General features: G+C 30.2%; 39 protein-coding genes and 1 tRNA gene. 30 read left to right on the top strand and 10 right to left on the bottom strand.

Annotated features, from left to right (window positions below; genetic code table 11):
* Positions 1-166 precede the first annotated feature (166 nt).
* A complete protein-coding gene (locus BMY86_RS11225; protein WP_091469317.1) occupies positions 167-991 on the top strand; it encodes a universal stress protein in 825 nt (274 codons plus the stop codon).
* Positions 992-1,042: 51 nt separating this feature from the next.
* Here the strand turns inward: BMY86_RS11225 and BMY86_RS11220 are convergent.
* Positions 1,043-1,113 (bottom strand) — tRNA-Gln (locus tag BMY86_RS11220).
* 140 nt (positions 1,114-1,253) lie between these two features.
* On the opposite strand from BMY86_RS11220, the gene BMY86_RS11215 reads away from it, so the two are divergent.
* Both BMY86_RS11215 and BMY86_RS11210 read left to right on the top strand, forming a co-directional pair.
* Entirely contained in the window at positions 1,254-4,481 is a 3,228-nt protein-coding gene (locus BMY86_RS11215; RefSeq protein WP_091469312.1) for a glycosyltransferase family 117 protein, read from the top strand.
* On the top strand, positions 4,471-5,148 hold the full coding sequence (locus tag BMY86_RS11210; protein ID WP_245745660.1) for a polysaccharide deacetylase family protein: 678 nt from the start codon (positions 4,471-4,473) through the stop codon (positions 5,146-5,148). The genes BMY86_RS11215 and BMY86_RS11210 overlap by 11 nt, the downstream gene beginning before the upstream one ends.
* Here BMY86_RS11210 and BMY86_RS11205 read toward each other — a convergent pair.
* On the bottom strand, positions 5,145-5,441 hold the full coding sequence (locus tag BMY86_RS11205) for a thioredoxin family protein (protein ID WP_091469308.1): 297 nt from the start codon (positions 5,439-5,441) through the stop codon (positions 5,145-5,147). The genes BMY86_RS11210 and BMY86_RS11205 overlap by 4 nt on opposite strands.
* A gap of 74 nt (positions 5,442-5,515) precedes the next feature.
* The gene (locus tag BMY86_RS11200; RefSeq protein ID WP_091469303.1) at positions 5,516-6,742 is read right to left on the bottom strand and encodes a metallophosphoesterase; all 1,227 of its coding nucleotides are present in this window, start codon (positions 6,740-6,742) and stop codon (positions 5,516-5,518) included.
* Between the two features lie 124 nt (positions 6,743-6,866).
* On the opposite strand from BMY86_RS11200, the gene polA reads away from it, so the two are divergent.
* The 17 genes from polA (at position 6,867) to BMY86_RS11110 (ending at position 29,112) form a co-directional block, all read left to right on the top strand.
* A complete protein-coding gene (polA, locus tag BMY86_RS11195; protein WP_091469298.1) occupies positions 6,867-9,701 on the top strand; it encodes a DNA polymerase I in 2,835 nt (944 codons plus the stop codon).
* Positions 9,702-10,272: 571 nt separating this feature from the next.
* Entirely contained in the window at positions 10,273-11,175 is a 903-nt protein-coding gene (locus tag BMY86_RS11185) for a nucleotidyltransferase domain-containing protein (protein ID WP_091469292.1), read from the top strand.
* Positions 11,168-12,607 carry a B12-binding domain-containing radical SAM protein gene (locus BMY86_RS11180; RefSeq protein WP_091469289.1) on the top strand — a complete coding sequence of 480 codons (1,440 nt, stop codon included), beginning with the start codon at positions 11,168-11,170 and terminating at the stop codon, positions 12,605-12,607. The genes BMY86_RS11185 and BMY86_RS11180 overlap by 8 nt, the downstream gene beginning before the upstream one ends.
* On the top strand, positions 12,604-13,374 hold the full coding sequence (locus tag BMY86_RS11175) for a class I SAM-dependent methyltransferase (protein ID WP_091469286.1): 771 nt from the start codon (positions 12,604-12,606) through the stop codon (positions 13,372-13,374). Before BMY86_RS11180 ends, BMY86_RS11175 begins: the two co-directional genes overlap by 4 nt.
* Positions 13,371-14,747: a B12-binding domain-containing radical SAM protein gene (locus BMY86_RS11170; protein ID WP_091469284.1), complete on the top strand. Its 1,377-nt coding sequence runs from the start codon at positions 13,371-13,373 to the stop codon at positions 14,745-14,747. Before BMY86_RS11175 ends, BMY86_RS11170 begins: the two co-directional genes overlap by 4 nt.
* Positions 14,744-16,150 (top strand): glycosyltransferase family 39 protein, encoded by a 1,407-nt coding sequence (locus tag BMY86_RS11165; RefSeq protein WP_091469281.1) that lies wholly within the window; start codon positions 14,744-14,746, stop codon positions 16,148-16,150. Before BMY86_RS11170 ends, BMY86_RS11165 begins: the two co-directional genes overlap by 4 nt.
* 6 nt (positions 16,151-16,156) lie before the next feature.
* The gene (locus tag BMY86_RS11160) at positions 16,157-16,993 is read left to right on the top strand and encodes an FkbM family methyltransferase (RefSeq protein ID WP_091469278.1); all 837 of its coding nucleotides are present in this window, start codon (positions 16,157-16,159) and stop codon (positions 16,991-16,993) included.
* Between the two features lies 1 nt (position 16,994).
* A complete protein-coding gene (locus BMY86_RS11155; protein WP_091469276.1) occupies positions 16,995-18,038 on the top strand; it encodes a glycosyltransferase in 1,044 nt (347 codons plus the stop codon).
* Positions 18,031-19,176, top strand: a complete 1,146-nt coding sequence (locus BMY86_RS11150) for a lipopolysaccharide biosynthesis protein (RefSeq protein WP_091469272.1) — start codon at positions 18,031-18,033, stop codon at positions 19,174-19,176. Before BMY86_RS11155 ends, BMY86_RS11150 begins: the two co-directional genes overlap by 8 nt.
* Positions 19,163-20,614 carry an aryl-sulfate sulfotransferase gene (locus BMY86_RS11145; RefSeq protein ID WP_091469269.1) on the top strand — a complete coding sequence of 484 codons (1,452 nt, stop codon included), beginning with the start codon at positions 19,163-19,165 and terminating at the stop codon, positions 20,612-20,614. Before BMY86_RS11150 ends, BMY86_RS11145 begins: the two co-directional genes overlap by 14 nt.
* Positions 20,614-21,693: a radical SAM protein gene (locus BMY86_RS11140; RefSeq protein WP_091469266.1), complete on the top strand. Its 1,080-nt coding sequence runs from the start codon at positions 20,614-20,616 to the stop codon at positions 21,691-21,693. Before BMY86_RS11145 ends, BMY86_RS11140 begins: the two co-directional genes overlap by 1 nt.
* A 1-nt stretch (position 21,694) precedes the next feature.
* Positions 21,695-23,215 (top strand): B12-binding domain-containing radical SAM protein, encoded by a 1,521-nt coding sequence (locus BMY86_RS11135; RefSeq protein ID WP_091469264.1) that lies wholly within the window; start codon positions 21,695-21,697, stop codon positions 23,213-23,215.
* 8 nt (positions 23,216-23,223) lie between these two features.
* Positions 23,224-23,883, top strand: coding sequence for a methyltransferase (locus BMY86_RS11130; RefSeq protein ID WP_091469260.1), 660 nt, complete (start codon positions 23,224-23,226; stop codon positions 23,881-23,883).
* Positions 23,884-23,926: 43 nt separating this feature from the next.
* On the top strand, positions 23,927-25,237 hold the full coding sequence (locus BMY86_RS11125; RefSeq protein WP_091469257.1) for a serine hydrolase domain-containing protein: 1,311 nt from the start codon (positions 23,927-23,929) through the stop codon (positions 25,235-25,237).
* Between the two features lie 34 nt (positions 25,238-25,271).
* Positions 25,272-26,387, top strand: a complete 1,116-nt coding sequence (gene lpxB / locus BMY86_RS11120; RefSeq protein ID WP_091469254.1) for a lipid-A-disaccharide synthase — start codon at positions 25,272-25,274, stop codon at positions 26,385-26,387.
* 37 nt (positions 26,388-26,424) lie between these two features.
* Positions 26,425-27,096, top strand: coding sequence for a C40 family peptidase (locus BMY86_RS11115; protein ID WP_091469252.1), 672 nt, complete (start codon positions 26,425-26,427; stop codon positions 27,094-27,096).
* A 6-nt stretch (positions 27,097-27,102) separates the two neighbouring features.
* On the top strand, positions 27,103-29,112 hold the full coding sequence (locus BMY86_RS11110; protein WP_091469249.1) for a ComEC/Rec2 family competence protein: 2,010 nt from the start codon (positions 27,103-27,105) through the stop codon (positions 29,110-29,112).
* Positions 29,113-29,118: 6 nt separating this feature from the next.
* Here the strand turns inward: BMY86_RS11110 and BMY86_RS11105 are convergent, their stop codons facing one another.
* The 5 genes from BMY86_RS11105 to BMY86_RS11085 form a co-directional block, all read right to left on the bottom strand.
* Positions 29,119-29,580 carry a thioredoxin family protein gene (locus tag BMY86_RS11105; RefSeq protein WP_091469245.1) on the bottom strand — a complete coding sequence of 154 codons (462 nt, stop codon included), beginning with the start codon at positions 29,578-29,580 and terminating at the stop codon, positions 29,119-29,121.
* A 56-nt stretch (positions 29,581-29,636) separates the two neighbouring features.
* Complete coding sequence (locus BMY86_RS11100) at positions 29,637-31,130, bottom strand: peptide MFS transporter (protein ID WP_091469244.1); 1,494 nt, start codon at positions 31,128-31,130, stop codon at positions 29,637-29,639.
* A gap of 1 nt (position 31,131) precedes the next feature.
* Positions 31,132-32,790, bottom strand: a complete 1,659-nt coding sequence (locus BMY86_RS11095; RefSeq protein WP_091469242.1) for a peptide MFS transporter — start codon at positions 32,788-32,790, stop codon at positions 31,132-31,134.
* Positions 32,791-32,868: 78 nt separating this feature from the next.
* Entirely contained in the window at positions 32,869-34,398 is a 1,530-nt protein-coding gene (locus BMY86_RS11090) for a peptide MFS transporter (protein WP_091469239.1), read from the bottom strand.
* A gap of 33 nt (positions 34,399-34,431) precedes the next feature.
* A complete protein-coding gene (locus BMY86_RS11085; protein WP_091469236.1) occupies positions 34,432-36,603 on the bottom strand; it encodes a S9 family peptidase in 2,172 nt (723 codons plus the stop codon).
* A 124-nt stretch (positions 36,604-36,727) separates the two neighbouring features.
* Between BMY86_RS11085 and BMY86_RS11080 the strand changes: the two genes are divergently transcribed.
* The 8 genes from BMY86_RS11080 to BMY86_RS11045 all read left to right on the top strand — a co-directional run bounded on the left by BMY86_RS11080 (position 36,728) and on the right by BMY86_RS11045 (position 54,588).
* The gene (locus BMY86_RS11080; RefSeq protein WP_143065655.1) at positions 36,728-43,210 is read left to right on the top strand and encodes a PAS domain S-box protein; all 6,483 of its coding nucleotides are present in this window, start codon (positions 36,728-36,730) and stop codon (positions 43,208-43,210) included.
* A gap of 39 nt (positions 43,211-43,249) precedes the next feature.
* A complete protein-coding gene (locus BMY86_RS11075) occupies positions 43,250-44,554 on the top strand; it encodes a hydroxymethylglutaryl-CoA reductase, degradative (protein WP_091469231.1) in 1,305 nt (434 codons plus the stop codon).
* Positions 44,555-44,672: 118 nt separating this feature from the next.
* Positions 44,673-45,596, top strand: coding sequence for a GYDIA family GHMP kinase (locus BMY86_RS11070; protein WP_091469525.1), 924 nt, complete (start codon positions 44,673-44,675; stop codon positions 45,594-45,596).
* Positions 45,597-45,647: 51 nt separating this feature from the next.
* Positions 45,648-49,055, top strand: a complete 3,408-nt coding sequence (locus tag BMY86_RS11065; protein WP_091469228.1) for a hypothetical protein — start codon at positions 45,648-45,650, stop codon at positions 49,053-49,055.
* Positions 49,056-49,101: 46 nt separating this feature from the next.
* A complete protein-coding gene (locus BMY86_RS11060) occupies positions 49,102-52,581 on the top strand; it encodes a T9SS type B sorting domain-containing protein (RefSeq protein WP_091469225.1) in 3,480 nt (1,159 codons plus the stop codon).
* A 74-nt stretch (positions 52,582-52,655) separates the two neighbouring features.
* Positions 52,656-53,402 carry an enoyl-CoA hydratase/isomerase family protein gene (locus BMY86_RS11055; protein ID WP_091469222.1) on the top strand — a complete coding sequence of 249 codons (747 nt, stop codon included), beginning with the start codon at positions 52,656-52,658 and terminating at the stop codon, positions 53,400-53,402.
* A 7-nt stretch (positions 53,403-53,409) separates the two neighbouring features.
* On the top strand, positions 53,410-53,973 hold the full coding sequence (locus BMY86_RS11050) for a hypothetical protein (protein WP_091469218.1): 564 nt from the start codon (positions 53,410-53,412) through the stop codon (positions 53,971-53,973).
* Between the two features lie 54 nt (positions 53,974-54,027).
* Positions 54,028-54,588, top strand: a complete 561-nt coding sequence (locus BMY86_RS11045) for a hypothetical protein (RefSeq protein ID WP_091469214.1) — start codon at positions 54,028-54,030, stop codon at positions 54,586-54,588.
* A gap of 3 nt (positions 54,589-54,591) precedes the next feature.
* On the opposite strand, the gene BMY86_RS11040 is transcribed toward BMY86_RS11045, so the two are convergent.
* Entirely contained in the window at positions 54,592-55,194 is a 603-nt protein-coding gene (locus tag BMY86_RS11040; RefSeq protein ID WP_091469210.1) for a 2OG-Fe(II) oxygenase, read from the bottom strand.
* Between the two features lie 270 nt (positions 55,195-55,464).
* On the opposite strand from BMY86_RS11040, the gene BMY86_RS11035 reads away from it, so the two are divergent.
* Both BMY86_RS11035 and BMY86_RS11030 read left to right on the top strand, forming a co-directional pair.
* On the top strand, positions 55,465-55,917 hold the full coding sequence (locus tag BMY86_RS11035; RefSeq protein WP_091469206.1) for a 6-pyruvoyl trahydropterin synthase family protein: 453 nt from the start codon (positions 55,465-55,467) through the stop codon (positions 55,915-55,917).
* A 9-nt stretch (positions 55,918-55,926) separates the two neighbouring features.
* Positions 55,927-56,874 carry a tRNA dihydrouridine synthase gene (locus BMY86_RS11030; protein WP_091469201.1) on the top strand — a complete coding sequence of 316 codons (948 nt, stop codon included), beginning with the start codon at positions 55,927-55,929 and terminating at the stop codon, positions 56,872-56,874.
* 71 nt (positions 56,875-56,945) lie between these two features.
* Here the strand turns inward: BMY86_RS11030 and BMY86_RS11025 are convergent.
* Positions 56,946-57,671: OmpA family protein (locus BMY86_RS11025; protein WP_143065654.1), on the bottom strand; the 726-nt coding region annotated here is incomplete at its 5' end.

Genomic DNA, 57,671 nt, shown 5'->3' with positions numbered 1-57,671 from the left:
GCGTTGCGTGCCTCATTATTTGGTTCATTACTAAATAACTGTGCAAATATACAACATTTTTTTGAAAATGACCAAATATTTCATTTTTGAAAAAAAGTTAACCAATTCAAAAATAATTTTGTAATTTTATGGAGTAAACAAACTCAAAAACTAAATTTTTATATTTATGAAAACCATTTTAGTCCCAACTGATTTTTCTAAACATGCCGAAAGCGCTTTAAAAGTAGCCGCCCAAATTGCAAAAAAAAATAATGGAAACATTATTTTACTACATATGTTAGAATTATCAACTTCAGGTAACGACGCCCTTTCTACATCTCATGAAATCCCTGAACTAATATTTTTCAAAAACGCTGCAGTAGATAAATTAGCAGATTTAGAAAACGCTCCGTATTTAGACGGTTTGGATGTTGCTAGTTTAGTACAATTCAACATGGCTCACGAAGGAATTATCGATAACGCTAAAAAACACAATGCTGATCTTATTGTTATGGGATCTCATGGCGCAAGCGGATTTCACGAAATGTTCGTAGGTTCAAATGCTGAAAAAGTAGTTAGATATTCTGACATTCCGGTATTAGTTATCAAAAAAGAAGAAGAAGATTTCAAAGCTGAAACCATCACTTTCGCATCTGATTTTTCAAGTGAAATTAAAAAACCATTTGAAAAAGTAGTTGATTTCGCCAAAAGCTTTAACTCTCACATCAATTTATTGTATGTAATTACTCCAAACAACTTTACTACAACTAGATCTGCTGAAGAAAAAGTTAAAGGATTTATTGAAGAATTTAATTTTGATAATTTTTCAACTCACATCTATAACGATATCAATGTTGAAAAAGGAATTCTACATTTCGCAAAAGACCATGGGTCTGATGTAATTGGAGTGTGCACGCACGGAAGAAAAGGATTATCTCACTTCTTAAACGGTAGTATTTCTGAAGATTTAGTAAATCACGCTAAAAGACCAGTTGTAACTTTTAAAATATAAGTTACAAACTAAATAAAATAAAAAATCCCGCCTTTTGAGCGGGATTTTTTGTTGGTCCACAAGGACTCGAACCTTGAATGACGGTACCAAAAACCGGAGTGTTACCATTACACCATGGACCAATTATTTCGTAATTGCGAGTGCAAATGTAATACATATTTTAAAACTTGCAAATATTTTTTTAAAAATTTTTAAGAAAAAATTAATTGCTAATCTCTTTAATAAATAGTTTCTTTGTAATCTAAATTAATTTAGCACAAATATGACTACATTTAATTACAGCAAATGGAACACCTTAATTGGTTGGTTTGCTTTTATTGTTGCATTAATTACTTATACCTTAACTGTAGAACCTACGATGAGTTTTTGGGACTGTGGTGAATACATCGCTACAGCTGCAAAATTAGAAGTTGGACATCCACCTGGCGCTCCATTATATCAAATGATAGGTGCCTTTTTTGCCATGTTTGCTTTAGACAAAACTCAAATTGCATTAATGGTTAATATGATGTCGGTGTTTTCTAGCGCCTTTACTATTCTATTTATGTATTGGTCGACTTCAAAAATCATCCGTAAAATTATTAAAGCCACTACAGAATGGAATACTAATAATGAAAAAATTACATTAGGTGCTTCATTAGTAGCTGCTTTATCCTACACTTTTACAGATAGTTTTTGGTTTAATGCCGTAGAAGCAGAAGTATATTCAATGGCGTCATTATTTATTGCTATTTTATTTTGGCTAGGCTTAAAATGGGAAGAAGATTTAGATAACGAAAGAGGAAACAAATGGTTGATCCTTATTTCATTAGTAATCGGACTTTCATTCGGAGTTCACTTCATGGCTTTATTAGCATTACCATCAATTGGGATGTTATACTTTTTCAAAAAACAAGAAAAAATCACTGTTAAAAATTTCATCATAGCAAACATTGTAATCTTAGCTATTTTGATGTTTATCTTCAAATTTTTACTACCTTATACTTTATCGTTCTTTGCAAAAACGGAAATATTTGCTGTAAATTCTTTAGGCTTACCTTTTAACTCAGGTACTATAATCGCCTTTTTATTAATTGTTGTTGGTTTTTACTACGGATTAAGCTACACAAAGAAAAAAGGATTAGTACATTACAATACATTATTATTATGTGTATTATTCTTATTAGTAGGTTTTTCAACTTGGATAATGTTACCTGTAAGAGCTAATTCTAACATTAGCATTAATGAAAATAAACCAAGTGATGCTGCTGAAGTTTTAGCCTATTATAACCGTGAACAATACGGAGAACAAAAATTATTTTACGGTCCACAATATTCAAATTTATATGCTGGTTCAGATGAAGAAAATCCATATTCAGATGACAAACCAAATTATGAAAGAGACGAAAGAACAGGAAAATACATCATTACAAATAATTTTAAAAACGCGAAACACAATCCAAATTCGCAGCATAATGCCTTTTTACCTCGTTTATGGAGTGAAGAGCACGCAAAAAACTACATGACATTCACCAAACCTTTAGAGTTTAAAATAAATCATGATGCGTTTTTTGAAGAAGATGGAGAAATTAACGAAGAAAAATTAGGTCAATTTACAGAAATTGTTTCTGATTTCAGAAGTCAGTTTGCCTCTAGAAAAATTGGTTTAGACGAATACGAAGATTTCTTAAAAACATATAGCGATTACTTAATTATCGAGAAACCAACCTTTTCAGACAATATGAAATTTATGTTTGAATACCAATTTGGTTACATGTATTTCCGTTATTTAATGTGGAATTTTGTTGGAAGACAAAACGACCTTCAAGGAAATTATGAAAGTTTAGAAGGAAATTGGTTAAGCGGTATTGGATTTATTGATCAAATGCACTTAGACAACCAATCGGCTTTAACAAGCGATATGAAAAACAATAAAGGTAGAAACACTTATTTCTTTTTACCTTTCATTTTAGCAATCATCGGAATGGTTTATCATGCTAAAAAAGAATGGAAATCATTTTATGTATTGTTATTATTATTCTTATTTACAGGCTTAATATTAAAAGTATACCTAAACGAAAGACCTTTTGAACCAAGAGAAAGAGATTATGCTTTAGTAGGCTCGTTCTATATTTTTGCCATGTGGATTGGTGTGGGTGTGTATGCCATTTATCAATATATTTTAAAATATGTAAATCCGAAAGTGGCTATGCCAGTTGTATTAGCTACAACTTTATTAGCTTCACCAGTAGTTTTAGCATCTCAAAACTGGGATGATCACGACAGAAGTGATAAATACACTGCTGTTTCTATGGCAAAAGCTTATTTAGATTCATGTGAACCCAATGCAATATTATTTACAATTGGTGATAACGATACATTCCCAATGTGGTATTTACAAGAAATAGAAGGATACAGAACCGACGTTAGAATTGTAAACACAAGTTTATTAGCAACAGATTGGTATATAGATGAAATGAAAATCGCTTCTAACAAATCGGCTCCTCTACCAATTTCATTTACTCACGAACAATACGTTGGAGATAAAAGAAATTACTGCTTATTTGAAGAAAGAACTACCGATACATTAGATTTAGGATTCACTTTAGATTTCTTAAAGGACGATCGTTCGAAAAGAGAAATGAAAAATGGTCAGTTTGTTCATTTTTATCCAAGCGAAAACTTAAAAGTAAAAGTTGACAAACAAAACATCATTAAAAACAAAGTTGTTTCTCCTAAATATTACGATTCTATTGTACCACAAATCAATTTAAAATTAAAAGGTGGCGCATTATATAAAAACAGAATCTTAATGTTAGACATCTTCAACCAAAACAATTGGAAAAGACCAATTTACTTTTCTCCAGGTAGTTTTGGAGCAGACGATTATATTTGGATGAAAGAATACCTTCAATTAGATGGAATGGTATACAAATTAGTACCTGTTAAAACTAAAATGAAAGAAGGTAATTCATACGATATGGGTTACATTGATACAGACAAAGCGTTTAACATTATCAATAAATGGACTTGGGGCAATTCTTCTAGTCCGAATATTTATCACGATCCAGAAACACGTAAAAACGCTTTATCTTATAGAAATAATCTTTCTAGATTGATGACGGCTTTAATTGAAGAAAAGAAATTTGACAAAGCTGAAAAAGTAATTCAAATAGCCATGAAAAACTTGCCAATTGAATACTTTGAATATTACACAACTGTTGAACCTTTTGCTGAAGGATATTATAAAATTGGTAAAAAAGAAGAAGCAAGAAAAATCTTGAATCAATTAATTAAAAAATACCAAGAAAAAATAACATTCTTTAGTTCTCAATCGGAAAAACAAAAAGCGTTTTATGTAAACGAAATAAATAGAGAATTACGATTATATTATTTATTACTTCTATTAGCTGAAGACAATAATGATACTGAATTTTACAACACTGAAATTGTAAAATTCAAAAATTACAACAAAATGATGGGAGATTACGGCGTTAATCTTGAAGAATAAAACAATTAAAGCCATTCTTTTGAATGGCTTTTTTTATATGGTAAAAATTCCTAAAATAATAAAACAACTTTTTTTCAATCAGATTTGGAGTTTTCCGAATACTGACAATACCGTTTATTTAACATTTGACGATGGACCAACGCCTGAAATCACCGAAAAAGTTTTAGAAACATTAGAAAAACACCAAATTAAAGCAACCTTTTTTTGCATTGGCGAAAATGTGCGAAAACATCCTGAAATCGTTCAGAAAATTTTATCTAAACAGCATTCTATAGGCAACCATACCTATAGTCATTTGAAAGGCTGGAAAACGTCAACTAAAAACTATATCAATAATACAGAAGCTTGTGAAATAAAGCTGAATTCTTTATTCAACATATCAAATTCAAAATTATTTCGTCCGCCCTACGGCAAAATAACACCTTGGCAATCGTATAAATTACGTAAACTAGGTTATAAAATAATCATGTGGGATGTTTTGAGTAAAGATTACGATGTAAATCTTTCTCCAGAAATATGCTATGAAAACGTAGTAAATAATGTTACATCTGGAAGTATTATTGTATTTCACGATAGTGTGAAAGCACAAAAAAATATACTCAACAGTTTAGACAAAACTATTGAAACATTAAAAAGTAAAGGATTTAATTTTGAAAAAATCGCCTAAGCTTGTTCTTGAATAAGAGTAATTAAAGTATTAGCATCAAATTCTCCGCTTTGTCTCCAAACCATTTGCCCATCTTTATAAATCATAAAAGTTGGCAAACCTTTAATACGTAGCGCTTCTGCTAATTCTTTATTTTTATCTACATCAATCTTAATCACTTTTGCTTTATCTCCTAAAGCAGCCGCAACGTGACGAATTGTTTCATTCATAGTAATAGATTGCTCGTGCCACTCTGTAAAAAAATCAATTAATACAGGTACTTGTGCATCTATAAGTTCTCCAAATTTCGACATAGACCGAAGTGTTTATTAAACAAATGTAAAAATTATTTTAATATATCAAACAAAAATCCTTATTTTTTAAGGATTTACGCTGATTTTTTGCCCTTTTTTAACTCAATTACTGTAATTTCCGGCATAATTCCAACTCTTCCTGGATAAGCATGAAAACCAAAACCACGATTTACATAAATATATCTTCCCGCATTTTCATATAAACCAGCCCATTGTTTGTAGATATATTGAACCGGACTCCATTTGAAAAATCCAGGTATTTCAATTCCGAATTGTAAACCATGAGTATGGCCGGATAAAGTTAAATGATAATGAGTAGCATCATGTTGAACCACCTCGTCCCAATGACTTGGATCGTGACTCATTAAAACCTTAAAGTCATTTTGCGTTAAACCATCAGAAGCTTTTTTCAAATCACCTTTCTTCCCAAATTTTCTTCCCCAGTTTTCTACACCAACTAAAGCAATTTCATCATTTCCTTTTTGGATTTTTACGTGTTGATTTAGTAATAAGTTGAAATCGATTTTCTTGTGAATATTCTTAATGGCTTCAAAATTTTCTTGCTCTTCTTTATCGGAATCCCATTCGTAATATTTTCCATAATCGTGATTACCTAAAATAGAATATTTTCCAAGTTTAGGCTGATACAAACCTTTAAATGTATCAATCCAAGGATCCATTTCTTTAGCATGCGTATTCACAATATCACCTGTAAACAATAACAAATCGGAATTTTGCTCATTTATTAAATCAACTGCATACTTTATCTTTTCTTCATTATCAAAACTCCCGCTGTGTATATCTGAAATTTGTGTAATTGTTGTTCCATCAAAAGCATCAGGCAAATCATCGAAAAACAATTGTTGTCTGATTACTTTAAAATTGTACTTTCCAATTGTCATTCCGTATAATAAAGATGCGAATGGAATAGCTGCAATACCTAAAGCAATCTGACTCATAAATCGCCTTCTCGGACTAAAAAATTGTTCTCTTTCGTTATCTACAAAACTCATTACACAAGCTTCAATTAAACGAGAAATGTCTTCAATAAATAAAACTAAAAAAATTAAAATCTTAGGAATATATACGATCAATGCCAATCCAATTACAAACAATGTATGCTTGTTTTGCCCTTTACCTCTATCGAAATTAGTAAATGAATACACGATGAATAACATCGCAACTATTGATAATATCAAATAAATCCCTAAAACCCATTTGTTTTTGGTAATGGTTTTTATTGCTTGAAACGAATAGAATTCAACAATAAATAATATAATTAGCGGTATTAAACCTTTCATGTTTGTAATTTTTATGCAAAGTAACTAACTGATTCATAATTAACATCAATATTTAATGAAATTTAACAAAGATTTTTAAACTAAAGAATTGTATTTTTACATTCGAATAAATAAAAATTCATTTATGTCACAAAAACGCTTATTTCTTTTAGACGCTTACGCACTTATATTTCGTGGATATTATGCCTTTATAAAAAATCCAAGAATCAACTCAAAAGGCATGGATACATCAGCCATTATGGGATTTATGAATTCTTTAATGGATGTTATCAAACGTGAAAAACCAGATCATTTAGCTGTTGCTTTTGATAAAGGTGGAAGCACGTTTCGTTTAGAAATGTTCGAAGATTATAAAGCCAATCGTGACGAAACTCCAGAAGCAATAAAAATTGCCGTTCCTTATATTCAAGAATTTTTACGCGCCATGCATATTCCAATTATTGAAGTTGCCGGTTTTGAAGCCGACGATTTAATTGGAACTATTGCCAAACAAGCGGAAAAACAAAATTACCAAGTTTTTATGGTAACGCCGGATAAAGATTTCGGACAATTAGTCTCTGAAAATATTTTTATGTATCGTCCAGCTCGAATGGGTAACGATATCGAAATTTGGGGTATTCCAGAAGTTCAAGCTAAATTTGAAGTTGAACATCCTTTACAAGTAATCGACTTTTTAGGAATGATGGGTGATGCTGTTGATAATATTCCAGGTTTACCAGGAGTTGGGGAAAAAACAGCTAAAAAATTATTGGCTGAATTCGGTTCCATGGAAAATCTTTTAGAAAACACAGACAAACTAAAAGGTGCCTTAAAAGAAAAAATCGAAGCGAATAAAGAAAAAGGAATTTTATCTAAAAAATTAGCCACAATCTTATTGGATTGTCCGGTTACATTTGATGAAAAAGATTACGAATTATCTTCTCCAGATGTAGAAAAAACAGATGCTATGTTTATGGAATTAGAATTCCGTCAAATGAAAGCGCAATTCGATAAATTATACAATCCAAATGCAGTTGCGGAAGAAACAACTTCTGAAAAAACTGCAACAAAAAAAGCTCCTGCAAAAAAATCGAGCGATGAACAATATGATTTATTCGGATTTTCAGATAGTGATGATGTTTCAGAAACTTCACAATCTTATTATGCAACTTTAGAAAATACGGAGCATTTTTATCAAAATGTTCAAGGCGATTTACCTACAAAAATGTTCATACAGAATTTACTAAATCAATCTTCAGTTTGTTTCGACACAGAAACTACCGGAATTGATGCTTTAAATGCAGAGTTAGTCGGAATGTCGTTTTCTTGGGAAAAAGGTAAAGGATTTTATGTTCCAGTTCCAGAAAATCAAGAAGAAGCTCAAATTTTAGTGGACAAATTCAAACCTTTTTTCGAAAATGAAAACATTGAGAAAGTCGGACAAAACATCAAATACGATTTAAAAATATTAGCCAATTATGGTGTGGAAGTAAAAGGAAATTTATTCGATACAATGATTGCACATTACTTAATCAATCCAGATATGCGTCATAACATGGATGTGTTGAGCGAAACGTATTTGAAATATTCTCCAAAATCAATTGAAACGCTTATTGGAAAAAAAGGAAAAGGTCAAAAATCGATGCGTGATGTCGCTTTAGACGACATCAAAGAATATGCTGTTGAAGATGCGGATATTACGAATCAATTAAAAGAGCATTTCTTACCGATATTAGAAAAAGTAGGCACGAAAAAGCTTTATGATGAAATTGAAATTCCTTTAGTACCTGTTTTAGCGGATATGGAACTAGAAGGAATCAATTTAGATGTCGATTTCTTACAAAAAATGTCTGTTGAAATGACAGCAGAAAGTAATGCTTTAGAGCAAAAAATATATGAAACAGCTGGCGAAACTTTCAATTTAGCTTCTCCAAAACAATTGGGAGATGTATTGTTTGAAAAAATGAAAATTGGTGGTGCGAAACAAAAGAAAACGAAAACGGGTCAATATGCTACTGGTGAAGAAATATTAAGTTTATTAGCTAATGAACATGAAATTGTTCGAGATATTTTAGAATGGCGTCAAATGGTAAAATTACAAAGTACGTATATTGATGCTTTACCTAATCAGGTTGATAAAAAAACCGGACGTGTACATACCGATTACATGCAAACCGTTGCGGCAACTGGTCGTTTGAGTTCTAACAATCCGAACTTACAAAACATTCCTGTTCGTACCGAAAGAGGAAGACAAATTAGAAAAGCTTTTATCGCTAGAGATGAAAATTACACGTTAGTTTCTGCCGATTATTCTCAAATTGAATTACGAATCATTGCTGCTTTATGTGGTGAAGAAAATATGATCGAAGCTTTTAGAAATAATGAAGACATTCATAAAAGTACGGCAGCTAAAGTTTTTAATATTCCATTAGCTGAAGTTACTAAAGAACAAAGAAGTCATGCTAAAACGGTTAATTTCGGAATTATCTATGGTGTGTCGGCATTCGGATTGAGTAATCAAACCAATTTATCACGAAAAGAAAGTGCTGAATTAATTGATGCGTATTACAAAACGTATCCAAAATTAAAATCATTTATCGCGAATCAAGTAGATTTTGCTAGAGAAAATGGTTATGTTGAAACGATTTCAGGAAGAAGACGTTATTTAAAAGACATCAATTCTGCCAATGCAATTGTTCGCGGTGGTGCCGAAAGAAATGCGGTTAATGCTCCAATTCAAGGTTCTGCAGCAGATATTATTAAAATCGCAATGATCAACATTCATAAACGATTGAAACAAGAAAACTGGCAATCGAAAATGCTATTACAAGTACACGATGAGCTTGTTTTTGATGTGCATAACAGCGAATTAGAAAAAATTCAACCGATGATTAAACAAGAAATGGAAAGCGCATTTACAATGGCCGTTCCGTTAGAAGTTGAAATCGGAATGGGCAAAAACTGGCTGGAAGCACATTAATTTAGTATTCAGTAAATAGTTTTTAGTAATCAGTTAACCTACAAGGTTTGTTCAACCATGTAGGTTTTTAATTAAAGAAATGATAAACATATTAAAACATATCTTCGGTACTAAAATGTATTTAATTACAATACTTCCATTTTTATACTTGAGTTTAATAAATAATATACTTAATTATGGATTTAACAAAACCATTGGTTGGGCTTATGACATTAGTGGTAAATGTATGTTTTCACAATATTTTATTTTTAGTTTTTTTATTGGATTTTCATTTTTAACGATAATTAAAGCAAAAACAAATTGGATTTTATCCATTTTACTATTTCTAACATATGTTTTTTTCTGTTTAATACAAGATAACAATATCAACATCATTTTTCTTGATAAAATTTTGATATTTATGACTTTTCTATTCATAATAATATTCATTCAGTCTATAATTCAAAAAACAATACAAATAAAATCCTAACATTTACCTTCAAAAGAGAATAATTTTAACAAAATCTGCAAATAGTTATACTATCCAATTTCTATTTAGTAAATTTGGGTAAAATTGCTATAAAAAAATCTTTTGGAATCGTTAAAAACCATATTATACTTTTCTATTTTTAGATATCCGTTGACTTTAGAAGAAATTCATAGTTACACGAATCATAATGATATCGCTGAAACTGAAAATGAATTAACCAATTTAGAATCGGAAGAAATCATCAAAAAAATTGACGATTTCTATGTGTACAATAAGGATTTAGACAGTGTTCCAAAACGATTGAAAGGAAATTTAGAAGCACAAAAAGCAATGCTTATCGCCAAAAAAAGAGCCAATTTTATCGCTAAATTTCCCTATGTGAAAGCCGTTGGTATTTCTGGATCTTTATCTAAATCGTATTATGATAAAAATAGTGATATCGATTTTTTCATCATTACAGATTCAAATAAACTTTGGATTTGCAGAACAATTTTAATCTTATTTAAAAAGATATTTCTGCTAAATTCTAAAAAATATTTTTGTGTAAATTATTTTATTTCGACAAGTCAACTTGAAATCGAAGAACAAAACCGATTTACTGCGACCGAATTAAAAACGCTTATTCCAATGCATGGAAAAGAAGTTTTTGAAGAATTTTACAAAGCCAATGATTGGGTTGCAGCTTATTTCTCAAAATTTATTTCGGATTTAAGTCAAGTTACAAATACACAAAAGCCATTTCTTACAAAAAGCATTGAGTTTATTTTCAATTCTAATATTGGTCAGTTTTTTGATAACCTTTTCAAATTGATTACTCTAAAAAAATGGAAATCAAAATTCAAATTCTTAAATCAAGATGATTTTAAAATTGCCTTAAAATCAACTCAAAATATTTCCAAACACCATCCATCCAATTTTCAAAAAAAGGTAATTTTAGCTTTAAATTCGAAAATTGAAGAAGTGAGAAATAATTTTAACATCATTTTACAAAAAGAAAATGTCTAGCATCCTTTTTTCACATTCTTATTATTACAAATTAGATGCAAAACAGTGGAAAAACAAAATGCCTTTTCCGCCATTGGGGACATTATATGCAGCTTCATTACTAAGAAATAATGGATTTGAAGTTAATTTATTCGACACCAATTTACGCGACAATCCGTATGAAATTGAAAGCATTTTAAAAGAATCAAAACCGAAGTTTTTAGTCATTTACGACGATGGTTTCAACTATTTAACCAAAATGTGCTTAACCAATATGCGAGAAGCCTGTTTTGAAATGATTAAAATTGGAAAATCATACAATTGTAACATTATTGTTTGTAGTTCAGACGCCACTGATCATTATGAAAAATACTTAAATCAAGGCGCCGATTTTGTCATTCGTGGTGAAGGTGAACTTACGCTATTAGAATTGGTAAATGCTTTAGAAAGAAATCAATCGTATCAAGAAATTCAAGGAATAGTTTTTAAGGATAATTCCGAAATAAAAGTCAATTCATCCAGAAACGTTTTACAACATTTAGACGATTTACCACTTCCCGCTTGGGATTTAGTCGACATGGAATCCTATAAAAATGTTTGGAAGCAAAGCAAACAAGAATTTACATTAAATATTGCCACCACACGCGGTTGCCCGTATAAATGCAACTGGTGTGCAAAACCCATTTATGGCAATCGATACAATGCACATTCACCAGAATATATTGTAAATGAAATAAAATTTTTAAAAGAAAAATTTGGAGTTTCCCGATTTTGGATATGTGATGATATTTTCGGATTAAAACCGAATTGGGCACAAGAGTTTAACCAACTTTTAAAGGAAAAAGACCTAAAAATCAGCTATTTTATTCAAAGTCGTGTCGATTTATTATTAAAAGAAGATACCATTGCTGTTTTAGCAGAATCCGGTTTAGAAGAAGTTTGGGTTGGCGCTGAAAGTGCTTCTCAAAAAATTTTAGATGCAATGGATAAAGGCATTAAAGTTGAAGAAATTTACGAAGCCACTCGCCTACTAAAAGCTAAAAAAGTTAAAGTAGCGTTCTTTTTGCAATTTGGTTATTTGGAGGAGAATCAGGATGATATTCAGAAAACAATTGCTATGGTTAAAGAATTGAAACCTGATAATATTGGAATTTCCGTTTCATATCCTTTGCCTGGAACCAAATTTTATGATAAAGTAAAAGATGATTTAAAATTAAAAGCCAATTGGACCGATTCGGATGATTTTGATATGATGTTTCACGGTACTTACAATTCTAATTATTACAGAAAACTGCAACGCTTTGTACATAAAGAATTTCGAAAAAGTCAGGGTTTTGAAAACTTAAAACACTTTTCGTTTTCAATGGAAAAAATAAAATCGATTGTAAAATTGGCTTATTATATCCCTAGTAGCTTAATTGACAAAATACTTTTGAAAAGAATGGCGATATGATAGCGAGTTTTGATAATGCAGCCGAAAAGTACGATACTAATTTCACACATACTGAAATTGGCACATTACAGCGTCATTTGGTTTATGAAAACGTTCAAAAGTATTTACAAAATACAAAAATAGTATTAGAAATAAATTGCGGAACCGGTGAAGATGCGATTTGGTTGGCAAATCAAAATCTGACAGTTACTGCAACTGATATTTCAGAAAAAATGGTGTCAAAAGCGCAATCTAAAACTAATTTAGAAAACCTCAACTTTAAAGTTTTAGACATCAACAACCTTAATCAAGAAACAAATTCATACGATTTTCTTTTTTCCAATTTTGGTGGCTTGAATTGCTTAACTAATACAGAAATGCAGACATTTTTTCAATCTACTTCTAAAATTCTTTCTGAAAAAGGGAAAATTTGTTTAGTGATTATGCCAAAAAACACCATTTGGGAACAGTTTTATTTTGTTTTGAAATTCGATTTTAAAAATGCTTTCAGAAGAAAAAAAGAAGTGGCATTTGCAAATGTAGATGGTGAAAAAGTGGCAACTTACTATTATAATCCGAAAGAAATTGTACATTTATGTCAAGCAACTTTTGAAATTTTAGAAGTCAAACCCATCGGTTTTTTCATTCCGCCATCGTATTTAGAACCATTTTTTAAAAACAAAAAAATGCTTCTAAAGGGTTTAAATTTTTTAGAAAAGAGAATTAAAAACTGGTCGTTTCTTTCAAAATATGCCGATCATTACATCATAACCTTGCAGAAAAAATGAGTATTCTATTTACACATGCTTATTATTTGTCTGATGATCCGAAGGAACAAAAGATCATGAAACCTTATCCACCATTAGGTTTGCTGTATGTTTCTGGCTATTTTAAAAGTAAAAATATAAACAATGAGGTGTTTGATAGCACGTTTTCCAATCAGAAAACCCAACTCGAATTCATTTTAGAAAAAGCACCAAAAGTCATTTGCATTTACACCAATTTAATGACCAAGATTGAAGTCATAAAATTGATCAAAATTCTAAAAACTTCAATATATAACTTTCCGAAAATTGTTTTGGGCGGACCGGATGTTACGTACAATATTGAAAATTATTTAAAAGCTGGAGCTGATTATTTAGTTATCGGTGAAGGCGAAGAAACGACTTTCGAACTTTATAACGCCATTATCAATCAAACCGATTTACAAGAAGTTGATGGCATTGCTTTTTTAGAAAATAATCAGGTTATCGAAACCAAATCGAGAACCAAATTTAAAGAATTAGATCAATTACCATTGCCCAATCGGGAAGCCATTTCTATGCAAAACTATTTAGATACTTGGAAAAAGAATCACGGAAAAAGTTCGATGACGATTTCTACGCAACGCGGTTGTCCGTACACTTGTAAATGGTGTAGCACTGCGGTTTACGGACAAAGTTACCGAAGACGACCAGCCAATTTAGTAGCTGCCGAAATGAAAATGCTGAAAGAAAAATACAATCCGGATGCATTGTGGTTTGTAGATGATGTTTTTACGGTGAGTCATAAATGGTTAACAGAATTTCATTCGGAAGTGAAAAAACAAGATGCGATTATTCCTTTCGAATGCATTACGCGAGCGGAACGTTTAAACGATGAAATTTTAGATCTTTTAAAAGACATTGGCTGTTTCCGAATATGGATTGGAGCCGAAAGTGGTTCTCAAAAAATTATTGATTTGATGGACCGCCGAGTGGATATCAATCAAGTAAAAGAAACCATTCAAAAAACCAATGCAAAAGGAATGGAAACCGGAACTTTTGTAATGGTTGGTTATCCTGAAGAAACTCAAGAAGATATTGAAAAAACCATTCACTATTTAAAAGAAGCCAATCCAACAGAATATACCATTACGATTGCTTATCCCATAAAAGGCACGAGTTTATACAACGAAATTGAAGATAAAATTACGATTCAACCGAATTGGGAAACCTCAACGGACAGAGAAATTGATTTTAAAAGAACGTATCCTAGAAAATTTTACAACTATGCAGTAAGTAAAGTCGTGAATGAAGTGGAATATTCACGCTTAAAAAACAAGAATAGTTTCCTGGGAATGAAAATGAAAGTGAAATCGGTTTTGGCAAGTGGATTAATGCTTTTGAATAAAATTATATGAGTAAAAAGTATGCTATTTATTGCTTTCCAATTTTGTTTTGGATTATCTGTTATTTCGGATTCTCTTTTGATGGTTTATACGGACAAGATGCATATGAATATTTTCGTTACACAAAATCATTACACAATTATTTAACTTCTGGAGAATTACCTGGCGATTATTTCTGGGGTGTTTACTATCCTCTTTTTGGAAGTTTTTTAATGCTAGTTTTAGGAAAAACTCCAATTGCATTACAGTTAATTTCCGTTTTTTCCCTTATAATATCATCTATTTATGCAACTAAAATTATTGAATTGATATATAAAGAAAAAGGAAATTCAATCCTGATATTTTTAGTTTTTAGCTGTTCACCAATTTTATTAATTCATAGTGTATTAAGCATGTCAGATTTGCTGAGTTGCTGTTTGCTTTTGCTCACTTTTTATCATTTTTTAGTTTATTTAGAAAAGTCTAAAGATCGTTCATTTTTAATTGGAGTTTGCTTTTGTTTAATAGCCCTTTTAACAAGATACGCTACCGGGATAATTGTATTACCAATTACAATTATGGTATTTTTAAAATTATGGAAAGACAAACCATTGAAATTATTACTAATTTCCATTCCAATCTTATTAATTATTATAGCTCCACATATAGTAATAAAATCGCAAAAAAGCTTACAATTTCTATCACACAGTTGGTTACAAAACTGGAACATTTTGAACATATTTAAAAGTGATTTTGTTACTCAAGAAGGGCCAAGAAGTAACCATTTTATCAATTTAATTTATATTTGTTTTACTTTTTTACATCCAATTTTTATGTTTTTTGGACTAGGTATAATTGGCTATTCTATAAAAAACAGATTTAGAAAATGGAATAAATATCAAATTCTATTAGCAGTTTCAATTTTAGTTTTTTCATTATTTATTGGCGGTATTCCTTATCAAAATAAACGCTACTTAATTCCAGCATTTGCGCTTATTGTAATTTTAATTTATCCTCAAGTAAAAAATATCATATCGTTCTTCAACTATAAAAAACCAATTTATTTTGTTGTATTTTTTATCCAATTATCTTTTACTTTTTATTTTGGGAAACAATTTTTAGATAGAAATAAACTAGAAAAAAGCATAGTTAAAGAAATGAAACCTTTTCAAGGAAATACGCTTTATATATTCGATATTGATGTTGCTATGCAAGGAAGAGGATTACAGTTTAATTACAAAAATTTATTTATCGAAAAATATAAGGTTTATGAAAAAAACGCTTTAATTTTAATAAATGAAAAGCAATTAGAAAAAGATTGGAAAGATAAAAACCCATTAATTAATTGGAATCAAATACAAAATCAATGTGAATTGAAAAAACTGCAATTGACTAATAAAGATTGGAGTTTATATCAAATTACAGCTTTAAAATAATACAAAATGGAAATTTCAATTAACAATATTATTTTAAATATAGCTACTGGTAAACACCAAGAATTATATGAACATATCAATTCTGGTTTGTGGGAACCATATACTTTTGAAATTTTTGATTATTTCACTGATGAAAACCAAAACACAATCGATTTAGGATGTTGGAACGGCATTACCACTTTATATCTAGCTCATAAATCTAACAAAGTATTTGCAATTGATCCTGACAATAACTGCTTTTCAGAATTGATAAAAAACATTGGGTTAAACCCAGAAATTAAAGCCAAAATTAAACCCATTAAAAAAGCCATTTCTAATGTAAATGGTGTTACAAATTTATTCGCCAGAGAAAAGTATGGAGAATCCTCTTCAAGTATTTTAGAAAGAAAAAGAGATTTATTAACTACAGATCAAATTGAGACCATTACATTTGAGAAACTTATTCATGATAACAATATCGCAAATACTAGTTTTATTAAAATAGATATTGAGGGCGCTGAATTTTTAATTTTACCAACTTTGGAATCAACTTTATCCAAATTGAATTATCCAACGTTATATGTTTCTTTTCATTACAATTATTTAAATGAAAACTTGTACGCAAAATTTATTCAATCTAGGTTTTTAACTAAAGTTATTTTAAAGATTGAACACATTTTCAAAATCAATTTTTTAAAGAATAAAATTGACAAAAAATTAAAGAATTTATTTAACGGATTTTCAAAATACCAATTCATATACACACATAAAGGTGATATGATTTCACAAACTGATTTAGTAGAAAACCCTTCATTGATTAAGCATAATGAATTGATTTTTACCAATAAAAAATGGCTAAGATAATTTGAGCTTCAATTTAAAACATATCGTCTTTTTAACACCTGGTTTTGCTCAAAATGAATCGGATACTACTACTATTCCTGCTCTTCAAGAATATATTTTTGCTTTAAAAAAAGAGCTACCTGAATTACAAATTACGATTATTGCTTTTCAATTTCCATACACTAAAAAAAAGTATAATTGGCATAATTGCAATGTCATCCCTTTAAATGGAAAAAACAAAAAACTCAAAAAAATTCAAATTTGGAATGCTGCTTTTCAAATATTAAAAAAACTAAATGCAGAACTTCCAATATCAATATTGCATAGTTTTTGGTTAGGCGAATGTGCTTTTGTAGGGAATTTATTTTCAAACAAATACAACATAAAACACATTTGCACACTGATGGGTCGAGATGTAAAAAAGAAGAATTTATATTCGAAATTGCTTCCCGTACAGAACATGAAGCTGATTTGTTTAAGTAGCTTTCAACAACAACATTTTTTTAAAAATTATTTGTTGCAACCGGATATTATTTCTTGGGGAATTAGCAAAACAAAATTTTCTAAAACGAAAACAAAAACCATTGATATTATTGGCGTTGGTTCTTTAATTCCATTAAAAAATTACGAACTTTTTATAGAAGTTATTTTTGAATTATATAAAAGTACACCAATTAGAGCACAACTTATTGGAGAAGGAATTGAAAAAGAAAAACTACAAGAAAAAATAAAAAATTTAAATCTGGAAAACACTATAACTTTCACTGGTTTATTGCCTTATCAAGAAACGTTAGAACAAGTATCAAAGGCAAAAGTATTATTACACACTAGCAGTTTTGAAAGTTTCGGAATGATTTTTCCTGAAGCCATAGAAAGTAATACTTTAATTGTTTCTAAAAATGTTGGTTGTGTAGTTCCTACAGAAAATTGGCTACTTGCTGAAACTAAAGAAGAAATGATTTCTGCTTGTAAAAAAGCATTGTCAATTTCTTTTTCAGAAAATTTCAATAATCCGTTTACGATTGAAAAAACAGTAGAAAACTATTTAAAAGTATACCATGAATAGATTTTTACAACTTTTCTTTAGTATTTTAAAATTGGTTTCTTTACCACTTTTTAATTTTTCAATTCTATTTTTTGGAATTAAGTTTTATGGAAAAGAGAATTGGGGAACATTCATTTCTCTTTCAATTTGGATTTACTTATTAGCGTTTCTAGCAAAATGGTCGGGTCAAAACTACTTGATTAAAGAATTAACTAAAAACACTTCCAATTATCTATCGGTATTTTATTCTAATTTAATTGAAAGAAGTGTATTGCTACTTCCAAGTTTTTCTTTGTTTGCTTTTTATCCTATCACAATTTCGGTATATTCAATTTTAGCTATACTACTCATTTTCATTTACAATAGTTATGAGATTTTAGTTGTGTATAAACAGAAACTCGAATTACAATTTATTGCTGAAATTGTCGGAATGATCATTCTTTTCATTGGATTTTATTTTAATCCACATTTTGAATTATCTACTATTTTATTACTTTTTTGCTTTAGTTTTCTAATTAAAAATCTAATTTTATTTGGCTTTTTAAAATTGAATTTCAAAATTGTATCATTAAATTTTTCATTTCAAAATCTTTACAAAACCTTACCATTTTTTTTAATTGGGTTTAGTGGTTGGTTAGCTTCAAAATGCGATATTTATGTAGTTAATTATTTTTTCTCGAAAAAGGAATTATCTGAATATCAAATATTAATGAATTGTTTCATTATTCTTCAATCCATTCCTGCTTATTTAGTTTTACCCATCAACAAACACTTATTTCGATTACCAGAATTTTCAATTTCGAAAATTAAATCGAAAATTCTTCTGCTTACTCTTCCAATTATTAGTGTTGCTACATTATCAATATGGATTTTTTTAAAAAATGCGCTACAAATTGAATTCTCTATATTCATCTATTTATTTGCTGCATTATCAACTATACCTACTTTTATTTATACGATTGACATTTTACAATTTTATCGAAAAGAAAAAGAAAAAATTATAATGCAATATAGTTTCATCATCGTTATTTTGAATATAATTTTAGCGTTTTTCTTCATTCCACACTTTAGAATTTTAGGTGTTGTAATTTCTGTATGTATTTCACAATGGTTATATTTGTTACTAATATTAAAAGAAAATAAAAATGAAAAGCTTTAACGTTTTGCTTTTAATTTTTAGTTCCATTTTATTTATTTCTTGTTCTGAAGAGGACTTAAAAATAGATAATACCATTTCTTCTTTGCATGTTTCAACAGGAGAACTTTATCCTGCTTTTAATCCAGCAGTGAAAGATTATTACATTACTTCTTTAAACACTTTAAATTTAATTGACATTACTATTGATAATTTCGATTCTCAAAAAGTAATTTACATTAACAATCAGAAAGTAATTTCTAATATTACTAGCATTCAATTACAACCTGGCGATGACATTGTTATAAAATCGTATAATGAAAATGCCGAAGCGATAATTTATACAATTCATTACATGCCTTCAGACATGCCAGCTATAAATGTTATCACTAAAAACAATCCTTCTGATGGTTATATTTTAATCAATCAATTTCATTTATCGAATACCAATCCTAATCCAACCAATTATATTGCTATTTTAAATAACGATGGTTTTCCGGTTTATTATAAAAAATCAAACAATCAAATTATCAATTTCAAATATTTTGAAACGAATAGTGGTCAAAAAAGATTTTCCTATAACGATCATACTTTAGGAAAAATCATAATTATGAATGAAAAATTTGAGGAAATTAATCAACTCGAATTGTTACCAAACAACAATCATGGATACATTAGAACCGACAATCATGATTGTATTTATTTTGATGACAATCATTATATTTTACCCGCATATGTTTATCGTCCTGGAGTAGACATGACAGCATATGGCGGATCGAATTCGGTTGAATTAGTCGATTTTGTTTTTCAAGAAATTATAAACGGACAAGTTATATTCGAATGGAATTCGGCAGATTTTCCAGAATTTTTACAACATACCGATCCCATTTATTACCAACAATTTACTACGAATCCGAGAGTTGATTATTTTCATTTTAATTCAATAAATATTGATCCAATTGACAATAATTTTATTGTTTCGGCTCGACATACGAATCAAATTATTAAAATCAACAGAACCAACGGACAAATTATGTGGCGCTTTGGTGGTAGCAATAGCGATTTCTACTTAACGGGAAACAATATAATTTCACATCCACATCATGCTACGATTTTAAGTAATGGAAATTTATTGCTTTTTGATAATGGTGTAACGAAAAACCCAAAACAATCTAGATTGGTAGAATTTGATATTGATGAAACAAATTTTAATGCAACAATTGCAAAAGGATATACCGAAACCGGAAGATATTTCGACATCATGGGTTCAGCTCAAAAACTAAGCAATGGCAATTATTTTATAGGTTGGGGTGGCAATGTTACTTCTCAAGTTAATGCAAATAAATCAGACATTACGGAAATAAATTCGAATGGAAATATTGTATTGGATATGAGTTTTAGTAATTACCCAAATTCTTTTACCTATTCGTATAGAGCTTTAAAATATAATATCAATTTTTAATGATTAATACTATACTAAAAAAAGTAAACCAAAAAGTTTTACCCAAAAACTATTTTTTCTCACCAGATTGGATTGTTTTGGGTGTAAATAATGTTTGTAATTTACATTGCAAAATGTGTGATGTTGGAACCAAAACTTTAGATACAAATTTTGCTCAAAATCTTATTGGTACTCATCCATTAAATATGCCTTTAGAGTTGATTAAGAAAATTATTGATCAAATGGCGCTTTATTATCCAAATTCAAAATTAGGTTATGCTTTTACTGAACCACTTGTTTATCCTCATTTACAAGAATCATTAGAATATGCAAAAAATAAAAAAATAAAAACCACAATTACAACAAATGCATTAACTTTAAAACAAAATGCGTCAAAACTAATAAATGGCGGTTTATCTGATTTATTTATTTCATTAGATGGTCCACAAGAAATTCATAATGAAATAAGAGGACACACTAAATCTTTTCAAAAAGCTGTTGATGGAATTGAAGAAATTTTACGAATTAATCCAAAACAATCCATTTCTGTATTTTGTGTGATAACAGAATGGAACATTGGTTTTTTAGAAGAATTTGTAAGATTTTTTAAAGGTTTCCCTTTAAAACAAATTGGATTTATGCACACGAATTTCACCACTCAATCCATTGCAGATTCTCATAATTTAATTTGGAAGTCAAAATATGAAGCAACAGCTTCAAATATTGAAGAAATTAATATTGACAATTATAATTTAGATTTGCTTTGGGAAGAAATAAACACAATAAAAAAAGTAAAAAATAATTTCCCAATAAGTTTTTCACCTGAAATTGAAAGCAAAGAGAAACTTTTTGAATTTTACTTGAAACCAGAGAAAAAAATTGGAAAAATTTGTAATGATGTTTTCTCAAATATCATGATAAAATCTGATGGAAGTGTAATTCCTGCTCACGGAAGATGTTACAATTTAACTTTAGGGAATTTGTATTCTGAAAACCTAAAACAAATTTGGAATTCAACTGTTTTGAATAATTTTAGGGAAGATTTAATTAATAACGGCGGACAATTGCCAGCCTGTAGTAGATGTTGTAGTGCATTTTAAAATGAAAGGAAAAATTATCATATTCAACCCACGAAGCGCTAACAGCAAACATCGAATTCCCAATTCAATTTTGCAAGTGGGTGCATCTATTCATGGAAAATTCGAATATGTTTTTGTAGATGGAAATTTAGAAAAAAATCCATGGGTAACTATTGAATGTTATTTAAAAACTGGTGAATATAAATATTTTGGTTCAACCGTAATGCCCGGACCGCAATTGCGTCAAGCGATTCCATTTACCAAAAAAATTAAAGAACTATTTCCAGAAACTATTACGGTTTGGGGCGGTTATTTCGCATCCAATCAATACAACGTTTGTTTACAATCTGGTTATGTAGATTATATAATAAACGGACCTGGCGACAATACATTTCCTGAACTTTTAAAAGCTTTAGAAAGTAATAATTTAGAGCAATTACCTTCTATCAAAAACCTGATTTTCAAAAATGAAGATGGACAAATTATTAAAAATTGTGTAGAAGCTTTATTGGATCAAGATACTTTACCAAAATTCCCGTACGAATATTTAAATACGTTTTATCCCGTTCGAAATTATTTAGCCAAAACCTTTATGGGAAATAAAACCTTGTCGTATCATTCGAGTATGGGTTGTCCGTTTTCTTGTTCCTTTTGTGCAGTAGTTCCTATTTACAATGCGAAATGGAAAGGCATGTCGGCGAATCGTATTTATGAAGATGTGAAATATTTCAAATCCAACTATAACATTGATGCCATTGAATTTCACGATAATAATTTTTTCACATCTAAAAAACGCGTCTTAGAATTTTCAGAACTCATTATAAATGACAACATCAGTTATTGGGGAGAAGGCAGAATTGATACTATCAATATGTATTCGGATGAGGAATTAAAGCTGATGCGAAAAGCCGGCTGCAAAATGATTTTTTTAGGTGCAGAAACAGGTAATGATGCCGTTTTAAAACAAATGAATAAAGGCGGAACGCAAACCGGACAAATGATTAAAGATTTTGTATTGCGTATGAAAAACGCCGACATTGTTCCGGAATTGTCATTTGTATTAGGAATGCCTGCGCCTACTGAAAAAGAAGTGTACGATCAAATTTTATGGGATATAAATTTCATTAAAGAAATCAAAACCATCAATCCGAATGCAGAAATTATCATCTATTTGTTTAGTCCGGTTCCAACAGAAGGTTCCGAATTGTACCAACAAATTTTAGAGGCTGGTTTTCATTTTCCAGAACAATTAGAAGATTGGATTTCGCCAAGTTGGGAAAATTTCGATTTGAGAAAAAACCCGTTAACGCCTTGGCTAAAACCCTATATGATTGATACGATTAAAAACTTTGAAACTGTTTTAAACGGATATTATCCAACGGCTTCCGATTTCAGAATAAAAGGATACAAAAAAACAATTTTAAAAACCATTTCAAGTGTGAGATATAAAACAGGTTTTTATCATTTCCCATATGAAATTAAGGCGTTGCATAAATTATGGAAATACCGTCAACCAGAAATTGAAGGTTTTTATTCAGAATAGTTTTCAAAATGAGAAAATTTATAAAAAAAATAACGCATCCTTTTTTAAAACTTGGTTTGAAATTATACTATTACAAACCAAGAACGTTTTGCTATGATGGCATTTGTATCAAAGTTCATCCAGATGTGTTTCCGCCTCATTTAACATTTAGTACAAAAATACTTTTAAGCTTTATAAAAGATTTCGACCTTAAAGATAAAACCTTTTTAGAATTAGGCTGTGGAAGCGGCATTATTTCCTTATTCGCAACCCAAAAAGGTGCAAAAGTTTTTGCAACAGATATTAATAAAAAGGCCTTATTCTATCTTGAGAAAAACGCCACTAAACTTAATTTAGAATTATCCATTTTAGAATCGGATTTATTTGAAAATCTACAACACAAAACCTTCGATTATATCCTTATTAATCCGCCATACTATCCTAAAAAAGCAAAAAACACAAAAGAAAAAGCTTGGTTTTGCGGTGAACATTTCGAGTATTTTGAAAAATTATTTACAGAATTACCTACATTTATAAATGACCGTAATTTTTGTTACATGATTTTGTCGGAAGATTGCGAAATTGAAAAAATCAAAAATATCGGAACAATAAATGGTCTAAAATTTGAGTTAATTATTGAAAAAATAATTTTTAAAGAACGTAATTTTGTATTTCAACTTAAAAAGTAACATTTTTATAATTTAATCAACTAATAAATAAAACAAGTTAAGCATGAAAAAATATCTTTCTATTTTATTTCTTTTACTTTCATTTACAACATTTGCGCAAGACAAACGTTTAGCAAAAATTGATAGTTTATTAACTTATTTATTTGACAACGATAAATTTATGGGTTCACTTTGCATTCGTCAGGGTGATGAAGTTGTGTTTAATGAACAATATGGATATTTAGACGCCACTAAAGGAATTAAAGCCAATAGAGGAACAAAATATAAAATTGGTTCTATTACGAAAACGTTTACGGCAACCATGATTATGCAATTAGTGGATGAAAAAAAGATTTTATTGACTACAAAATTGAATAAATATTTCCCAAAAATTGACAATGCAGATAAAATTACCATTGAACATTTATTATACCAAAGAACTGGAATAAAAGATTACGCCAATGCAGACCCAACATTATTTGACGTTTCAGGAAAACCAAATATTAAAGAATTAGTTTTAAAGAAAATTGAAAATTATACTTCGTTATTTGAACCGGATTCAAAACATGAATATAGCAACTCAAACTATTTTATTTTAGGATTGATTCTTGAAAAAGTTACCAAAAAAACCTATGCTGAAAATTTAAAGAGCAGAATTACAGGTAAATTGTATTTAAAAAACACATACTATACTTCAGAGAAAACGAACATATCAAATCGAGAAAGTTATTCATATATGTTTAGTGGTGAAAACTGGGTAAAAAATGATGAATGGGATAATGATATCGCTTTTGCTTCGGGCGGAATCATTTCAAATCCGGAAGATTTAACGAAATTCAATAGAGAACTTTTTAAAGGAACTTTAGTCACTCCAGCTTCATTAGAATTGATGAAAACTTTGAAAGACACTTACGGAATGGCGTTAATTCGTTTCCCTTTTGGAGAACGAAAATTTTACGGTCACAACGGTAAAATTGAAGGTTTCGAATCGACAATGGGTTATTACGACAAAGACGACATGACGATTTCGTTAATTGTGAATGGCGAAAATTATAGTCAGAACGACATCATGATTGGAATTTTAAGCATCTATTATAAATTGCCGTATCCTTTTCCAAATTTCAACAAATTAGATGCCGAATTAATTAAAAAATATGTGGGTGATTATACTTCAAAAGACATTCCATTAGAAATAAAAGTGTTTGAAAAAGATGGTAATTTATTAGCACAAGCTACGGGTCAACCTAGTTTTCAATTGACTTATTCTACAGATACTGTTTTTGTTTTCGCACAAGCGGGAATTGAAATCGATTTTGGAAACAATAGTTTTGTATTGAAACAAGGTGGCGCGAAATTTAATTATACGAAAAAATAGAAAAAGCCTATCTTAGCCAAAATTATTACAACAAATGAAATATTACATCATAGCTGGCGAAGCTTCGGGCGATTTACACGGTTCCAACTTAATGAAAGCCATTTTAGCGAAAGATCCAACTGCCGAAATTCGTTTTTGGGGTGGCGATTTAATGCAAAATGTGGGTGGAACTTTAGTTAAACACTATCGCGATTTAGCTTTTATGGGTTTTGCTGAAGTAGTGATGAATTTACGTACCATTTTAGGCAATATTTCATTTTGTAAAAAAGACATTTTGTTGTTCCGACCAGATACGATTATTTACATTGATTATCCTGGTTTCAATATGCGAATAGCAAAATGGGCGAAACCATTAGGTTTTCAAAATCAGTATTATATTTCTCCTCAAATTTGGGCTTGGAAAGAAGGAAGAATCAAAGACATCAAACGAGATGTGGATAAAATGTATGTTATTCTTCCGTTTGAAAAAGATTTTTACGAGAAAAAACATCATTTCCCAGTTGAATTTGTGGGTCATCCATTAATTGATGCCATTTCAAATAGAGAAAAAACATCATTTGAAACATTCACAGCGGAAAATAAGTTATCCAACAAGCCAATCATTGCTTTATTACCTGGAAGCAGAAAACAAGAAATTGAAAAAATGCTTTCGATTATGTTATCGGTTGTAGATAAATTCTCCGAGTATCAATTTGTAATCGCTGGTGCTCCGAGTCAGGAATATGCTTTTTACCAGCAATTTCTAACTACAGAAAATGTCAACTTTGTTAGCAATAAAACCTACGATTTACTAAGTGTTTCACATGCCGCTTTAGTGACTTCTGGAACGGCGACATTAGAAACGGCGTTGTTTAAAGTGCCGCAAATTGTGTGTTATAAGGCTAACCGAATTTCTTATGAGATTGCCAAACGCATCATTACGTTGAAATTTATTTCATTGGTGAATCTGATCATGGACAAAGAAGTGGTAAAAGAATTAATTCAGAATGAATTGAATACCAAAAATTTAGAATCGGAATTAAACAAGATACTTTCGGGTACTCAAAGAGAAGAAATGTTAACTAATTATAGCATTTTAGAACAAAAATTAGGTGGTAATGGCGCAAGTCAAAAAACCGCTGAATGGATAATAAAATCAATAAAAAAATAATTTTGTAAATTCGCAGCCATAAAAACAAGAAAAAAAATTGAAAAATTCTATTTATATATTTTTACTAACTATCTTTTTATATAGTTGTAAATCAGTTCAAAAGCCCACAATTATTACGTCAAAGAACGAAGCAGTAAAAGTTGGCGCCTATTCCTTTACAGAAAAACAAGGATTAGACAAACCTACAAAACCTACTAAAAAAGAATTAAGAGCCCTTGAAAAAGCGAAGCAAAAAGCGCGTCATGATTCTATTGAAAAATCTAAAATAAAAGTAGTTGTAGACGAAGAAACACCACATGATTTTACCCCAACTTTTGAAGTTTCAGATTATATTAAAGAACAAATTTTAAACGTTGCGGCAGAAAATTTAGGTTCACCGTATCGTGGTGGCGGAACTACTCCAGCCGGATTTGATTGTTCTGGATTTGTAAATTATACCTTAACACAATTTGACATTGAATTACCAAGAAGTTCAGCAGAAATGTCGCGCGTAGGTAAAAGAATTTTAAAAAGTGAAGCCAAAGCAGGCGATTTAATTTTCTTTAATACGAGTGGTGGTGGCGTTAGCCATGTTGGTATAGTTACTGAAAATGCAGATGGTGTTATTAAATTCATACATTCTTCAACCAGTAGCGGTGTAATTTACTCTTCTACTGCAGAAAACTATTACGCAAGAACTTTTGTTGGTGTAAATAGAATCTTAGAATAAAAAACCATGAATTTTATTAAGTTCCCTATAGTTCCCATACTTTTTGGGCTTTTAATTGGAATTTTAACACAGAATTTCCTAAAATTAACTTTAATTGAGATTGGTATTAGCATAGGAATAAGTGTTATAGGATTTTTATTGTTTTATTTCTATAATCAGAAAAGAAAAAAACACAATCATTTATTTACTGTTTTCACTTTCACATTGAGTATAAGCTTCGGAATATTTTCTTCTTTTTCGAATAATGAAAGCAATTCCAACAAACATTTTTCTAATTTTATTTTAGAAAAGAATATCATTCAAGGACTTGTAATAGAGAAGTTAAAACCGACTAAATATTACAATAAATTCATCATTAAAACCAATGGAATAAATTCTAATAACTGTATTGGAAAAATCATTTGTTATATTCCTAAAGAACTAAATAAAAACATAGAAGTCGGTAATCAAATCAAACTTTTTAAAACACCACAATTACTACAAGAGAATTTTAATCCGAATCAATTTAATTATTCCAACTACTTAAACAAACAGAATGTTTTTCATGAAATTAAAGTGAAAGATTCCGAAAAAGTTATTATTAGAAGTAGTTCTAATGGGTACACTTTTATCAATATTTTCAAATCGAAGTTACTAAACAGTTATCCGATAGAAAGTTTCAAAAAAGACAATTACAATCTATTAATGGCGTTGTTATTTGGCGAAAAAACCGAATTATCTAAAGATTTAAGCAACAATTATGCAAATGCCGGAATAATACACATTTTAGCTATTTCAGGCTTGCATATCGCTTTAATTTACGGCATCATACTTTGGCTTACCAAACCTTTACAAAAATTAAGAAAAGGAAAAATTTCAATATTTATTATTTCTTTAAGCATTTTATGGTTTTATGCATTGTTAGCTGGTTTTTCAGCTTCAATTGTTCGAGCGGTAGTGATGTTTTCTATTATTGCACTAGCAAAAGTTTTAAACCGACAAAATAATGTTTACAACTCACTAGCGCTTTCTGCATTTGTTTTGCTATTGATCAATCCAAATTATGTGTTCGACATTGGGTTTCAATTGAGTTTTGCAGCGGTATTAAGTATTGTAATTTTTCAACCACTAGTTCGAAAATACAGTTATTCGAAATATTATCTAATTAGAGAAACTAAATCTCTTTTACTCATTTCATTAGTCGCTCAAATTGGGGTATTGCCTTTAACTTTATATTATTTCGGACAATTTCCATTGTTATTTTTAGTGGCAAATGTTGTTGCGATTCCACTTTCTAGTGTTATTTTAATTTTAGGTTTGATTTTAATTCCGCTGAATTTTTTACTACCTCAAATTGCAATTAAAGTATCAATCTTCGTAAATTATTTAATAGAAGTAATGAATAAATTTACGACTTGGATAGTTCAGTTTGAATCCTTTATCATAAAAAATATAGCTTTTCATGAAGTATTAGTTTTTTTAATGTATTTGATAATTGCAAGCTTTATTTATTTCGCATATTTTCCAAAAATTAAAAATATGAAACCAATTTTGGCAACAGTTATTGTGTTTCAATTTGGCTACTTTTATTTAACAATTCGAGAAGAAAATAATGATGAATTTGTGATTTTCAACATTATGAAATCCAATCTTTTTGTGGAAACTAAAAATAATGCATCGGTTTTTTACACCAATAATATTGAAAATTCAAAAACAACAATTGATGCCTACATACGAGGTAAATTTGTAAAAAACTATAAAGTTGAATCACTTAAAAACGCATATGCTTTTAAGAAAAAAATATTGTGTATTGACAGTATTGGCATTTATAAAACAACTGAAAAACCCGAGGTTGTAATACTGACTAATTCGCCAAAGATAAATTTAAATCGATTGATTTCAGATTTAAATCCAAAACAAATAATTGCAGATGGTTCCAACTTTAAAAGTTATGTAAAATTATGGAAAGAAACATGTGTAAAAGAAAAAATCCCTTTCCATGCTACAGCCGAAAAAGGATTTTATATTATAAATTAATTGCTATTAATTTTTTGGCAGTAAGGCAGTTGCATTATTTATCCAATTAGTAGCAGATTTATCATATCCTAAAGAACCTAAACCTTGTAAGTCGATTTTATTCCCTTCTCCTTTAACTGGATTAACAAACCAAACCGTTGGATAACCTCTTACGCTAAACATTTGTGCTAATTGAGCATTTTGTGCTTTTAAAGTTTCATCTTGTGCTTTAGTTCTAGGAAAATCTAATTCAACTAATATTACATTTTTTGTAGCCCATGTAGCAAATTCAGAAGTCTTTAAAACATCTTTTTGCAATTTGATACACCAACCACACCAATCAGATCCAGTAAAAAATAACAACAAAGGCTTTTTTTCTTTTAAAGAAAGTTCTGCTGCTTTATACATATCTGTGTGCCAATTTAATTCTTGAGCTTGAGCTACAAATCCGCTTATTAAAAATACGAATAGTACGATTATTTTTTTCATAAGTAGTAATCTATAAATATTTTACAAATATATTCAAATATTATGCCTAAAATCAATTATTTAACTTCTTGCATTAATTTTTTCATTAAGGGCACAAAAACAATTAACAATACACCAGCAATTACAGCGTATAATGCAAAATCTTTGTAACCTTGAGCATAAATTATTAGTTTATCTAAATTGGTTGCTTTTTTATCTGGAGTAATACTAGCACCAAATAATCCAGCTACATATTGTCCGTATGCACTGGCTAAAAACCACATTCCCATCATAAAACCTTGTAAACGATAAGGTGATAATTTAGTCATTAAGGATAAACCAATTGGTGATAAGAACAATTCTGCAAAAGTTACGATAAAATAAGCGAATGCAAATATGTTTAACGATCCTTTACCGGAAGCATCAGCAGTTAAACTAATCGAATAAAACGTATAAAACGCTAATCCTAAAAGTAAAAAAGCCAATCCGAATTTTAGAACAGAATTCGGTTCTAATTTACGTTCCGACAATTTGATAAATAAAATTCCGACAATTGGAGCAAAAATAATAACGAATAAAGAGTTAATAGAATTATTAACTGCATTTGGATCGATACTAAAACCTAATAGGTTATCATGTAAGTTTTCGGCAGCAAATAAACTTAACGATCCACCAGCTTGTTCGAAAATAGCCCAAAAAACAACTGAAAATAATATGAAAAACAAGGCTGCAAATAATTTTTTATTTTCTGAAGCAGTGTTTTTAGTCATTTCATAAAACAAATAAATCAAACTGAAAGGACCAATAAAAAACATAAAATAATCGGTGTAATCCGTATTGGAAACCATTTTAATGATTAACGGAATGGCCGCCAATGTTCCTATATAAATCGCAATTTGCTTATATTTATTTTCTTTAATTGATGTATCAATTGGCGAACTTCCAATTGGACCTAAATTTCTTTTGGTAAAAATAAAATTCACCAAACTAATTAACATCATTAAAGCGGCAAATCCGAAAGCAACATTCCAACGTAAATGTTCAGGAATATAATCGGATAACATGGTTCCTTTTCCAACAGAAATAACAAATCCGCCAAAAAAAGCACCTAAATTTATTCCAGAATAAAATAATAAAAACCCAGCATCCGTTCTTCTATCGCCATCTTTGTATAACTGACCAACCATTGAAGAAATGTTCGGTTTAAAAAAACCGGTTCCTACAATATTGAAGGCTAACCCTAAAAAGAAAAATTCTTTGGGATTGATAGCTAAAAGTGTACTTCCAACAATCATTAACATTCCACCCCAAAACAAGGAACGTCTGAAACCTAAAAACTTATCGGCAAATAAACCTCCAATAAATGTAAAAGCATAAACAAAAGCTTGTGTTGCGCCATATTGCAATTGTGCCGTTTTTTCATCCATTAAAAGATGGTAAACCATAAAATAAGTAAGCATCCCACGCATGGCATAAAAGCTGAATCTTTCCCACATTTCGGAAAAAAACAAGCCCCAAATTTGTTTAGGGTACGTGCCTTTAAAGTCTTGAATTTCTTCTATTGATTGCATATTAATTGATTCCGTGATCTTTCATTACTTTATTTAAATTCTTCACTAAGGCAAACATTAAAACAGTTGCAAACATCAGTAATCCGAAATTTACCCAAAAGAAATCTGCTTTATCATCATAAGTATCCCACATACTTGCTAAGACACCTGATAATTTATTTCCGATAGAAGTTGATAAGAACCAACCTCCCATCATCAAAGCCGTAATATTTTTTGGTGATAATTTAGAAACTATTGATAATCCCATTGGACTTAAAAATAATTCTCCAATAGTGATGATACCATAATTGGCAACTAACCACCAAACGGAAACTTTTTCAGATCCGTTATTTCCAATTTGAACTGCAGCCACCATTACTAAAACCGATAAAGCTGAAATTAATAATCCAAATGCAATTTTTGTTGGCGTTGATGGTTCTTTCTTTCTGCTTCTTAAAAAAGTAAAGAATGCTACAACTAATGGCGTTAAAAGAATAACCCAACCTGGATTGATTGATTGACTTAAGTTCGTAGCCCATAAAGAAACTTTAGAACCTTCTTGTGGCTTTAATTCTTCTTTTACGTTTCTAAAATATAAAGGATAATTTACTTCTTTTTTAATTTCTCCATTTTCTTTTTGAAGTCGGAAATTTGCATCATAAAGTTCTACGGTATCCTTTTTATATTCTACTTCTTTGGCTAATTTAAGTTTATCAAATAATACTTGAGAAGTTCCTGTCATTTCTCTATCTGTATATCGATCTGCCCAAGTTGTTAATGCTGAACCATTCAATTTAAATACAGCCCAGAATAAAATTACAACGGCGAAAATAGATAATAACGCACCGATTGATCTTTTATCTTCTGCTTTCGCTTTGAAATATAAACTACCGTAAAAATACACAACTGGAATACAAGCAAAAATAAAGGCATCCGTACTATCAGAACCAAAAATGGCACAATCAGTATTTACATCAGAAGCCACACCTTTAATTAACCAACCAATAATTCCGAAAACTACTGATGGTACTAAAATATAAAGTACAATTTTAGAGAAAGGCATATCTCCTTCTTGAATACCTTTTTTCTCTGTTTTATTTCCATAGTGTTTTGTCCCTAAAAGAAACACAACAACACCAATAAACATTCCTAAACCAGCTGCCATAAAAGCATATTGCCAACCTAATAAAATTTGCAAGGCTGCACCAAAGAAATTACAAACAAAGGCACCCACATTAATTCCCATATAGAAAATATTGTATCCTTCGTCTTTTTTGGCTTTGTATTGATCTTCATTATAGAAATTACCTAATAAAGTGGAAATATTTGGTTTGAAGAATCCATTACCCACAATTACTAAAGTCATAGCAATATATAGCATTGGTAAACTATGAATACCCATCATGAAATATCCGGCACCCATCATGATTCCACCAATAACAATTGATTTTTTATACCCTAAATATCTATCGGCAACTAAACCACCAATGAAAGGTGTTAAAAATACTAGTGCAATAAAAGTTCCGTATAAATCTGAAGCTTCTTTCTCCGTCATGGCGAAACCGGCTTCAACATCTTTTAGATATAAAGTAAAAATACCAATCATTAAGTAATATCCGAAACGTTCCCACATTTCAGATAAAAATAAATAAGGCAATGCTTTTGGGTGTGATTTCCACATAATTATGTTGTTTTAGTGATAATAAAAAAAGCCTGTAACGTTAATTACAGGCTTGAAAGATATGAATTTTTTTAAAAATTATCTGTTTTCTACTTCTAAATCGATTCCTTCTTTAGGTTCAACGTGATCGTTATGCATTCTTTTTTCTAACCAAGAACTTAGTACAAATAAAATTGCAGCAGCAGCACCTGACATAATGATAAACAATACGAAAAACTCATATAAATTTGTGATTTGAAACCCAACAAAGCTAGTTGCTCCTCCTGTTCCATCTTCACCACCTGGAATCAATGCAGATAATGTACCTGCAAATTTATTGGCAGCAGCATTTGCTAAAAACCAAGTTCCCATCATTAAAGATGATAAACGTAAAGGTGCTAATTTAGAAACCATTGATAATCCGATTGGAGATAAACATAATTCTCCAATTGTATGAATTACATACAATCCAATTAACCACCACATTGAAACTTTTTCACCTAATCCTAAACCTTTAACAGCAATAGCGATTACAACATATCCCATAGCCACTAAACCTAAACCAATTGCCATTTTTTTAGGCGAAGATGGCTCTAATTTTCTAGCATATAAAAACCCCCAAACCATTGTCATAATTGGCGCTAGAGAAATTACAGCTAAAGGATTTACTGATTGAAAGTAAGAAGCTGGCATTTCCCAACCAAAAAGAGTTCTTTCTGTTTGTCTGTCTGCAAATAAAGTTAATGAAGCTCCAGCTTGTTCAAATGCTCCCCAAAAGAAGATTACGAAAAAGGCAAGAATAAAAATAACTGTAATTCTTTGCGTTTCAATTTTAGTTAAACTTTTATCACTAAAAATTAAAATTGGCATTGCTACCATCGCACCATAAATGAAGTAGCTAATAATATCGATATCACTTTTGAACATTTGTTTGAAGTTCAACATGAAAAATATTATAGCAATTGAACCAACAATCATTCCGATACTTTTAGGATCTAATTTTTTAACTGGTAATCCAATGTGTTTTCCTTCCTCAGAAATAAGATATTTTTTCTGACCAAAAATAAACGCTACTAATCCAATTAACATTCCAACACCTGCTGCTAAAAATCCCCATTTGAAATCCATAGAACCACAAACTAATGGCGAGAAGAATGCTCCTAAGTTAATACCCATGTAGAAAATAGTAAAAGCACTATCAATTCTTCTATCGTTAGCTGGATATAATTGACCAACCATTGTTGAAATATTTGGTTTAAAGAATCCATTACCGATGATAATTGCAGTAAGTCCCATCCACATTAATGAAACTCCACCTTCTGCACCAACTGAAGCACTAAAAAACATAAAGAATTGTCCGATTGCCATTAGCAATCCACCGATTACAATACTTCTTCTGTTTCCTAAAAATTTGTCACATAAATAACCTCCTAAAAGCGGTGTTAAATATACCAAACCAGTATAACTTCCGTATATTTCTGACGCATCTGCATCTTTCATTAATAAAACTTTCGTCATGAATAGAATGAAGATTGCTCTCATTCCATAGTAACTAAATCTTTCCCACATTTCAGTGAAAAACAAAAAGTATAGTCCTTTAGGATGTCCTTTCTTTACTGTTTCGCTCATATTAATTTAAATTTATTTGTAATTTGGTTAGTGTTATAATTTTTCTAAAATAAAGTTGGTCATTTTCGTGTACAATTGTAAACGCGTTTTTCCACCATATATTCCGTGATTTTTATCTGGATAAATAGCCCAATCAAACTGTTTGTTAGCTTGTACTAATGCTTCCACCATTTTCATCGTATTTTGAACATGTACATTATCATCAGCCGTTCCATGAATTAATAAAAAGTTTCCTTTTAATTTACTAACATGTGAAATTGGCGAATTGTTATCATATCCACTTGCATTTTCTTGTGGTGTTTGCATGTATCTTTCAGTATAAATACTATCGTAATATCTCCAAGAAGTTACAGGCGCAACTGCAATTGCTGTTTTGAATACATCAGCCCCTTGGAAAATACAATTTGAAGCCATAAAACCTCCAAAAGACCAACCAAAAATACCAATTCTAGATTTGTCGATATATGTATAATTACCAAATACTTTCGCAGCATCAATTTGATCTTCTACTTCATATTTTCCTAACTCTTTTTGAGTACATTTTTTAAATTCTGCACCTTTAAAACCAGTTCCTCTTCCGTCAACACAAGCCACAATATAGCCTTTTTGAGCCAACATCATAAACCAGTAATCATCTGTTGCATTCCAAGCATTATCAACTTGTTGAGAACCTGGACCAGAATATTGGAACATAAATAAAGGATATTTCTTTTTCGGATCGAAATCTTTAGGTTTGATCATCCATGTATTTAAAACATGTCCTTTTTCTGTAGTAATTGTTGAAAATTCTTTTGGAGACACATTGTATTTCGCTAATTTTTCTTCAACTGCTTCATTTGATTGAATTTTTTTCAATTCTTTTGAAGTTTTAGAATCGTTTAAAGAATAATAGGGTGCTGAAGTAGCACTAGAATACGTATTGATAAAATATTGGAAGTTCGGACTAAACGTAGCGTTGTTGGTTCCTGTTTTCAGAGTTAATCTCTTTTTTGATTTTCCATCAATTGAAATCGAATACACATCTCTATTGATTGAACCATTTTCAACCGATTGGTAATAAATGGTTTTATTTTTTTCGTCGAAACCATAATAAGCGGTTACTTCCCACTTCCCTTTGGTTACTTGGTTTTTTAATTTACCTGATTTATCATAGTAATAAATATGATTGAATCCGTCTTTTTCAGATGTCCAAATAAAACTATTATCTTTCAAGAACGTTAAGTTATCCGTAACATCAACATATGCCTTATCTTTTTCGTTTAAAACGACTTTTTTAGCACCCGAATTTCCATCGATAAATAATAAATCTAAATTATCTTGATGACGGTTTAACACTTGAGCACTTAACACATTCGCATCATTTGTCCATTTTAAACGAGCAATATAAAAATCGTTATAATTGCTTAAATTAATTTGTTGAGTTTTAGCTGCATTTACATCATAAATATGTAAAGAAACCTCAGCATTTTTTTCTCCAGCTTTAGGGTATTTAAAAACCGTTTGAGTAGGATACAATCCTTGGTTATACATATCCATTGAAAATTCTGGAACATTAGATTCATCAAAACGAATGTATCCAATTTTAGTTCCATCTGCATTCCAATCGAAAGCACGAACAAATGCAAATTCTTCTTCGTATACCCAATCTGTAATACCATTAATTACAGCATTTTTCTTCCCATCATCTGTAATTTGTGTTTCTCTATTTAAAAGTAAATCGAAAACATATAAATTATTTTCAAAGGCATAAGCAACTTTGTTTCCATTTGGTGAAAATGTTGGTTCTTGAATAGCTTTTCCTGTGAATTTTGTTAATTTTTTAGTTGTTAAATCATACACAAAATAATTGGCTGTGAAGGAATGTCTGAAAATTTGCTCAGAATTAGTGGCGATTAAAATTTTCTTTTCAGCTTTATCAAAAGTATAACTGTCAATTGATTCTAATTCTTTGTGATTTTTAGTATCGATTAATGTTGAAACTTTGTTTAAAGTTGCGTAATCAAACAAGTCAATTTGAAAAGAATTTGTACTTCTATCGTAATTCAACACAGTATACTGATTAGTATTCTTCATGGCATTCAATTCATCCATGCCTTTTGTTCTGAAAGCGCCGCCCCAAATCTCTTCTAACGTCAGTTTTTGTTGAGCAACAGCTGTAAATGAAGTAATTAGTAATAATACTAATAATTGTACTTTATTTTTCATGTAAATTTTTTATAAAAAACTTCCAATTTTAGTGAAAATTTGCGACATAGCCATAAAAAAATCTGATATTTTGAATTTTAACATTTTTTTCATAAATTTATCAGTTCAACCCTTATACCGATTAATGCAAAAATTATACAAATACATTTTTATAATTTATTTGGTTTTTTTTGTTGAAAGTACAATTGCCCAACAATTAAAATTCGACATAATAAATCATGAAAAAGGCCTCTACACGTCTTCTATAAATAAACTTTACAAAGATAGTAGAGGATTATTATGGATTTGTGGCGATGGTGCAGGATTGTTTCGTTATAATGGTACCGATTTTAAAAACTACAATAAAGCTGGAAGGTTTGAAAATCTTTTTATTAAAGATATTATAGAAAACAAAAACAAACAACTTGTTATTTCTTCCAACTATTTGGGAATTCTATTTTTTGAAGGTAATAACTTTTTTAAAATCACAAAATTAGAATCCGATAAAAAAACACCTCATTCTCATGTGTCTAAATTTGCCAAAAATAGCACAGGAATATATGGCTTTAGCACTCATAACATTTATTTTATAGACGACAACAATAATGTTAAAAGCATTAAAAACATTAGCAACTTAGAATTAACAAACATTACCTCTGCCGAAACTATTAATGATTATTTAATTGTAATTGGAACCAACAAAGGCACATATATTTATAATACAGAATACAATCAAATTAGTTATTTCGATTTTAAAAGCAATGAAGTTGTTCTATGTAAAGGCAACAACAACTCTGTAATTGTTGGAGATAATTATGGAAACATCTACCAATTAAATTTTTCCAACAACAACATTGTTACAAAAGAACTTTTAGTAAAAATTAATACTAAAAGTGGAGCGGATTTTAAAATTACTAATATTCTTCAAAACCCTAATGGAAACATATGGTTTACTGGAACTAAAGAAGATGGAATTGGCGTTTGGTATTACAATAAAAACTATGTTATCATTAATGAAAAAAATGGATTGCCGAAAGCAAAATACACTACGCTTTTGTCGGACAATGGTGTTTTAAATGTTGGAACTTCTTCAATTGGCTTTTTTCAATTTGGAAAACAAAATTTCATTAAATTTAATACAACTGAGCAGTTAAACAACAGTAATATTTACAACATTCAAGGAATTGACAATAAACTTTATACAAACATTCCGTCTGTTGGAGTTTTAGAATTTGACAACACCGATTTTTATAATCTGAAATACATCAAAACGATTCCAAACATTAAAAAAACTCTTTCTCTAATAAAAAACCACAATAACAAATTAGTAGCCATAAATGAAGAAGGTGTTTTTGAATTTAACGGATCTATTTTTCAGAAAAAATTTAGCGGATTTTCTAAAACAATTTTACAAACTAAAGAGAATAATTATTTTGTTGGCACAACAAATGGATTGTATGTTTTAGATGAAAATTTTAAACAAATACATCATTTTTCCGACAAAAAAAACGGCATTACACAGTTCAATGCCATTTTACATCATTCAAAAAACCATTATATAGTTGCCACAAATAAAGGAGTTTATTTTTATGAATACAAAAACAACACTTTTACTGTACTAAAAAAAATATCTAATTTATTTACCTTTCTCTATTGCAAAGACAAGTATAATACAGTTTGGTTTTCTACATCAAAAGCAGTTATTTCAATAAACAACAATTTAGAAGTAAAAACTTTTGATACCAATGATAATTTATCTTCCACTTTAATTTACACTTTAAACACGCATGAAGATTATTTATACATTGGAACCAATAAAGGAATAGATAAAATTGAAATTGCTAAAGACGGTAACATCAAAAAAATTGAAGTATTAAATTCAAGCAATGGATTTGACGGATATGAAACCAATTATAATTCTGGTTATGTAGATGAAAATGGAAATATTTATTTTGGAACCATTGATGGATTATACAAAATGATTTCTTATTCAAACAAAAAAGAAAGCATTAAAAACAACATCAACATTACTTCTCTTTCAATATTAAACAAAGATTATATTAACAAAAAATATTGGTTCAATTTACCTCAAAACGATCATGAATTTGAAAGCAACGAAAACTTTTTAACTTTTAAATTTGGGCAAAATTCAGGGTTAATAAATAAAAACATTTTCTATTCTTATAAACTAGAAAATTACGACAAAAACTGGAGCAAAGCTAGAATTAGTAACGAAGTTACTTTTAGCAATTTATCTCCAGGATATTACACTTTAAAAGTTAGAGAAGTTGATGCGTTTTCTAATCCAATTGGAATTTACACTTCCTATTCATTTTCAATAAAAGAACCGTTTTATAGTACTTGGTGGTTTTTTGCCATAACAATCATGGTTATTGGAGGATTTTTAAATTTCGTATTTCAAAAATCACTTAAGTATAACAAAGAATTTATAAAAACACTGTCAGACAATAATTTCATTGAATACAAAAGAAATTATCTGTTGTATTTTGGAATTTTAATTATCATTACAGGTATATTTTATTATTCATTAAACATTGTCAATGACAATGATTTAATTGGACGAATAATTTTCGGAACTTCTTGTATATTACTTTATTTTTTAAGTGGTTATCCTATCATTTTAAAGAATTTGAAATACATTTTTATTTCTTATTTTGTACTCTTAACTGCATTATATTTCCAACGATTAACATTAAACACAATTCCGACATATATTATAGTTGAATTTCTTTTAATCTTATTCTTTTCCTTTAATGTATTTGACAAATTCAAATCATATATACTGTTTGCCGTAATCATTATACTCGGAATTTTATCTTTATTCTTTTATTATAAAGTTAATAGAGACATTTATCTTTTATTAGTTATTGCAAATTGTATTATTCTAATTATTAACTTTTCGAGAAGAGCTTATTTATTAAACACAACGGAACGATTAATTTTTACAAACAACATTATCAACCAATCGAATTCAATTACATTAGCTTGTGATAATTTAGGAAATGTAAAATTTTGCAGTGAATCTATAACCAAAATATTAGGTTTTACACCAGAAGAAGTTTTAGGCAAAGAATTTTGGAAACTTACTGAAGACGATGAATTTACACCACAAGACTACAATTTAATTTTCAAGCCCAACACCATCTATGTTAGAAAATTAAAAACCAAAAACAACGAAATTAAATACATACAATGGAGTGATACACAATACAGTGAGAATTTATTTATTGCTTCTGGATATGACGTGACAAAAAAAATTGAGGTTGAAAGACAATATCAAAACTTAGTTCAATTTGCTTCAGATATTATTTATGAATTAGATAAATATGGTAACTATGTGTTCATTAATCAATATACTGAAACTTTATTAGGATATAAATCGGAAGAAATATTAGGTAAAAATTTCAAATTTTTAATTGCACAAGAATATATCGATAAAGTTGTCAGTCATTATGCGGATATTCCAAAAGATAAAAACAATTTTGATCCGATTGAATTCCCTATTTATAAAAAAGATGGCGAACTTTTATGGTTGTCTCAAAACACATCTATTAAAAGAGATTTGAATGGAAAAATAATCGGTTTTTCTGCTATCGCGAGAGATATATCAATAACAAAAAAATTAGAACAACAAGAAACCTTACGACAAGAACGAATCAATCGATTGAATTCTGTTTCTAATAAATTAGCGACTTTAAATTTCTTAAAATTTAATACTTCAGCAGAATTAATTGAACACATTACTAAAGAAGCCTCAATTGGTTTAGAAATCGATCGTGTGAGTTTATGGTACAATTACGATGACTATATCGATTTAACGAATATTTACGTAAAGAGTGAAGACAAACATTATAGCGATTTAAGATTATTCAAAAAAGATTTTCCTCGTTATTTTGAAATCATTGAAAACGAACCGATATTATTATCTGTTGACACTCAAAACGACTCAAAAACTATTGAATTCCATAAAGAATATTTCAAAAAATTCGACATCCGTTCGTTATTGGATATTCCATTATACATTTCTGGTCAATTAGTAGCCATCACTTGCTTTGAAGCCACTAAAGAAATTAAAAAATGGTCGGAAGAAGAAATCAATTTTGCCAGAACGGTTTCAGATATTATCACTTTGGCATTAGAAACTACAAAAAGGAAAAAAGCGGAAAAGCAAATTATTTATAAAAGTAATCTGTTAACATCCATTACAAAAACAACTGAATCACTGCTTCAAACAACAGAAATTGAAAAAATATTTGAAAATTCATTGCGATTTGTTGGAGAGGCTACCAAAGTAGATCGTGTGTATTATTTCAACAATAATGTAGAAACAAATCAATTTAGTCAACTTTATGAATGGACTAGTGAAGAAAGTTTAAAAGAAATTGATAATCCACAATTACAAAATATACCGCATGATTTATTTCCAGAATTCATGGAAGTTATCATAAAAAACAAACCTTACATGTCTATTGTAAAAGATATTCCTGAAGGTGCTTTTAAAACTATTTTACAAGAACAATCAATATTATCTATTCTTATTTTACCTATTTTCATTAAAAAGGTATTTTATGGGTTTTTAGGTTTTGATGATTGTACAGCAGAACGCGAATGGAGTGCCGATGAAATAAACATTCTTCAAACGTTAACCAATAATATTTCGGTTACAATTGACCGAATTCAAAGTGAAAATTCTATTCGAGAAAGTGAAGAAAAATTTAAACTTTTAGCGAATAATATTCCGGCAACTGTTTATCTTATTAAAGAAGACGAACATCGAAATATCATTTTCATAAACGATGAAATTGAAGTTTTAACCGGTTATAAAAAACATGAAATCATTAATTCGGATTTCCATATTTATAATTTATATCATCCTGACGATAAGAAAAATGCGATTAAAATTATTCAGGAAGCAATAAAAAACAATAAACCATATAAAATTACTTGTAGAATTGTCAAAAAAGACGGAAGTATTGTTTGGATTGAAGAATACGGAGAAGGAATTTTAAAAGATGGTAAAGTCGAATATTTAGAAGGCGTATTAATTGATATTACAGAACGTAAACAAGCTGAAAAAGCTATTATTGAAAAAGAACTAGCGGTAGCTTCTAACAAATCTAAATCAGAATTCTTGGCGAATATGAGTCACGAAATTCGTACGCCATTAAACGGAATAATTGGTTTCAGTCAGTTACTTTTAAATACAAAAGTGGATGTACTACAAAAAGAATATTTACAAACTGTAAATCAATCGGCAGAATCGTTATTAGATATTGTAAACGATATCTTGGATATTTCTAAAATTGAAGCCGGTAAACTTTCATTAGATACAAGAAAAACAAAACTGTACAATGTTGTTTATCAAACTATCGATTTAGTAAAATTTAATGCAGATAAGAAAAACATTGAAATCATTGTCGACATTAAAAATGATGTACCATGCGATATCTTCGTAGATGATATTCGATTAAAACAAATTCTGATTAACTTATTAAGTAACGCTGTTAAATTTACACATCAAGGTCAAATTGAATTAGTTATTTCTAATCAAACAAAAGATCAAAAAAGTAAAAAAACAAAATTAAAATTTGAAGTAATCGACACAGGAATTGGTATAAAACCAGAAAATCAAACTAAAATTTTAGATGCATTTTCACAAGAAGACACTTCTACAACTAGAAATTATGGCGGAACTGGTTTAGGACTTTCGATTACCAATAAGTTATTGAATTTAATGAAATCGAAATTAGTAATTGATAGTGAAATTAATAAAGGAAGTAATTTCCATTTCGAATTAAAAGTAGAAGCCAAATACTGTTCAACGCACAATAAAATTAAAAACCCAATCATTCAAAAAGCAATTGTTATTGATAAAAATGAAAGAACTGGTGATGTTTTAAACAAGCAATTGAATGCTTTCAACATCAAAAGCAGTTTTAGCAATACTTTTGAAAATGCTAATTTGTTCGACTTAGATGCTGTTTTCGTAGACTATGATACGATCACAAACGAACAATTAAAAAATTTATTACAAAAACAAAAAGATGAAGGATTTTATATTTTCATCATGCAACCAATTATTTCAAGTGAAGTAGAAGATTTATTATGCGATAAAGTCAAAATCATTTTAAAACCATTTAAAATAGATTCCTTACAAAACGATTTAAGCAATTTAAGAAACAGTATCAACGACATAGAAGTGATTCTTAATGATATTGAAAAAGTACCGAATTCAACAATTCAAAAAGTGTTAATTGTAGAAGACAATAAAATAAATATGCTATTGACGAAAACGTTGATTAAAAATAAAATTCCAAAAGCAATTATTTATGAAGCGGAAAACGGTAAAGAAGGCGTTGAACTTTACCAAAAACATGATCCCGACATTACTTTTATGGACATTCAAATGCCTGTAAAAAACGGCTATGAAGCTTCTGAAGAAATATTAAAAATGAATCCAAATGCGGTTATCATTGCTTTAACTGCGGGTATATTTACTGGTGAAAGAGAAAAATGTTTAGAAATTGGCATGTCTGATTTCATTGTTAAGCCACTCGACAAAGATTTATTCGAAGAAAAACTATTCAAATGGACCGAAAGAATATAAGCGCATTATTTACTACTTTTGCATTAGAATTTAATTACAATGACTCAAAATAAAATCGGTTTTTCGAAACTAACTAAAGAAGAAAAAATTGATTGGATTGCTCAAACTTATTTTGCCAATCCTACTCAAGCAAAAAATATACTTTTACAATATTGGAATCAAAACACCGATATTCAAAAATTACACGATGAGTTTATAGAAAACACCATTACAAATTTCTATTTACCATTAGGTGTGGCACCAAACTTCACTATTAACGGAAAAAACTATACGATTCCTTTCGCTATTGAAGAAAGTTCGGTTGTTGCAGCAGCCAGTAAAGCGGCTAAATTTTGGGGTTCGCGTGGCGGATTCAAAACTACTATTTTAGGAACTGAAAAAATTGGTCAAGTTCACTTTTTATACGAAGGTGATAAAGCAAAATTGACAGAATATTTCCAATTCGTAAAACCATTTTTACTTTCTGAAACAGAAGGCATTACCAAAAACATGCAAAAGCGTGGCGGTGGAATTTCAGATATTGTTTTAGTTGACAAAACTGCCGAATTAGAAAATTATTACCAACTTCATGCTACGTTCCAAACGAAAGATAGTATGGGTGCGAATTTTATCAATTCGTGTTTAGAACAATTTGCCAAAACGTTAAAAGATAAATCGGAAGATTTTGGCATTACTTCAATTCAAATTGTAATGAGTATTTTGAGCAACTTTGTTCCGAATTGTGTCGTTCGAGCAGAAGTTTCTTGTCCGGTTTCCGAATTAAACGAAGATAAAAACATCATTGCCGAAGAATTTGCTCAAAAGTTTGTAACCGCAGTCAAAATTGCTGAAGTAGAACCTTATAGGGCGGTTACACATAACAAAGGCATCATGAACGGAATTGACGCCGTGGTTTTAGCCACTGGAAACGATTTCCGCGCGATTGAAGCAGGTGTTCATGCATATGCCAGTAAAGATGGAAAATACACGAGTTTATCTCATGCCAAAATAGAAAACGGAATCTTTTCTTTTTGGTTAGATGTGCCGTTAGCATTAGGAACCGTAGGTGGTTTAACGAATTTACATCCATTAGTAAAATTCTCATTAGAAATGTTAGGTAATCCATCAGCTACGGAATTAATGGAAATTATTGCCGTTGCCGGATTAGCACAGAATTTCGCTGCGTTGCGTTCGTTAACAACGTCTGGAATTCAACAAGGTCATATGAAAATGCACTTGAACAATATTTTAAACCAACACCAAGCCACAAAAGAAGAAAAACAACAAGTTATTGCTCATTTTGAAAGTAAAACGGTTTCGCATAATTTGGTGGTGGATTATTTGGAAAGTTTGAGAAAAAAATAAACATATAAGTCATATAAGCTTAAATTTATATGCCTGACTAAAATTAAATTTACAAAGTAAAAACTTAATTCAACTTTATAAAGTTTTAAGTTAAATTGAAAAAACTTGCATGACTTATATGGTTAACAAAAAAACCTTCTACTCCAACGGAAAATTACTCATTACAGGAGAATATGTAGTGTTAAACGGAGCCAAATCGTTAGCACTACCAACGAAGTATGGACAAAATTTACACGTTTCACCAATTGAGGAACAAAAAATTGTTTGGACTAGTTTTGATGCTGATGAAAGTATTTGGTTTGAAACGGAACTAACTTTTGAAGATGTCATTTTAAAGAAAGACTTCGAAGAAGAACATCCCATTAAACATACTTTAGTAGAAATTTTACACCAAGCGAATCTTCAGAATCCTGAATTTTTAAAAGCGAAAAAAGGCTATAAAATTGAAACGGAATTAACGTTTCCTAGAAATTGGGGTTTAGGAACTTCTTCAACTTTAATTAACAATATTGCGCAATGGTTAGAAATTGATGCGTTTGAATTATTACGAAAAAGTTTCGGTGGTAGCGGGTACGATATTGCTTGCGCACAAAATAATACCGCAATTATTTATCAGCTGGAAAATGAAAAACCAATTGTAGAAGCCGTAACTTTTCATCCAGAATTTACAAAAAACATCTATTTTGTGTATTTGAATAAAAAGCAAAATAGCCGACATGCGATTCAGAATTACATGAACAAACAACAGTTTTTAGAAAAAAATACTGCAACTATTTCTAAAATAACGGAAAAGATTATCGCAACTGATAGTTTTAACGAAGCTGAAGATTTACTAAATCATCATGAAGTTATTTTAAGCAATATTTTGGAAATGCAAACCGTAAAAGAACGACTTTTCAATAACTTCACAGGTACAATAAAAAGTTTGGGCGCTTGGGGCGGCGACTTTGTAATGGTGCTTTCCAATGAAAATCCAACTCAATATTTTCTTTCAAATGGATATGAAACGGTTTTGAGTTATGAAGAGATGATATTGTCGTAGATACAAAAACCAATATTTTCACGTTTATACAATTATCATTACTTTTACTTCATGTATAAACGCATTTACTTACTATTCTTTTTAACACTGTTTTCTGTTGGTTTTGGTCAGGAGAAAAATCAGGCATTTCAAAGAAAGAAATTAGTTTATACGAAAGCCGAAATTCAAATTGATAGTGTCGCTTTAAATCCGAATTCCTTTAAAATTTACACTTTCAACAACCAAGAAATTGACACTTCTTTTTACCGATTCGATTACCAAACCAAAAAACTACTTTTCAAAAAAGAATTTACCGATTCGGTTCGAATTGAATATTCGCGTTTGCCGAATTTCTTAACGAAAACCTATGCCATTTACGACGATAGTAAAATTGTTCCGAATGAAGCCGGACAATTACTCACCTTTTCGGAAAACAATAAAAAACCAACACAATTATTCAACGGTTTGCAAACCAACGGAAGTATTTCTAGAGGAATTACTGTAGGAAACAATCAAAATACGGTATTGAATTCGAATTTAGATTTACAAATTTCAGGTAAATTATCGGACAATGTCACTTTAAAAGCATCCATTCAAGACAGTAATATTCCGTTACAAGAAGGCGGTTATTCGCAAAAACTAGACGAATTTGATCAAATTTTTATTGAGCTTTCTTCTAAAAATTGGAATGTTAGAGCCGGAGATTTATTCTTAGAAAACCGTAAAACTTCCTTTTTAAATTTCAATAAAAAAGTACAAGGATTATCGTCGCATTTCAATTGGGGAAATACCAATAAAAACGATTTGTTTTTTGCGGCTTCATTGGTACGCGGACAATATGCCAGAAGTAATTTTACCGGTCAAGAAGGCAATCAAGGTCCGTATAAATTACGAGGTAATAACAACGAATTGTATGTGTTGATTATTTCAGGTTCGGAACGTGTATACGTGAACGGAATTTTGAAAGAACGTGGCGAAAACAAAGATTACATTATCGATTATAATGCCGGAGAAATTATTTTCAATGCAACTTTCCCCATTACATCCGAAATGCGAATTGTGGTTGAATATCAATATTCAGATAGAAATTTCACGCGTTTTTTAAGTTATGGTGGTTACCAATTTGAGGGCGAAAAATTCAGTATCGGAACGTATGTATATTCGGAAAACGATGTAAAAAACCAACCGTTACAACAAAATTTATCGGAAGAACAAGTCCAAATTTTACAAGCTGCTGGCGACAATCAAAATTTAATGAATGCGCCATCTGCTTATGAAGACAGTTATTCGGAAAATAAAATTTTGTATAAAAAAACGCTTATTGGTTTAGAAGAAATTTTTGAATTTTCAACCGATCCTACACAAACACTTTATCAAGTGAAATTCACTTTTGTGGGAAATAATCAAGGAAATTATGTGTTAGCGAGCAATAATACTATTGGAAAAATTTACGAATACATTGCGCCTATAGCTGGAATTCCCCAAGGAAATTACGAACCGATTGTGAAATTAATTGCGCCAACAAAAATTCAAATTGCAACAATAGTAAGTAGTTATGCACCTACAGAAAAAACGAATATTGATGCGGAAATTGCCATTTCCAACAACGATAAAAACTTGTATTCCGATATAGACGATGCTAACAATCAAGGTTTTGCAACAAAATTAAACATCAAACAACAAATATTTTCAAAAGGCATTGCTGTAAATACGTTTGGAAACATCAATTACATTCAAGAAAATTTCAAACCAATTGAGCGTTTGTATAATATCGAATTTAATCGAGATTGGAACATTACAAATCCGTTAGGAAATCAGGTTTTATTAACAGGAGGATTAGAATTTAATTCTGTAGTTCAAGATTCTATCAAATGGATTACGATAGGGAAATATCAATTTGAAAAACTCGATTATTCTACTAATTTTTCGGGTAACAAACATAGTTTCACAGCCATTGCAAAAAACAAAACCTTACTTTTTCAAACTCAAACCAGTTTGATGAACAGCAAAGGCGATTATAGTAAATCAGATTTTTTTAGAAATCATACGGTTGCCAAATACCATTTCCAAAAAAATTATATCGGAGGAAGTGTAAGAAACGAAAACAGTAAAGAACTAATTGCACAAACCCAAACGTTGAGTAATTTTAGTCAGCGATTTACCGAATTTGGGAATTTTATTGGTCGAGGTGATTCCACAAAAGTTTTTACAGAAATTGGTTATTTAGTTCGAAACAACGACAGTATTCAAAACAACATATTACAACGTGTAAACACTTCTTTTTCATCGTATTTAAAATCGCAATTGATTAAAAACGACAGAAGAAGTTTGGGTATTTTCTTCAATTACAGAACGTTGAAATTTACGGATGGTCGCGCTACAGAACCGTCAATTAATTCGCGATTAAATTATTCCGATTCATTTTTCAATCAGTTGATTCAAACCACCACTTTTTATGAAAATGTTTCGGGAAGCATCGCACAGCAAGAATTCACTTATTTGGAAGTTGATCCAGGAAGAGGAGTTTATATGTGGAACGATTATAACAACAATAACATTCAAGAATTACAAGAATTTGAAATTGCAACTTTTCCTGATTTAGCGAAATATGTAAAGATCTTTTTGCCGAATCAAACGTTTTTGAGAACCTATCAAAATAAATTGAGCCAGACGGTAACTTTTAATGGAAATGCATGGCAAAATGAAACGGGATTTAAAAAAGTACTTTCGAAATTTTACAATCAGACTTCATTAATTATTGATAAAAAAATTGCAAGAAATTCGAATTCCTTTGAATGGAATCCGTTTACAAAAAATGAAGAAGATTTAATTGGATTGAACAATAATTTTAGAAATAGTTTGTTTTATAATAAAGGAAAACAAAAGCATTCGACAACATACACATATATTTCCAGTTCAATTAAAAACTTATTAAATTTTGGTAGTCAGGAAAATTATGTGAAAAGTCATCAATTGCAATATGTTCATCTAGTAAAGAAATTTTGGTTGTTCCAAGTGGCATCGAATACTTCAAATTCTGAGAGTGTTTCAGATAATTATGCTACAAGAAATTTCAAATTAAAATCATGGGAATGGACGCCAAAAATATCGTATTTATTCTCACAGAACGCAAGTTGGGATATTTTTTATGAAAACAATACCAAAGAAAACACGATTGGAAATTTAGAAAAATTGCAACAACAAGTTTTAGGAACATCTTTTAATTGGAACACCGAAAAAGGATTGAGTATGAGTGGCATGTTTAATTACATCAATAATGATTTTACAGGAAATGCAACTTCACCCGTCGGATTTCAATTATTGGAAGGATTACAAAAAGGTAAAAACACTACTTGGCAATTGCTTTTTAGAAAAAATATCACGCAGTTTTTAGATATTTCTATAAATTATCAAGGACGAAAATCGGAAACCAGTAAAAGCATCCACACAGGAACTATTCAGTTACGAGCGTTTTTTTAGAATATTTGGTTTAAAAACAATAAATTTGTGAAAATTTAAAAAAATAATGAAAAAATTCATTCATATACTTACACTATTTACTCTATTTATATCTCAAGCCCAATTAAGTAGTAAACATTGGATTCCGCCATTGCATTCAAGAGACGCATCGGCAATTCAAGACCATTATATTTATATTTCGACACCTGAAGCTACACCTTTTTTAGTACAAGTTACAACTGGAGATGGAACACCAATTCCTGGATCGCCTTTTTCAGTTTCTCAAACTAATCCAACGGTAATCGAAATAGGAAACGGTCAGCCTACAAGCATGTTTTTGGATGTAAGTGATGTAAACGTAGTTAATAGCGACAAAGGACTTATTCTTCAAGGACCAAAGGACTTTTATGTAAGTTTTAGAATGAGACATCAAAATCATGCTGAAACGTTGATTTCTAAAGGTCGACCAGGAATTGGAACTGATTTTAGATTAGGAAGCACTCCACAAGGTGGAGATATTAATATTAGAAACTTTGTCTCGAGTGTAATGGCAACTGAAGACAACACTACAATCACATTATCAGATTATGATACTGGAGTAGAATTTGTTTCAGGTGCAGGAATTATTTTAGACGACACACAAACCTTTACTTTAAACCAAGGACAAACAATTGTTTTCTCGGGTTACACTGACGTTCCTAGTAATTATTATGGCTTCATTGGCGCCTCATTAACAGCTACAAAACCAGTTGCTGTAAATACCGGTAATGCTACAGGAGGTGTTTCGAATAATGGATCGGATTTTACTTTAGATCAGATTGTTGCATCATCACAAATAGGAACAGAATATATTTTTATTGAAGGAAATGGTTTACCTGAAATGGAATCGCCTTTAATTATTGCCGATTCAGACAATACAGAAATTTTTGTTAATGGAAGTACTGTTGCTTCAACAGTTTTAAATGCTGGTGAATATTATTTAGTTCCGAATTCACAATTTCAAGGAACTAATAATAGAAATATTTATGTAAAATCATCAAAACCTGTTTTTGCGTATCAATTAATTGGTGGAGATGACTCAACTCCAACTTCTGGTTTAAACTTTATACCACCTTTAAGTTGTTTCTTTCAAAATTCAGTATATATTCCTGCTATAAATCAAATCGGAAATACTTTTTACAATGCCGATTTAATGATTTTAACCTATTCAAATGCAACGATAACGGTTAATGGAAATCCTATTAGTACATCGCTAGCACAAACTGTTTTAGGAAATACAGATTGGGTAACGTATAGAATTTCTGGTTATACAGGCAATGTAAATGTTGTTTCAACTGGGCCTTTAGCTGTTGGAGTATTTGGAGCAAGTGGTGCTGCAGGATATGCTGGTTATTATTCAGGATTTGGAAGTGCTCCACAAGACACCCCAGTAACAGTTTGTTCTTCAACAACAACCAATTTATTTGATGCCATTATTGGTAATCCAGGTCCTGGCGGAACATGGACTCCTCCAGCAGGTGGCGCTCCATTAAATGGTGATATTTTTGATCCTGCCATCAATATTCCTGGAGAATATATTTATTCTTTTACAAAAACCTGTAACACATCTTTGACATTTTTAAGTGTAAAAGTAAATGTTACGGTAGCACAAGCTAATAATGCCGGTACTAATACCACAAAAAATACTTGTAAAAACGCTGCGCCTTTTGATTTGTTTGCTTTATTAGGAACAGGTGTTACAGTTGGTGGAACTTGGTCGCCTGCTTTAGCCAGTGGAACTGGAGTTTTCAATCCAGCGGTAGATGCTAGTGGAACCTATACATATACTATACCTGCAAATGGGGTTTGTCCACCTTTATCTTCAAATGTAGTGGTAACCAATTATGATTTACCAACAATATTACCTATCACAGATTTTAAAGTTTGTGATAATGGAAGTGATGGAAACGACACCAACGGACAAACAACTTTCAACTTAGCCTTAAAAATCAACGAAATATTAAATAGTCAAACCGATTTAAGCGTAACATTCCATTTATTAGAAAGTGATGCACTTTTAGGAACAAATGCTATTTCTAATTATACTGGTTCAAATAGATTAATCTATGTGAGAATTTTAAACACGTTAACTAACTGTTTCAACACTACAAGTTTTAATGTTGTAGTTACTCCATTACCAACAATTGATGACGAAATTACGCTTTATCAATGCGATGATGATACCGATGCCGTAACTGATTTCAATTTAACGGAAGCAAATGGATTAATTTCAACTCAAACCAATTTAACGTTCAAATATTATGCATCACAAGCAAATGCTTTAAATGATATTGCTCCATTTACTAATGATACAAGTTATAATGCTGCTAATGGAAGTGTAGTTTGGTCGAGAGTTGAAAATGAAAATGGATGTGTAAGAGTTTCAAAAGTAAATTTAGTGGTTTCTGTAACTCAAATACCAAGCACATTTGTACCTTATATATTAGAACAATGTGATGATTATATAGACGCTTCAGATCCAGATGATGATGGAATTGATTATTTCGATTTAAACATCGCTACAAATGATCCCGTAAATGGAATTTTATCTGTATTTCCAAGTAGCACAAACTTAATTGTTACGTATTACGAAAGTCAAACCGATGCTTTAGCGGAAATAAACCCAATTGACACAACAGATCCTGATGGTTATAGAAACATCACACCAAATCTTCAAACCATTTGGGTTCGTATTGACAGCAACATCAATAATGCATGTGTAGGATTAGGACCTTATGTAACTTTAAAAGTTAATCCATTACCAGATGTAAATATTTTGAATTTTTATACTTTGTGTGTAGAACCTGGAACCGGAAATGGCAACTATATAGTTAATGCAACTCCACTAACTCCTGGAACATATACTTATGTTTGGACACCAACCAATCCGGATACAATTGGCGGATTAGAAAGTCCAATTTATGATATATCACAAACTGGTTTATATAAAGTTACGGTTACCAATACAGTTACAGGATGTGTTAAAGAAGATGAGATTCAAGTTAATATTTCTTCTGCGCCTGAATCTGTAGAGGCTGAATTAGTTTCAGAAATTTTTTCTACTGGATTAGCTACAATTGAAGCTATCGTTATTGGAGGATTTGGAGATTACGAATATAGTTTAGACGGATTTTTTTGGCAAGACAGTCCAATCTTTACGAATTTACCAAATGGCGTGTATACAATTATCGCGAGAGATAAAAACGGATGTGGAGAATTAATCTCTAATGAAATTACTACAATTTCTTATCCGAATTATTTCACACCAAATGGCGATGGATACAATGATATTTGGAACATTACTGGTTTAACATTAGATTTTGAAGCTAAAATTTTTATTTTCGACCGATATGGAAAATTAATGAAACAAATTAATCCTTACAGTGGTGGTTGGGACGGAACGTATAATGGAAATTTAGTACCATCTACCGATTATTGGTTTAAAATAGAATACAAAGAAAACGGCGTTACTAAAGAATTTAGATCACACTTTACACTTAAAAGATAATTTAATTACAACTAAAACCTACCGCAGTTTAACAGAGATAAATTCTACTAATCTGCGGTTAAATTTTTTTAACAATGACAGCTTTTGTAAAACAAGAAGTAAAAAACAATATTGGATACATCACTTTTTTTCATCCTGCAGGAAACTCATTTCCGAGTACACAATTACAACAGTTAGTGGAAACAATTCAGGATTTAGATCAAAACGAAAACGCTACTATTATTGTGTTACAAAGTGAAGGCAATACGTTTTGTGCAGGCGCTTCTTTTGACGAGTTACTTCAGATTGATAATTTAACCGATGGAAAACAATTTTTCTCTGGTTTTGCAAATGTAATTAATGCAATGCGTAACTGTTCGAAATTAATTGTTGGAAAAGTTCAAGGAAAAGCTGTTGGTGGCGGTGTTGGAATTGTTTCTGCCTGCGATTATGCCATTGCAAGTACTAAAGCCGATGTAAAACTTTCTGAATTAACTATCGGAATTGGACCATTTGTAATTGAACCAGCGGTTAGTCGAAAAATTGGACAAACCGCTATGAGCGAATTAACCTTAGCCGGAAACGAATGGAAACCCGCACAATGGGCTTTTGAAAAAGGTTTATACGCTAAATTTTTACAACCGGAAGAATTAGACGCTGAAGTGGAAAAATTCGCTACACAATTAGCGAGCTACAACCCAGAAGCATTAGCCGACATGAAACAAGTATTATGGCAAAATACTTCACATTGGAGCACTTTATTATACGAACGTGCTGAAATTTCTGGAAAATTGGTATTGAGCGATTTTACAAAAAAGGCTTTGGAAGCTTTTAAGAAATAAAACTTAAATGAAAAAAGTAATTTTATTTTTAGCGTTTTTATCTATAAATCTTGTCTTTTCACAAGACAGTATTGATTGGAATAAAAACAAAAAGATAATTTATGAAATCATAATAAGTGACTTCCAAAAAGAAATTAAAAATGATACACTTTTTGTAAATATTGATTTCAATCAGGAAATTCCAGATAAAACTTCAACTGGGATTTTAGGTAATCGAATATTATCAACATCTCAAATAAACACACCTTTTCGAGTAGAGTTCAAAAATTCAAAAATTTACTCCAATTTAAGTTTTAATTTTCATGAAATTGTTGGCAAAGAAAAAGCAAATATCCTTCACAGAGATATATTTCATTTTATGGATATTAAATCCCCTATAGATAAATGGTTGAGTTTGAATTTTATTGAATTATTAGGAAAACGAGCTAAAGATGAAGCAAAAATATTTATTCCAGTAGAATTTGAAAAATTAGATTTCAAAAATTCAATTAAAAAGGAAACGAGATATTTTTATGAATTTAAATATACATTTGAAAAAGGAATTGAATTTATCAAGAAAACTGAATTCTAAATCGTTCTAAACCAACTTTGCTAAGCAAGTTGGAAGCTTTTAAGAAATAATCAAATGAAAAATCTAATTCTACTATTTTTATTTTCAATTAATCTAATTTCAGCACAAAATAGTATTGCTGACTCAATTGTTACTAATCAAATTAAGATATTTAAAGAAAGTAAGATTGAGGAATTTTTTATTTTAGAAAAATATTGTAATGGATGCAAATTGCTAACGAATCTGGAAGATTTAGATTGTGATTTAGAAACTTCTCATATTTATATTTTTTGGAAAGAAAAAGACGAAAGTTATTACCAAAAAATCAGTAAATGTAGAACTGAAAAAACTAAAATTTCATTTGATATTTTCGCTAATTATTCATCAAAAATTGATATTATAAAAGATGAAAATGTCAAAAATTATCAAACTGAAAAAAGTGATTTTATTTCAATTAGTCATTCTGAGTTTTCCACTTTTTATTTTATTTCTAATAGCAATCAATTAAAAAAATCATTTGACCATTTTGATTTAACTTCAAATGAAAACAACCCAAATATTAATGCTGAATATAACAAATCTTTAGAATTAGTAAAATTGAGTTATGAATGTGACAATATTATATTGAAAAAGTAATTCTTAACTCGTTTTCAACCAACCGGTAATACTGTATCTTTTTCTTTGAACGGGTTTGACTTCGTGTTCTAAAATTTGACTTTCAAAAATAACAACTCTACCTTTTAACGGGTAAATTGTAATATCTTCTTCAGGTTTGTAAATGACTAATTCGCCACCATATTCAGGTTGCCAATTTTCATCATTCAAATAACAAACGATTGATAATTTTCTTCGCGTATCGTTTTTAAAAACATCTAAATGACGTTTATAAAATGTTCCTTCAGGATAAATAGCGTAATGGAATTCTTTGTTCGAAATTCCTAAATAACATGTCGCATTGATATACGCTACAAAGTCATTAATTTGATTGAAAAAGGTTTCTGATGCTACATTTTTTTCTTCTTCATCCAACCAAAAAATATAATCGCCGCGAATTTCTTCTTTTACAATTTCATCCGAATTCTTACCAATTGCCGACTTTTTAAATTCTGAAGTTTCGAATTTTTGTTCCAATTCGGCACGCATAATTTGCACGGCTTCTTCCGAAAAAAAAGCATCACAAACCGCGTATTGATTTTCTAATAAATCGTCGATTATCGTTTCGTAAAGTGGATTCAATTCCATGGATTTGTATATTTAAAGCAAAGATATAGTAATTAATTGAAGATAAAATCAATTTTAAAAATTGAAACGCCACGAATTCACAAATTTTTAAAATGTTACTGTTTCGATTTAATTCGAATTTCGTCTTTAACGAAACTAATCTCAAAATATTGATATTTTTAAATTCGTGAATTCGTGGCTAATCATTTAAAATTCAAATAAAAAACAATGCTAAGATTTTTATATTGAACTCGTGTTATTTTCGTAATTTTGCATTTCAATAATCAGACAATGAGTAAAATTAGAATTACCAAGCAATTTAATTTCGAAACAGGTCATGCACTTTATGGCTATGATGGAAAATGTAAAAATGTTCACGGACATAGTTATAAACTTTCGGTTACAGTTATTGGTGAACCTATTTCAGACACTAATAATGTGAAATACGGAATGGTAATTGATTTTTCTGATTTAAAGAAAATTGTTAAAGAAGATATTGTAGATGTTTTTGATCATGCTACAGTATTCAATAAAAACACACCTCATATTGAATTAGCAAAAGAATTGAAAGACCGTGGTCATCACGTAATTTTAGTAGATTATCAACCTACTAGTGAAAACATGGTTATCGATTTTGCTGAAAAAATTATGGCACGTTTACCTAAAGACATTCAATTGCATTCTTTACGTCTTCAAGAAACGGAAACTTCTTTTGCTGAGTGGTTTGCTTCAGATAATCTGTAGTCGTCCATAATGAGTCTTACTTTATTATCTTCACCTCTACAAGGATTTACCGATTTCAGATTCCGAAATGCGTTTCACAAACATTTTGGTGGCATTGATACCTACTATTCACCTTACATTAGGCTGAATGGTAAATTGGAAATTAAAGCTTCTTACGAACGCGATATTCTTCCAGAAAACAATACTACTTTAGAAGTTATTCCTCAGGTTATTACAAATGATGCTGATGAATTTTTATTTGTAGCAAAATATGTACAATCGTTAGGGTATAAAGAATTGAACTGGAATTTAGGTTGTCCGTATCCAATGGTGGCCAAATGCGGCATGGGTTCAGGATTAATTAGTAATACTGAAAGAATTAACACCATTTTAGATCGAGCGCATAGTGAAACGAATATTATTGTTTCGATGAAAATGAGAATGGGATATGAAAATCCGACTGAAATTTTAGACGTTTTTCCAATTTTAGAAAAATATCCGATTAAAAACATCGCCATTCATGCTCGAATTGGTAAACAATTATATAAAGGCGGTGTCGATTTAGATTCGTTTCAGCGTTGTTTAGATGTTTCTAAGCACAAATTGTACTATAATGGCGATATTACCTCGGTTGAAAAATTTAGAGCGATGCAAGAGCGCTTTCCAAGTATTGATCATTTTATGATTGGAAGAGGATTAATTGCCGATCCGTTTTTACCTAGTATGATAAAAAACAATACAACTGAATATCCTGAAGATAAATTGCAACTTTTTAGTGCTTTTCACGATGAAATTTATCAAGCATACGATTCTTATTTACAAGGTCCAACTCCAATTCGAATGAAAATGTTAGGCTTTTGGGAATACTTTTCACAATCTTTTCCTGATACTCAAAAAACGTATAAGAAAATTAAAAAAGCTCAAAATAGCAGAGCTTATGAACAAGCTGTAAAAGAAATCTTTTCATCTAAAAAATAAATTCATACAAAAACAAAAAGAGCGCTTTAAGCGCTCTTTTTTATTGTAATTAATATTATATAATCTTTAGATTATTTCTTGATGATTAAGAACTCACTACGTCTGTTTTTAGCGTGTTCTTCTTCAGTACAAGTTGTACAAGCCACTTTTGGTTGTGTTTCTCCCATTCCTTGACCTGTAATTCTGTTTTTAGCAATACCTTTTGAGATGATGTATTGAACGGTAGATTTCGCTCTTCTGTCTGATAATCTCATGTTGTAATTATCCGCTCCTCTACTATCCGTGTGTGATCTTGCATCGATTACCATGTTCGGGTATTCGTTCATTACCTGAACTAACTTGTCTAACTCAGCAGCTCCTTGTGCGGTGATGTTCGATTTGTTGTATTCAAAGTAAATTGGTTGTAAGATTACTTCTCTATCGGTAATGATTGGTTTAATTGGTGTTAAGTTTAACTCAATCGTTTTTGGTCCGTTTTTAGATTTCTCCATAGAAACCGTCCCGTTCTCATAACCCGATCTTGATCCGTTAAAGTTTGCAATTTCCTCACAAGCGATTCCGAATTTAACTTCTCCCATATCGTTAGACATTTGGTTACCTTTCTCCACTCCTTTAGTGTTTACCCAAGTAACTGTTGCATCCGATAATAATTTACCTGTAACGGCATCTTTTACTAAAATAGTTGCATCTACTCCACAAACAGCGTCTGCTTGGTAAATATCATCGTTTCCGTCTCTGTTACTAGAAAAATACCCAACATTTTTTACTAAGTTGTATGAAAAGGCAAAGTCGTCTTT

The sequence above is a fragment of the Flavobacterium urocaniciphilum genome (assembly GCF_900110615.1).
In the GTDB taxonomy this organism is placed as follows: Bacteria; Bacteroidota; Bacteroidia; order Flavobacteriales; family Flavobacteriaceae; genus Flavobacterium; species Flavobacterium urocaniciphilum.
This window is presented reverse-complemented; position numbering and strand designations above follow the sequence as displayed.

Bases quoted from the DNA above. Each gene is read 5' to 3' on its own strand.
- BMY86_RS11050 (WP_091469218.1), top strand. From the start codon at position 53,410: ATGAAAAAAGTAATTTTATTTTTAGCGTTTTTATCTATAAATCTTGTC.
- BMY86_RS11170 (WP_091469284.1), top strand. From the start codon at position 13,371: ATGAGTATTCTATTTACACATGCTTATTATTTGTCTGATGATCCGAAG.
- BMY86_RS11110 (WP_091469249.1), top strand. From the start codon at position 27,103: ATGAATTTTATTAAGTTCCCTATAGTTCCCATACTTTTTGGGCTTTTA.
- BMY86_RS11180 (WP_091469289.1), top strand. From the start codon at position 11,168: ATGTCTAGCATCCTTTTTTCACATTCTTATTATTACAAATTAGATGCA.
- BMY86_RS11145 (WP_091469269.1), top strand. From the start codon at position 19,163: ATGAAAAGCTTTAACGTTTTGCTTTTAATTTTTAGTTCCATTTTATTT.
- BMY86_RS11215 (WP_091469312.1), top strand. From the start codon at position 1,254: ATGACTACATTTAATTACAGCAAATGGAACACCTTAATTGGTTGGTTT.
- BMY86_RS11070 (WP_091469525.1), top strand. From the start codon at position 44,673: ATGGTTAACAAAAAAACCTTCTACTCCAACGGAAAATTACTCATTACA.
- polA (WP_091469298.1), top strand. From the start codon at position 6,867: ATGTCACAAAAACGCTTATTTCTTTTAGACGCTTACGCACTTATATTT.
- BMY86_RS11140 (WP_091469266.1), top strand. From the start codon at position 20,614: ATGATTAATACTATACTAAAAAAAGTAAACCAAAAAGTTTTACCCAAA.
- BMY86_RS11075 (WP_091469231.1), top strand. From the start codon at position 43,250: ATGACTCAAAATAAAATCGGTTTTTCGAAACTAACTAAAGAAGAAAAA.
- BMY86_RS11085 (WP_091469236.1), bottom strand. From the start codon at position 36,603: ATGAAAAATAAAGTACAATTATTAGTATTATTACTAATTACTTCATTT.
- BMY86_RS11060 (WP_091469225.1), top strand. From the start codon at position 49,102: ATGAAAAAATTCATTCATATACTTACACTATTTACTCTATTTATATCT.
- BMY86_RS11095 (WP_091469242.1), bottom strand. From the start codon at position 32,790: ATGTGGAAATCACACCCAAAAGCATTGCCTTATTTATTTTTATCTGAA.
- BMY86_RS11175 (WP_091469286.1), top strand. From the start codon at position 12,604: ATGATAGCGAGTTTTGATAATGCAGCCGAAAAGTACGATACTAATTTC.
- BMY86_RS11040 (WP_091469210.1), bottom strand. From the start codon at position 55,194: ATGGAATTGAATCCACTTTACGAAACGATAATCGACGATTTATTAGAA.
- BMY86_RS11100 (WP_091469244.1), bottom strand. From the start codon at position 31,130: ATGCAATCAATAGAAGAAATTCAAGACTTTAAAGGCACGTACCCTAAA.
- BMY86_RS11130 (WP_091469260.1), top strand. From the start codon at position 23,224: ATGAGAAAATTTATAAAAAAAATAACGCATCCTTTTTTAAAACTTGGT.
- BMY86_RS11160 (WP_091469278.1), top strand. From the start codon at position 16,157: ATGGAAATTTCAATTAACAATATTATTTTAAATATAGCTACTGGTAAA.
- BMY86_RS11080 (WP_143065655.1), top strand. From the start codon at position 36,728: ATGCAAAAATTATACAAATACATTTTTATAATTTATTTGGTTTTTTTT.
- BMY86_RS11135 (WP_091469264.1), top strand. From the start codon at position 21,695: ATGAAAGGAAAAATTATCATATTCAACCCACGAAGCGCTAACAGCAAA.
- BMY86_RS11105 (WP_091469245.1), bottom strand. From the start codon at position 29,580: ATGAAAAAAATAATCGTACTATTCGTATTTTTAATAAGCGGATTTGTA.
- BMY86_RS11030 (WP_091469201.1), top strand. From the start codon at position 55,927: ATGAGTCTTACTTTATTATCTTCACCTCTACAAGGATTTACCGATTTC.
- BMY86_RS11125 (WP_091469257.1), top strand. From the start codon at position 23,927: ATGAAAAAATATCTTTCTATTTTATTTCTTTTACTTTCATTTACAACA.
- BMY86_RS11200 (WP_091469303.1), bottom strand. From the start codon at position 6,742: ATGAAAGGTTTAATACCGCTAATTATATTATTTATTGTTGAATTCTAT.
- BMY86_RS11090 (WP_091469239.1), bottom strand. From the start codon at position 34,398: ATGAGCGAAACAGTAAAGAAAGGACATCCTAAAGGACTATACTTTTTG.
- BMY86_RS11055 (WP_091469222.1), top strand. From the start codon at position 52,656: ATGACAGCTTTTGTAAAACAAGAAGTAAAAAACAATATTGGATACATC.
- BMY86_RS11205 (WP_091469308.1), bottom strand. From the start codon at position 5,441: ATGTCGAAATTTGGAGAACTTATAGATGCACAAGTACCTGTATTAATT.
- BMY86_RS11035 (WP_091469206.1), top strand. From the start codon at position 55,465: ATGAGTAAAATTAGAATTACCAAGCAATTTAATTTCGAAACAGGTCAT.
- BMY86_RS11045 (WP_091469214.1), top strand. From the start codon at position 54,028: ATGAAAAATCTAATTCTACTATTTTTATTTTCAATTAATCTAATTTCA.
- BMY86_RS11150 (WP_091469272.1), top strand. From the start codon at position 18,031: ATGAATAGATTTTTACAACTTTTCTTTAGTATTTTAAAATTGGTTTCT.
- BMY86_RS11165 (WP_091469281.1), top strand. From the start codon at position 14,744: ATGAGTAAAAAGTATGCTATTTATTGCTTTCCAATTTTGTTTTGGATT.
- lpxB (WP_091469254.1), top strand. From the start codon at position 25,272: ATGAAATATTACATCATAGCTGGCGAAGCTTCGGGCGATTTACACGGT.
- BMY86_RS11225 (WP_091469317.1), top strand. From the start codon at position 167: ATGAAAACCATTTTAGTCCCAACTGATTTTTCTAAACATGCCGAAAGC.
- BMY86_RS11065 (WP_091469228.1), top strand. From the start codon at position 45,648: ATGTATAAACGCATTTACTTACTATTCTTTTTAACACTGTTTTCTGTT.